At 60.8% G+C, this 41,794-nt stretch carries 38 protein-coding genes and 1 tRNA gene; 15 read left to right on the top strand and 24 right to left on the bottom strand.

Annotated elements, in window-relative coordinates; translation table 11 throughout:
- Window positions 1-131 precede the first annotated feature (131 nt).
- Window positions 132-593: a hypothetical protein gene (locus Q1V57_RS03840; RefSeq protein WP_300527709.1), complete on the bottom strand. Its 462-nt coding sequence runs from the start codon at window positions 591-593 to the stop codon at window positions 132-134.
- A gap of 216 nt (window positions 594-809) precedes the next feature.
- On the opposite strand from Q1V57_RS03840, the gene Q1V57_RS03835 reads away from it, so the two are divergent.
- Both Q1V57_RS03835 and Q1V57_RS15885 read left to right on the top strand, forming a co-directional pair.
- Window positions 810-886: transfer RNA gene (locus tag Q1V57_RS03835), tRNA-Met, on the top strand.
- Window positions 887-1,101: 215 nt separating this feature from the next.
- A complete protein-coding gene (locus Q1V57_RS15885; RefSeq protein ID WP_366145065.1) occupies window positions 1,102-1,728 on the top strand; it encodes a thermonuclease family protein in 627 nt (208 codons plus the stop codon).
- A 4-nt stretch (window positions 1,729-1,732) separates the two neighbouring features.
- Here Q1V57_RS15885 and Q1V57_RS03830 read toward each other — a convergent pair whose 3' ends face one another.
- Both Q1V57_RS03830 and Q1V57_RS03825 read right to left on the bottom strand, forming a co-directional pair.
- Window positions 1,733-2,311 (bottom strand): hypothetical protein, encoded by a 579-nt coding sequence (locus tag Q1V57_RS03830; RefSeq protein WP_300527708.1) that lies wholly within the window; start codon window positions 2,309-2,311, stop codon window positions 1,733-1,735.
- Window positions 2,312-2,885: 574 nt separating this feature from the next.
- Complete coding sequence (locus Q1V57_RS03825; protein WP_300527707.1) at window positions 2,886-3,338, bottom strand: hypothetical protein; 453 nt, start codon at window positions 3,336-3,338, stop codon at window positions 2,886-2,888.
- A 192-nt stretch (window positions 3,339-3,530) separates the two neighbouring features.
- On the opposite strand from Q1V57_RS03825, the gene Q1V57_RS03820 reads away from it, so the two are divergent.
- Window positions 3,531-5,564 (top strand): DUF4238 domain-containing protein, encoded by a 2,034-nt coding sequence (locus Q1V57_RS03820; protein WP_300527705.1) that lies wholly within the window; start codon window positions 3,531-3,533, stop codon window positions 5,562-5,564.
- Between the two features lie 58 nt (window positions 5,565-5,622).
- Here Q1V57_RS03820 and Q1V57_RS03815 read toward each other — a convergent pair whose 3' ends face one another.
- The 5 genes from Q1V57_RS03815 to Q1V57_RS03795 form a co-directional block, all read right to left on the bottom strand.
- Window positions 5,623-6,765, bottom strand: a complete 1,143-nt coding sequence (locus tag Q1V57_RS03815; protein ID WP_300527704.1) for a replication initiation factor domain-containing protein — start codon at window positions 6,763-6,765, stop codon at window positions 5,623-5,625.
- Between the two features lie 65 nt (window positions 6,766-6,830).
- Window positions 6,831-7,187, bottom strand: coding sequence for a DUF736 domain-containing protein (locus Q1V57_RS03810; RefSeq protein ID WP_300527702.1), 357 nt, complete (start codon window positions 7,185-7,187; stop codon window positions 6,831-6,833).
- A 176-nt stretch (window positions 7,188-7,363) separates the two neighbouring features.
- A complete protein-coding gene (locus tag Q1V57_RS03805) occupies window positions 7,364-7,591 on the bottom strand; it encodes a hypothetical protein (protein WP_300527701.1) in 228 nt (75 codons plus the stop codon).
- A 118-nt stretch (window positions 7,592-7,709) separates the two neighbouring features.
- Complete coding sequence (locus Q1V57_RS03800) at window positions 7,710-8,456, bottom strand: hypothetical protein (protein WP_300527699.1); 747 nt, start codon at window positions 8,454-8,456, stop codon at window positions 7,710-7,712.
- Window positions 8,456-9,658, bottom strand: coding sequence for a site-specific integrase (locus tag Q1V57_RS03795; protein ID WP_300527698.1), 1,203 nt, complete (start codon window positions 9,656-9,658; stop codon window positions 8,456-8,458). The genes Q1V57_RS03800 and Q1V57_RS03795 overlap by 1 nt, the downstream gene beginning before the upstream one ends.
- Before the next feature lie 543 nt (window positions 9,659-10,201).
- On the opposite strand from Q1V57_RS03795, the gene Q1V57_RS03790 reads away from it, so the two are divergent.
- The 4 genes from Q1V57_RS03790 to Q1V57_RS03775 all read left to right on the top strand — a co-directional run bounded on the left by Q1V57_RS03790 (window position 10,202) and on the right by Q1V57_RS03775 (window position 12,854).
- Entirely contained in the window at window positions 10,202-10,750 is a 549-nt protein-coding gene (locus Q1V57_RS03790) for a hypothetical protein (protein WP_300527697.1), read from the top strand.
- Between the two features lie 199 nt (window positions 10,751-10,949).
- The gene (locus Q1V57_RS03785) at window positions 10,950-11,462 is read left to right on the top strand and encodes a curlin-associated protein (RefSeq protein WP_300527695.1); all 513 of its coding nucleotides are present in this window, start codon (window positions 10,950-10,952) and stop codon (window positions 11,460-11,462) included.
- A gap of 79 nt (window positions 11,463-11,541) precedes the next feature.
- Complete coding sequence (locus Q1V57_RS03780) at window positions 11,542-12,228, top strand: RluA family pseudouridine synthase (protein ID WP_300527694.1); 687 nt, start codon at window positions 11,542-11,544, stop codon at window positions 12,226-12,228.
- A gap of 182 nt (window positions 12,229-12,410) precedes the next feature.
- A complete protein-coding gene (locus Q1V57_RS03775) occupies window positions 12,411-12,854 on the top strand; it encodes a hypothetical protein (RefSeq protein ID WP_300527692.1) in 444 nt (147 codons plus the stop codon).
- Between the two features lie 146 nt (window positions 12,855-13,000).
- Here the strand turns inward: Q1V57_RS03775 and thrC are convergent, their stop codons facing one another.
- The 6 genes from thrC to Q1V57_RS03745 form a co-directional block, all read right to left on the bottom strand.
- Window positions 13,001-14,272, bottom strand: coding sequence for a threonine synthase (gene thrC, locus Q1V57_RS03770; protein ID WP_300527691.1), 1,272 nt, complete (start codon window positions 14,270-14,272; stop codon window positions 13,001-13,003).
- Complete coding sequence (locus Q1V57_RS03765; protein WP_300527690.1) at window positions 14,269-15,210, bottom strand: homoserine kinase; 942 nt, start codon at window positions 15,208-15,210, stop codon at window positions 14,269-14,271. The genes thrC and Q1V57_RS03765 overlap by 4 nt, the downstream gene beginning before the upstream one ends.
- Window positions 15,207-16,997, bottom strand: a complete 1,791-nt coding sequence (locus Q1V57_RS03760) for a homoserine dehydrogenase (RefSeq protein WP_300527688.1) — start codon at window positions 16,995-16,997, stop codon at window positions 15,207-15,209. The genes Q1V57_RS03765 and Q1V57_RS03760 overlap by 4 nt, the downstream gene beginning before the upstream one ends.
- Before the next feature lie 119 nt (window positions 16,998-17,116).
- Window positions 17,117-17,266: a hypothetical protein gene (locus tag Q1V57_RS03755; RefSeq protein ID WP_300527687.1), complete on the bottom strand. Its 150-nt coding sequence runs from the start codon at window positions 17,264-17,266 to the stop codon at window positions 17,117-17,119.
- A gap of 183 nt (window positions 17,267-17,449) precedes the next feature.
- On the bottom strand, window positions 17,450-19,036 hold the full coding sequence (locus Q1V57_RS03750) for a phosphoenolpyruvate carboxykinase (RefSeq protein WP_366145067.1): 1,587 nt from the start codon (window positions 19,034-19,036) through the stop codon (window positions 17,450-17,452).
- Between the two features lie 430 nt (window positions 19,037-19,466).
- Window positions 19,467-20,363, bottom strand: a complete 897-nt coding sequence (locus tag Q1V57_RS03745) for a pirin family protein (protein WP_300527685.1) — start codon at window positions 20,361-20,363, stop codon at window positions 19,467-19,469.
- Between the two features lie 132 nt (window positions 20,364-20,495).
- On the opposite strand from Q1V57_RS03745, the gene Q1V57_RS03740 reads away from it, so the two are divergent.
- Entirely contained in the window at window positions 20,496-21,875 is a 1,380-nt protein-coding gene (locus tag Q1V57_RS03740; RefSeq protein ID WP_366145066.1) for a M20/M25/M40 family metallo-hydrolase, read from the top strand.
- Window positions 21,876-21,953: 78 nt separating this feature from the next.
- Here the strand turns inward: Q1V57_RS03740 and Q1V57_RS03735 are convergent, their stop codons facing one another.
- From Q1V57_RS03735 to Q1V57_RS03720, 4 genes are all read right to left on the bottom strand, one after another.
- A complete protein-coding gene (locus Q1V57_RS03735) occupies window positions 21,954-22,622 on the bottom strand; it encodes a glutathione S-transferase (protein WP_300527683.1) in 669 nt (222 codons plus the stop codon).
- Window positions 22,623-22,695: 73 nt separating this feature from the next.
- Window positions 22,696-23,013, bottom strand: a complete 318-nt coding sequence (locus Q1V57_RS03730) for a hypothetical protein (protein ID WP_300527682.1) — start codon at window positions 23,011-23,013, stop codon at window positions 22,696-22,698.
- Window positions 23,014-23,159: 146 nt separating this feature from the next.
- A complete protein-coding gene (locus Q1V57_RS03725) occupies window positions 23,160-23,948 on the bottom strand; it encodes a hypothetical protein (protein ID WP_300527680.1) in 789 nt (262 codons plus the stop codon).
- A gap of 62 nt (window positions 23,949-24,010) precedes the next feature.
- On the bottom strand, window positions 24,011-24,988 hold the full coding sequence (locus Q1V57_RS03720) for a hypothetical protein (protein WP_300527678.1): 978 nt from the start codon (window positions 24,986-24,988) through the stop codon (window positions 24,011-24,013).
- A gap of 187 nt (window positions 24,989-25,175) precedes the next feature.
- Between Q1V57_RS03720 and Q1V57_RS03715 the strand changes: the two genes are divergently transcribed.
- Complete coding sequence (locus Q1V57_RS03715) at window positions 25,176-26,924, top strand: amidase (RefSeq protein WP_366145064.1); 1,749 nt, start codon at window positions 25,176-25,178, stop codon at window positions 26,922-26,924.
- Window positions 26,925-26,931: 7 nt separating this feature from the next.
- Window positions 26,932-27,561, top strand: coding sequence for a glutathione S-transferase family protein (locus Q1V57_RS03710; protein ID WP_300527676.1), 630 nt, complete (start codon window positions 26,932-26,934; stop codon window positions 27,559-27,561).
- A 283-nt stretch (window positions 27,562-27,844) separates the two neighbouring features.
- On the opposite strand, the gene Q1V57_RS03705 is transcribed toward Q1V57_RS03710, so the two are convergent.
- The 3 genes from Q1V57_RS03705 to Q1V57_RS03695 all read right to left on the bottom strand — a co-directional run bounded on the left by Q1V57_RS03705 (window position 27,845) and on the right by Q1V57_RS03695 (window position 33,306).
- A complete protein-coding gene (locus tag Q1V57_RS03705) occupies window positions 27,845-28,777 on the bottom strand; it encodes a carbon-nitrogen hydrolase family protein (protein WP_300527675.1) in 933 nt (310 codons plus the stop codon).
- The gene (locus tag Q1V57_RS03700) at window positions 28,774-30,813 is read right to left on the bottom strand and encodes a S9 family peptidase (RefSeq protein ID WP_300527673.1); all 2,040 of its coding nucleotides are present in this window, start codon (window positions 30,811-30,813) and stop codon (window positions 28,774-28,776) included. The genes Q1V57_RS03705 and Q1V57_RS03700 overlap by 4 nt, the downstream gene beginning before the upstream one ends.
- 159 nt (window positions 30,814-30,972) lie before the next feature.
- On the bottom strand, window positions 30,973-33,306 hold the full coding sequence (locus Q1V57_RS03695) for a TonB-dependent receptor (RefSeq protein ID WP_300527672.1): 2,334 nt from the start codon (window positions 33,304-33,306) through the stop codon (window positions 30,973-30,975).
- Window positions 33,307-33,872: 566 nt separating this feature from the next.
- On the opposite strand from Q1V57_RS03695, the gene Q1V57_RS03690 reads away from it, so the two are divergent.
- From Q1V57_RS03690 to Q1V57_RS03680, 3 genes are read left to right on the top strand one after another with little or no spacing between them, the layout of a single operon-like run.
- A complete protein-coding gene (locus Q1V57_RS03690; protein WP_300527671.1) occupies window positions 33,873-34,907 on the top strand; it encodes a hypothetical protein in 1,035 nt (344 codons plus the stop codon).
- A 3-nt stretch (window positions 34,908-34,910) separates the two neighbouring features.
- Window positions 34,911-35,495, top strand: coding sequence for a helix-hairpin-helix domain-containing protein (locus Q1V57_RS03685; protein ID WP_300527670.1), 585 nt, complete (start codon window positions 34,911-34,913; stop codon window positions 35,493-35,495).
- 6 nt (window positions 35,496-35,501) lie between these two features.
- Entirely contained in the window at window positions 35,502-35,873 is a 372-nt protein-coding gene (locus tag Q1V57_RS03680) for an MmcQ/YjbR family DNA-binding protein (RefSeq protein WP_300527668.1), read from the top strand.
- 359 nt (window positions 35,874-36,232) lie between these two features.
- Here the strand turns inward: Q1V57_RS03680 and Q1V57_RS03675 are convergent, their stop codons facing one another.
- Complete coding sequence (locus Q1V57_RS03675; protein WP_300527667.1) at window positions 36,233-36,706, bottom strand: hypothetical protein; 474 nt, start codon at window positions 36,704-36,706, stop codon at window positions 36,233-36,235.
- Between the two features lie 232 nt (window positions 36,707-36,938).
- On the opposite strand from Q1V57_RS03675, the gene Q1V57_RS03670 reads away from it, so the two are divergent.
- Both Q1V57_RS03670 and Q1V57_RS03665 read left to right on the top strand, forming a co-directional pair.
- Complete coding sequence (locus Q1V57_RS03670; RefSeq protein ID WP_300527666.1) at window positions 36,939-37,316, top strand: hypothetical protein; 378 nt, start codon at window positions 36,939-36,941, stop codon at window positions 37,314-37,316.
- 582 nt (window positions 37,317-37,898) lie between these two features.
- Window positions 37,899-38,417, top strand: coding sequence for a hypothetical protein (locus tag Q1V57_RS03665; RefSeq protein WP_300527665.1), 519 nt, complete (start codon window positions 37,899-37,901; stop codon window positions 38,415-38,417).
- 451 nt (window positions 38,418-38,868) lie between these two features.
- Here the strand turns inward: Q1V57_RS03665 and Q1V57_RS03660 are convergent, their stop codons facing one another.
- A complete protein-coding gene (locus Q1V57_RS03660) occupies window positions 38,869-39,504 on the bottom strand; it encodes a hypothetical protein (protein ID WP_300527664.1) in 636 nt (211 codons plus the stop codon).
- 72 nt (window positions 39,505-39,576) lie between these two features.
- Window positions 39,577-41,724, bottom strand: a complete 2,148-nt coding sequence (gene scpA, locus Q1V57_RS03655; RefSeq protein WP_300527662.1) for a methylmalonyl-CoA mutase — start codon at window positions 41,722-41,724, stop codon at window positions 39,577-39,579.
- Between the last annotated feature and the right edge of the window lie 70 nt (window positions 41,725-41,794).

Raw genomic sequence — 41,794 nt, 5'->3', positions numbered from 1 at the left:
GGGAGAGTAGGTCGCTGCCCGGTCTGCACGCTAGATCAACCCTCTCCAATCAAAACAAAAACCCCCGCTGATAACTCAGCGGGGGTTTTGTCGTTCACGGACTGGCCAAGCGAAAACACGCCCTTGCACGGCTACATCATCAAGTCACAGGCCGGGAATTCGAATTCCGGATCGACACGCTCATAGGTGAATTCATTGCCGGTGGAGGGATGGCGATAGGTGGTATGGGTGCCGTCATAGCTTGTGAGGATGTAAGTGTTTTCCAGCCGCGTGGCATAACCGTCGACGAGATCGGCCTGGGTGCCCCAGAAGTCGCCATTCACCCACCAGGTACCGCTGATCGTCTGTTGTTCGATCAGCTGGCATTGTTCATAGCGACGGAATTCCAGGATGAAGCGTCCGTCAGGCGTGCGCTCGGCGATGCGCTGGTAATAACGATCCTGGTCGCGGTGATAATCATGGCCATACCAGCGGCCAACAAGGCGCGGATCATCCCATTGTGCTGTGGCCCCAGGCAGGGCTGTGGCGAGTACGAGGAGGGCGGCAGGCAGGAGCGTGTGCAGTATTGCGCGCTCTTGGTGGGGTTTAGCCATGTCTTTATCATCCCGGGCTGTCAGGCCGTGTGAGTGTCCAGCTTGCCCGACACCGGGCCGGCTGCAAAGCCCAGGGAGAAAAGCTTAATGGGTCCAGGCCTATCGACGCGCTGCAGAGCAAAGGCTGAAACCGCAGCTTGAGTGTTGACGGCGCCCGGCACACATCCTACATACGCGCTCCTTCCGGCGCACACAGCGCCTTGGGACACCTCTTGATGCGGGGTGGAGCAGCCCGGTAGCTCGTCAGGCTCATAACCTGAAGGTCGTAGGTTCAAATCCTACCCCCGCACCCAAAATAAACCCGCTAACTCAATGAGTTGGCGGGTTTTTTGTTTTGGGCGCAAGGTGGCGATTTCGGATTTGGAAGCATATTGGAAGCAGGTGGGTTGTTGCAGCCAGGGCAAAGCTTACCGCAGTCGCCAAATCATCCTGTTCGGTGAATCGACTTTAGGTATTCTATCGAACGAATTGGGCTTAAGGTCGTGATCCGTCTCGTTTCGCAGGGAAGATGCCGATGATTACTCTCCTCGCTCTGTCTTTGGTGACATTGACGCAAGCTGAGGCCGTTGGGGTCGCTTCCGTGGTGGACGGCGACACTCTAGAGCTAAATGGCCAACGCATCCGCTTGCACGGTGTCGATGCACCAGAGAGCGGGCAATCTTGCCTCGATGAAGCCGGGAATAGATACAGGTGCGGCCAACAGGCGGCGCACTTTCTTTCCAGGCTAATCAACCGACACCCAACCCGCTGCCTAGTGAGCGGCGAGGATCGCTATGGAAGGCTGATCGGAATCTGTTTTTCGAATGGTGTCGAATTAAACAGGGCAATGGTGAGCGAGGGGCACGCACTCTCGTATAGGCGATATTCGCTTGATTACGTGCACGACGAAGATAGGGCGCGTTTGGAACGAGTGGGAGTGTGGCAGGGGAATTTCATAGAGCCTTGGCGGTGGCGTAGAGGTGAGCGCCTAGAGTCAGCTTTGCCGCTAGCCAATCCGGTCAAAGGCAGCGACCGTAATTGTGGTGACTTTGAAAGCTGGCGTGAAGCTCAAGCATTTTTCGAAGCTGCTGGTCCCGGTGACCCCCACCGTCTCGACCGGGATGGGGATGGGATAGCGTGTGAAAGCCTCGGTTAGAGGGTCAATCGAAGGCGCCCATTGAGGCCAAAATTGCTAGCACGATGAAGCCGACGAAAAATATGAGGCCCCAGTTTGAATCGGTGGAGGCGCGCGGCGAGAACCGCGATTGATCGGGCGCCCCTTCTTTGAATTGATCTAAAAGCTGGGCTTCCACGCGGATTTGGATTTCGTGCTTATTAACCTGGAGGGTGGACCGGGCGACTGCTGTCGTATCTGGATGTTCGCGCACCTGGTTCTGAAGCATCGGTAATTCCAGCGAGATTTTTTCGAGCGCTAGCTTCTTCTCCTCCTCCCTAAAATGGTTGAGTAGCTTCTCCTGAAGCTCGACATCCGCTCCTGCGAGCCAATCAAAGCGCCGCTGAACATTCTGAGGGGTGTTATATGGGGTTACTACTGCATCTAGCCGCGCGAGGACTTCGTTTAGAACTAGCTGCTGCGGCGTGTCAGGGCCCACTCGGAAGTAGTTTCGGGACGATGGGCCGAAATGTCGCCAAACATTTCCTGCAAGCTGGTACTTCGTCCTAATCGGCATTCTCGGAGGAAGAAAAGCGAACAAACGCTTCGCAACCAACCCAGACATCTTCGTAGTTCCGGTTCTCCAACGACGGTAAGCTGATCGTGCGTATTCCTCCTTCTCAGGGCCATATTGCCGACCGTAGTCCCTCAGAACCTGATTTAGCTCCTTCTCCGGGAGATTGAAGAAATACTCTTTTACGTCTCGGTCTAGTCCGCCCATTTCTGCTGAAAAAGCGTCAGCTTCCCGGATGTGCTGTCTCGCGCGCTCCGAACCATACGACGGGTATCGGGGTTTAGCGGATCGCTTTCGCGAGGTCGGTGGGCGTTTTCGGGTGTATCGGGACATTATCGCTTTCCAGCGATTAGCGACCAAAGACGAGTGAGCCAGGGTTGCGGAGCGTTCGTGGCCGCCACAGTGACAGCGTACCCCTGACCGGTAAAAGTCCGCTCGATACGAATGAGGCGAGTTAAATCGCTCGACAATTGGTTGATGAATTGCTGAAGCGTCAACTCGACTTGTTCGTTCAGCATATCCCGCTCAGCCTCAGAAAGGCGAATTTGCTGGACTTCTTGCTGAAACTGCCGGAGCGCACTTCGCGCTTCTTCTTCTGACCGGCATTTAATCTGACGACGAAACATCAATTAAAGGCGATCAGGGCGATCACTATGGCCGCGCCGGCTCCAATCGCGGCTAGCCAAACCGTGATATCTGCTTGGCCCGCGGCCGAACGAGAAATTTTTCCTGATGCCGCGCGTTCAGTGTTCCCAATTACCACCTCTGTCCGGCCCGCGGCCGTTGTCTGCGTGTGGGTTATAGTCGCGCTATGACCCGCTTCTGATGCCCTGGTTGCTTGGTCATTGAAGGTGCTCAGGCCAGCTTCTAGTGCGCCGACGTCAACTTTAAGCTCCTGTGCTTTTCGATGAATGTCGATCATTCCGGAAGCGTATTGCCGTCGAAGTTCAGAAGCCTGGTCCTCGGAGAGACCTGTTAGATCGACCACCTGAGATGTGCCAAGATCGATCTGGTTGGCGGGAACCGAGCTATCATCGTTTCCTTCGAAAGTCGTCATTTCTTTAGTGCGGTCAGTCATTCGTCCACCCCTGATTGTGGCTTGAGCTTATGTCACTTGGCTGCCATGAACAAGGAACGCTGGTACCGCTTAAGCGCGTTAGTTGGCGTAGGCCGAAGTGGTGAGGACTAACGAGCGGTGATCGCCGATCCAAAGGGCGCTCATTCGAAGTTTATAAGTTTGGTTTGAAGCTATTGATCGTGGAATGAGAGTATGGCTGGCAGGAAGCACCACTTCATCCCCAGATTTTTCCTCAAGGGCTTTGGCGCGCCAGAAAAACCAACTCATCTTTGGCGTTTGACACAGGCAGGTGAGCCTAAGCTCGTAAACATGACTAATCTCGCCGCACAGCGAGATTTCTATGGGGCTCCAGGCCCGGACGGAACTAGCGAGGACGATGATCGCATAACGGTTTATGAGCGCTCACTAATTGATACGGCGGAAGCACTGCGGAGCGTGGCTAAGCTAGACGATCAATTGAGTAGCAACGCTGCACGCCTACTTGCTCACTTGTTGCTTAGAGCGAAGCACCTACGCGTAGCCATGTATGAGCTACAATCTAACTTGTTCAACGACATTGTAGAGACGGTATCCGAACCCGAGTTTCTGAAAGCTCAACTTTTTGGCGCTGATGGCAGAATGCACGAAGCGTTAGAAACCGGCCTACTGCGAGAGCTCGCCCATAATAACGTAGCGACTACACTCAATGTGCCTACGCACGTTCTGCAGCGCATAGTACGACGAGTGTTGCGAGAGAAGGCGGACACTTTGCTAGCGTCGGTTGAGACGTCTTTCGAACCTTTTCGTGAATACTTGGATCAGAACGGCTTGGACATAGCCAGAGAAGCACACCTTAAAGCATTGCGTCGAGACCTGGCGCCTTCAAAACGAACGGAAGAGTTTGCAGGGCTTGAGTGGGAAATTATTAATTCGGACTCGCCCTCAATCATTCTACCGGATTGTATCGGATTGGCAGTTGATAGGAATGGAAACTGGAGCCCCGCGCTGCTTAACAATTCCCGCGACCAGGGCGCATTCATTTTTCCGGTATCTTCCCGTCGCGTACTTGTTGCCCACAAAGGCGACGGCTTTGAATGGAACGCTGAAACCTATGCTCAGCAAGCCATGCGCTTAGCTTCCGAGTTTGTACTAGCGCCCACGCTTGGGCAAAAGACACCTGCTGACTATGCGCGCATCGGATCGGGAACACTCGATGTGGTTCAGCAGTTCGTGGACGAGGCGAAGTCGGGATTGCTTTCACCGCCCACGCCGCAGTTAGCCAATCCGCCAATTGAAATCGCCACGGACACTATCCCAAGCATACCGGTGGCCTTCCACGGGGGGGGCGACAAGGAAGAAGCGCACGATATTGCAAACTCTGCGGCGATGGTTGCTCGTGCGTATCACAAATACTTTCCATTGAACGGGCTAGATGGGATCACCTTTACAGATGATCTTTTCCATTCGGCGCGCGCATTTGCTGATGAGCACAATTGCGAGCCCACGCTGCCGTCAAATCAAGAAGAGCACTATATAACTAGTTCTGTAACACAGACGTTTGAAGTCGATGGAATTACGAAATCACACCCCATCATTCATAGCAGCTTTGGCAGGATGCTGCTTGATGAGCAAAGCATGAACTTCGGCATACAAGCTGTTGCGGGCGCACTCGGTCCAGTCATTCTGACGGATTTCCGCGCACGATATACCCAGGCTCCCGAGGATCACATCGATAGCGACCTTCGCAGAGCCCTTTCCAGGTATAACTTCTGCCCACTCGATTGTTATTTTTCACAGCGTTTGGCTGCTGGGCTGGGTGGGGAGGATCACCTAGAGAGTGAAGTGGACACGTATTCTCGATATCTCACCGAGGCTGTCGAGGGGATGGTGGCGCTGCTAACTTCAGGCGAGGTCACTGATCCGTCCGATGTGTTTCATCCGGGGTTGGGACACGCGATTAACTTGGGTCACTTGTCCGCCCGAATTGCAGGATTCTTGGATGCGGTGGGAACAGAGTTTTCACCTCCCTCAGCCTTGGTTGACGCATTGAGAGAAGCGGACCTGTTCGACTGGTTTCTTTTATTTCGCAGCGACTTACAGGAGCAGTTTGATGCCCTTCCGTACATTCCTAATCCATCTACTGATCCCATGTTGGACCATCTAGATCGCCTCTTAATGGCGTTGCTTATATGGGTGCGGCTCGAAGATGAGGGGCTTTGGGTGCAATGGTGGCAGCCTGGTGATTAGCCCATGGCCGTTAGCTCGCTTTAGGGTTTGAGGGGTTATTTCGAACGGGACGAGCCGCTTAGGTTCGAAATTTCGAACGAACGGCTGCAGCGCGTCGCGCAAAATATTCTATCACATCGTCCCCTTTCGCCGCGAGCGCTTCGCTGACATCAAGTCCGACCTGTTCAAGCATCACTGGGATGTCCTTTGCACCAATTCCGTACGCACAGGCTTGTGACACGATCAGGCCAACGGTTTGCTTTTCCAACGTTCTAAGATACTCGGAGTGCAATTGCTTTGCGATCTGATCGACGTCATACTCAAGATTGAAGGCAACGCTGATTTCGTCAATCGTCTTCTGGCAATGGTCCCAAAGTGTCGAATTTGGCCAGCGTGCCCGGTTCTGATCTGAATGTGGCTCAGCTAAGCGCGTTTGGTGAGCGATCTTTTGAAAAAGCAGAGGCGGATCATTCGCAAAAGCCTCCCATGTCTTCCGCTTCAGACACTTCGTAATAGCATCCCGACCCGCCCGAAATTCGAAGCGCCAGATTTCAGATGCCTTTGAAAGCTTAACGCCGTTCGCTTGAGCCCTTCTGGCCCAAATTTCCCACCAAAAAGACTTTCGCTTATCGATCACCTCGCGACGTTTGTCGTAGATGCATATCTGAGCGTTTGGCATCTTTCCGATGCGGATGCCATTGTATTTCGTTCCGCGCTGATCGGCTGAAAATTCGCCGTCTAAGGCTTTTGACCGTCGTGCATGACAAACGAAATTTTCAGGCTGAATCTCGAAGCCAGGCGCGAGGAAATCGATTGCGTAATCGATCCGAGAAATCCGACGATCCACCTCGGTGAAGACGATCCCTAGATCGGTCAGAAAATCATCCAGGCTTTTTTTGACTGCTTCGAGCCCGTGCACTGCGAGGGGGAGGGCACGGCAAGAAACGCGAACGCCCCAAGGGTCTTGCGTTGAGCGAGGCTCTTTGAACCACCAGAGCGCCCCGAGCTCGCCAGTGTTCACCACAAATGTATAGCCGCCTCTTGCGCCGTGACCTTCGACCAGAAAGCCATGTCCTGCGAACGTTGCCGGCTGCGCTCGCCTCTCCTCGGCGGCGACCGCTTTTGCGGCGCATAGCGCGTTGTGGAGGTCGGGACCTATCTGCGTGTTGTAGGAAAGGTCAAGGCCGTCAAAACCGGCGTGAAGAAGTATGGGGGCAGTCATTTTGAGTGCTCGTGTATGCCCAGAGAGGGGTGATACAAGGACCCCTCTCTAGGACCTCTGGCGTTCTAAGCGGATTGTTCCTGGCGACGCCGCCAAGTGGCGACGGCATCATCACCGTCCTTGAAGACGGCGAAGTTGAGCGGATGGGGAAGACTCGGGTCGTCGAGGGTGACGGAGAGGAATGTGCCGCCCGCGTTGGGGCCGCGATTGAGCGTGCGAGACCAGGCGCTGCCAAGCTCCATCTGATCGCCTTCCGCATCGCGAACATAGACGCGGTGCGACGGAGCGTCGGGGCTTGCGTTGGGATCGCGGATGGCTTCCACGCGGATATCCGCTTTGAAATTGAGAGTACGGATTTTTCCGCGAAGGTCGGACCAAAAATCGCCGGGGCCGGTCGGGTTCAAAATGCCGATTTTCGACATGAGAAGTTCCTTTCTGAGTTTATTGAAGTGCGCGCTTCGCGCTGAGACCCCTTTCTTTTTTGGAGAGCGGATAAAGCTCTCCCGTCGGGGCCGGAGCGATCTCCGGCCCCTTTTCGGGAGCGATGCTCTCCAAAAATCCCTGACGGTGGGGTCAGCCCCGCCAGGGCAAAAACTGGTTAGTGGAAAATGCCGAGGTCAGATGTCGAGCGGCGGGTTCGCTTGTCTGACCAGTCGAGCAGGTCTTGGACGCGATAACGAATGCAGCGCGTAGAGATTTTCACGAATTTCGGGCCGTTGCCGCGAGTGCGCCAATTGCGCAACGTGCGTTCTGACAGGCAGAGGAAGTTTGCAGCGGCGCGCTCGTCGACCAGAGCGCGCGGGTCTTTCGCATCAATTTGATTCATTGGTCTCTCCAATCGTTCCGGCACACCGTGTGCCTGGTGATGAAGAGAGACTGTTAGGAGCGCTGCGGAATGTCCCGTGGGTAATTCGATGAAAAAATTTTCAAAAAATCCACGCGGACTAACCCGCTGAACGGGCTTCAGAAATCGCGTGTTGCATCGCTGTTTCGATGTTGGAAATCGTTGCCTTCGGGGCGATAGACCGAACGACTTCGAAAGTGAAAGCGGTCGCTTCATTGCCTGGTTTAAATCGGTCCTCGGTCAGTCGACACGAGAAATCCCGGCCTAAGTCTCGATGCCAAAACCGCCTCACGTTTTCGACTGCAATTGCGATAGCGTCGGGACCTTTCGCACGCGTCGGTCTTCCGCGTGGATGCAGCTTCCTCTCATTGATCAGATAGGACGCTCCGTCGATAGTTTGCTGCGCTCCTTCGATCAGGACGGCGAGGCTGGATCGTAGCTTCGCGAGATCGATGGTGTAGCGATTGGGGTGCTCTACCAATTGATCGAGCACCCCGGTCTCTTTCGCGGTCGTTGTGTCTGTGTCGTCTTCTTCGATCCAAATCGCGGAAACGGCATTGAGCGCGTGCGGTGGCGTGTCTTTGAGTAAGCGTGAGAGCCGCTTCGCTGCGGACTGGATCGCTTTCGCCTCGGTACGCATTCGAGAGGAAGACGGGCGTTGGTCCTGGTGGATATCGGCACGGTGATAAGCGTCCGCCCAATTAAGCAGGCGGGATTCGAAGTGAAGCTCGGCGGGTACGCCGTACTTCTCCGCTATGGCTTCAATTTCTGGCGTGGATGGAAGGGCAACACCAGCATGTTGGAAACGCTCGCGAATGAGAGCGGCGGCAATCTGCTGTTTGTTCATTAGGCAATATCACTTCGAATAGGAGTTACGTTGCTCTCGCTCGATTCGCCGGAGGGGCCGAGAAAGCCGGAAATCAGCCCGTCGACCTCATCGGCAGCGCGACGCGTCACAGCGTCGGCCAGGTGCGCATAACGAGCGGTGGTCTGCGCCTGCGTGTGACCGAGAAGCTTGCCGATCATATGAAGGGAATGCCCGGCCATTGCCGCGAGCGAGGCGTAGGTGTGCCGAAGATCATGGATGCGCACGTCTTCAAGCTTGGCTTCCTTGCGGATGCGTCGCCAAGGTTTTTGGAGATCGGTGACATGCTGGCCATCTATAGCGCCGACGATCACGTAGGGATTTCCATCAACGCTCGGCAAGTCCGCGATCAATTGCAGGGCGGACGCGCTTAGGATGACACGTCGAGGACCGGTCTTGGCGTCGGGAAGCCACAGCGTGTTTCCGCGTATGTAGGACCACTTCATGGTCTGGATTTCGGATAGGCGGCATCCGGTGAGCAGCAAAAGCTTGAACGCGGCGGCGACATGAACCGTCTCATCGCCACGTGTAACCACGTGTTCGAGGGTCTGCCACAGGGTTTCGATCTCTTCAGGTGAAAGGAAACGCTCGCGTTTGCGCTCTGGGTACTTTTGCACGTGTCGTGTCGGATTAGACCCGTCGGGCCGCAATCCCCAGACTTCCGCGAGGTTGAACATCTTGGAGAGCACGCCGAGAACGCGGTTCGCCTGATAGGGTTTGTTGCGCAAATTGTGATGAAGCTCGGCCACGTCGGGACGGGTTACGTCCTGGATGCGATGCGTGCCGAGTTTGGGCCGAATGAACAGATCGCAGGCGCGGCGATATTCGCGCGCGGTGGTCGGCTTGCAGCGAAGCGGGACGTATTCGTCCAGGAAGCGATCACACAAGGCGTTGATGTTGGGCGCGCGGCGCTCGCGTTGAACCTGCCCGGACGGGTCTTCGCCGCTGGCCACTTCGCCCAGGCGCTGACGTGCGAGGTCGCGCGCCTGATCCGGCGTGATCGCGCCGTGAACGCCGAGGCTCATGCGGCGGGTGCGTCCGCCATTTCGATACTGGACCACATAGACCTTCCGGCCTTTCGGGGAGACGCGCACGCCGAAGCCGGGAATCTGGCGATCCCAGACGAAGAATTCGCGGTCTTTCGGGGTGAGGGCGTCAACGGAACGTTTCGTGATCGATTTCATGGCGTCAAAAATTTGGAAGCATATAGGAAGCAGTTGGGAGCGTTTCACAGGGTGGTCACGGTGACGCTCAGAGTCATTCGTGTCAACGCAACATCTTGAAAATAAGTGATAAATGGCGGCATGGCGACGCTCGGCGTCATCGCGTGACAGCCCCCGGAATTCTCTCATAACCTGAAGGTCGTAGGTTCAAATCCTACCCCCGCACCCAAAACAAAAGCCTCCCGAACGGGGGGCTTTTTTTGTTGGCCCGAGGCAGATGTTTTGAAGCTGCGAAAAAGTAGGTTCAGCCGCCGGCCCAGCCGGGCGGGAGCCCGGCGAAAAAGGGCCAAGGCCGGCGGAGCGCTGAAAGCGCGGAGTACAATCCTACCCCCGCACCCAATAAGAACCCGCTGGCGGGTTTATCTTTGTGTCCGCTCCGGTCTTGGCCCTCGACACTCTCAGATTAACCCCGGTTGAACCACACACTCAGGCCCGGCTCAGCCTGCATGGCGCAGTCTTGCATCGATCGCGGGCTTTGGTGCTCGCCCGAGTAGGGAGTGGAGTATGATGCGTAGCTTGAAGACAAGCGGAATAAACCTTCTGGCCGTCGCAGCGGCGAGCCTGTCATTGGCTGCTGCGGGAGAGGCCCAGTTCCAGCCTCAGTCCCAGGCCTGCCAGATCGAGGTGCGTGAAATGCCGGTGGGCACTTCGGTGCGCGTGCGTACGACGGCAGTGCAGGCGGGCTATTATTCCTTCTCGCTGCAGGAAAATGTGCCCGACAGTGAAGTCCTGATCGATGCCAGCGGGCCGTTCAGCCTTGGCGCCGGGAATGACCGGATCTTGATGACCTTCATGCGTCACCCGCAAATGATTCCGGGTAACTTCCTGCACAGCCGCAATGCCCCGGCCCGGACCCATGGTCATCTGATTGATTATCGCGGCGAGCTGCGGGTCTTCGACCGTCGCGGCCGCGAGATCTGCCAGACCCGGGACGTCGGGATTTTCAATGGCCGCGGCGAACCCTTCCCGACGGCCCAGGCTTCGCCGCAGGCCTCGGCTCAGCTGCCTTCGCGGGCCCAGTCCCCTGCACGGCGGCCAATGTTGCGCTTCTAGCGCGGCACACCCGCCCTTGCGCCTTGAAAGGCCCGGCCAACCGCCGGGCCTTTTTCGTTCTGCGGGCCTGTCCATGCAGCGTTCAGCTAGCTGGCGGCTGCCTGAATACCGGCCTCAGCAAGCGCTCATCCGGGCTGGTTTAAACCTGTTCCTGCCTTTGATGCATCGGGCGTCGGGCACACAGTAACGGAGTAAGTACATGAATATGCGTTTCGCTATCGCCAGTGCCATTGCCGCCATTTCTGTCCTTGGTGTGGTTGCACCGGCAGAGGCCCAGTCACGCAATCGCGTCAGTGTTCAGCAGCAGGGCTATCAGAATGAAATCGCCGGCCGCCAAGGCGGGCATGCCCAGCGCATGGTGATCCGTCAGCGCGGCGGCCGCCAGTATGTCACGGTGATCCAGGACGGGGCGCGCAATGGCACCACGGTGGGCCAGAACGGATATTTCAACGAGTCCCATGTCGACCAGTATGGCCGCGATAATGACGCCGTGGTCGGCCAGGACGGGCTCTCCAACTTCAGCTATAGCCGCCAGACCGGCAACCGCAATATTGTCGGCGTGTCGCAGATGGGGCGCAATAACAGCGCTGTGACGGACCAGTTCGGGTCCAATAATGGCGCCGGTATCATCCAGGTCGGCGACGGTCATGCGGCCTCCATCCGCCAGAGCGGCAATGGCAATGTGACGCTGATCATCCAGGGCGATCACTAGGTCGGTTGGTCACTTTTGCCAGCCCATTAAATCCGCCAGGCTTTCCGCCTGGCGGGTTTTGTGTATCTAGGGCGGTGTGATGAGCGTCGACGAGAACACCGATCCGGGGCCCCGCGCCTTTGTGTATGACCCGCCGCCGGCGGGGCCGTTGCCGGTTATCCATGCCGATGATCATATCCTGGTTCTCGACAAGCCCTCCGGCTTGCTCACCGTGCGGGGAAAGCCTGAGGCCCATGCTGATTGCCTCGAGGCGCGAGCACGGGAAGTCTATGCTGATGCGCGGATCGTGCACCGGCTCGATATGGATACATCCGGTGTCATCATCATGGCGCGTAATGCCGAAGCGCATCGCCATCTCGGCCTGCAGTTTGAAAAGCGTCAGACCCGCAAAACCTATCAGGCACTGGTGTCCGGCGCGATGAGTGCTGATACGGGAGAGGTCGAAGCACCGCTGATTACCGATTGGCCCAATCGCCCCAAGCAGATGATCGATCATGAGCGTGGCAAGGCGGCTCTGACGCGCTGGTGGGTGCTTGAGCGAGCCGCCGCTCAGACGCGCGTCGCGCTGGCGCCGATGACCGGGCGTTCGCACCAATTGCGGGTGCATATGCTCAGCCTGGGCCATCCGATCCTGGGCGATAATCTCTATGCCGATGACGCCGCGCTGGCGGCGAGCACGCGTTTATGTCTGCACGCCTGCAGGCTGGAGCTAAGGCATCCGGTCGGTGGTGAAGCCATGGTGTTTGAAAGCACTGTGCCGTTTTAGCCCCAATGCCGGCGCGTTCTTGCGAGCAAGCCCCTCACAGCATCAATCCCCATTTTCGACACGCAGGAAGCGGAGCTGTTTTGGCCTGAGATATGGGCCAATGGGCAAGGGCGCCGCTGGGCTTATCCCCACCGTTCAGCGCGGCGCTATGCTTCCCGGAGCGTCAACGGAAGCCCTGTCTCATGCTGCGATTGCCTTTATTCCCCTCATTGTCCTGGATCGGTGGTGCCCTGGCTGGGGCAATATTGATGGCGGCGCCTGCCTATCTCAAGGGGCGGGGCGATGGGGTCGACGCTCAGCGCGAACTCGAAACCCGCGCGGAGCTGGCCTTGTTGCGCCGCCAGCGTGCTGCCGAGCGCTTTGAGGTCTCCGCACTGATCACGCGCATTGAGGAGGAGCTCGCGCTCCGGCGCAGCTTTGACGCCGCTGCCGTACAAGCCTTCGAGGACGCAGCCCAATCCACCCAGCTGGCGCTCAAACGCCTGGGAGAAACCTATGACCCGACGCATGCCTGTCCTGCTTCTGACGATGATGTCCGCGTGTTCAACGCCGCCTTCGCCGTCCCCGGTCCCGGTGTCGAACCCGGTCGTGCAGTTGCAGCAGTTGAGCACAAAGATCCGCAGTGAAACCCCGCCGGCCTGCCGGCGCTCGCCGCGCGACCCGGAGCCGATGCGGCTGGGCCGGGACTGGCGCCAGGCCGCGGGCGTGTACCGGGCCGATGCCGAATATAATGCTGCGCTCTTACGGGCCTGCCAGGGCCAGCTTGAGCAACTCAATGCGCCAGGGCTGCCGCCAGCTCGGTGAGGTCCGCCCGGATATCGGTGACCTCGACCGGTCGCTCCAGAACGCCGGCGAGATTGTCCGGCGCAGCGATTTCAGCATTGATGACGGGCTCGACCGCGTCAGCGAATTTGAAGGGATGCGCCGTCGCGGCGACGATCCAGGGGCGCTCTTTTTGTGCATCTGCATCCAGCCGGTCAAAGGCCGCCAGCCCGGTGGCCGTGTGCGGGCAGGCGATATAGCCGGTTTCGCCATGCCATCGACGGATGGTGGCGCGGATGTCGTCGTCATGAACGGATGCAACGGAATGGATCGCCCGGTCGGGCAGGGCGCCCAATCGTTCAAAATTGCTCGGCGCGCCGACATCCATGGCATTGGCGAGGGTCGCGATTGAGGCCCGCGGCTCGAAGACGCCATGCCGTGCCCAATCGGCGAGCGTGGCATTGGCGTTGGTGGCGAGCACAACGGGTCCGACGGGAAAGCCGAGATTGCGCGCGATCAGAGCCGCCAGCGCATTCCCCAGATTGCCGCTCGGAATGATCAGACCGGGGGCCTGCCCGGCTTGCGCCGCATGTCCGAGCGCGGCGTGGGCCCAATAGCAGACCTGGGGCAAAAGCCGGCCGATGGAGATGGAATTGGCGGAGGTCAGGCCATGCCGGGCGCTCAGCTGCGGATCGGCGAAGGCCTGTTTGACCAAGGTCTGGCAGGCATCGAAATCACCGTCGACGCGCAGGGCTCGGACCGGTGCACGCCAACAGCACAGCTGGTGTTCCTGAAACGCGGAGATCCGCCCTTTGGGAAACAGGATCACGGCGCGGGCATGGGCCCGGCCTTCCGCTGCACACCCCACCGCGCCACCCGTGTCACCCGAGGTGGCGGCCAGCACGCTGACCGGTGCGTCGGCGCCGGCGATCCGGTCGAGACAGCGAAACAGGAAGCGGGCCCCGAAATCCTTGAATGCGCCGGTCGGGCCGTGAAACAGCTCCAATACGCTTAACTGGCCCAGATCCACGCTCTTCAGCAGAAAATTGAAAGCGTCTGCCGCCATGGCTCGGGCTTCACCCTCAAGCGGGCTGCCGGCCAGGAAGGGGGCGAGGATATCAGCTGCGGTCTGCGCTAGCGGTCGGGCCGGGTCGAATTGCTCAATGTCGAGCACAGGCAGGGCTGCCGGCATGTACAAACCGCCATCCGGAGCTGCACCGGCGCGAATGGCGGCGGCGGCATCGACCGGAGCGCTGGCCTGGCGGGTGCTGACATAGATCACTGCACCGGCTCCACTTTGAGGCCGGCCGAGACCAGCGGCGCGGTATAGGACGTCGCCGTCAGTTGCTCGGCATCGAAGACATGCTGCATCGCAGCTCTGACGGCCTCGAAGCGGGCGTCAGGCATAAGGGCGAAAACGGACGGGCCGGAGCCGGAGAAGGAACATCCCAGTGCGCCGGCTTCAAGCGCTGCGGCCTGCAAGGCTGCGAGTTCGGGCAGCAGCGGCAAGCGCTGCGGCTCGATCAGAATATCGCGCAATCCGGAACCAAACAGGTCGAGATCTCCGCTGTGGCAGGCGGCAATGAAGCTGGCCATATTGCGGGCATGCTCGACGGCGGTGTGCAACGCGACCGTCTCGGCCAGCAGGTCGCGCGCGGCCTGGGTTTCGATTTTGCGGTCGGGGTGCCAGAGCAGGCAGGACAGGCCCTGCGGCAGTGGCAGGGGGCGGATCAGCGGCGGGTCTAGCCGCGCGGCAAGGACGAGGCCGCCATACAGGCTGGCCATGACATTATCCCAGGGCGGTGGATCAGCGGAGACGCGCTCGCCTTCCATGGCCAGGGGCAAGAGCGTCTCGTTATCAAACGGCTCGGGAAGAAGCGCATTGACCGCGCCGGCTGCGGCTACCGCAGAGGCCGCAGAGCCGCCCATGCCGGCGCTCAGGGGCACGCCCTTGTCAATATCCAGAACGACCCCGAAATCGGCTCTGGCAGCATCGAGAACGGCTTGGGCGGCGGCGAGCGCGCAATTCTGCTCCACAGCCGCCGGCAGGCTGGAGACCAATCCGGTGACGTCGCCGAGCCGGGCACCCTGGGCATCACTGCGATGCGCCACAACGGTATCGCGGGCAGCGTCAAAGGCGAGGCCGAGTACGTCGAACCCGACCGCCAGATTACCGATACTGGCCGGCGCCGTAGCGCGGACCGTCTGGCCTGTCCTCATGCCGAGGCGTCTCCCATAAGCTCTGCCTCAGACTTGGCCAAAATGGACGGGATTGTCGAGGGCTCGAGCCCGGCGCCGCTGACGGCGCGCTGGATATCCATGATGTCGGCAAACACTGCCTCTGCGGTCGGCCAGCGTCCGGCCCCCTTGCCGGCGACCCAACCGGTCTCGCGCGGCCGGCGGATAAGAAAGCCATTGGCTTCGTTTTTCAGGCTGGCAAAGGGATGGCTCTGGGGCAGGGCGCGGATCTCCACCCGGGCCCGGATCTGACCGTCCTCGGCGATGTCGGCGCGGCCAATCTGCTTGAATACCAAACCATCCTCGCGGGCCGCAGCGATCCGTTCCGGGGCGAGGGCGCGCAGCGTGTCCCGCTCGATATCGCGAACATCGACCCGGGCACCGAAGGCGTGCCAGCACAGGATGGAGAGTTTGTCGGCGGCATCATAGCCGTCGATATCGGTGCTCGGATCGGCCTCGGCAAAACCCTTGGCCTGGGCTTCCTTGATGGCGTCATCCAGGGCGATGCCGTCATCGAGCTGGCCGAAAATGAAGTTACAGGTGCCGTTCATGACGCCTTCAATGGCGCCGATATCCTTGTTGGGGCCGAGCCGGTCGATGGCCTCCAGGACAGGGGCGCCGCCGCCAACCGCAGCGGAGTAGCGCAAATGCTGACCGCCGGCACTGGCCAGCGCATGGAGGAGTTCGAAGTCCTTGGCGATGACCGCCTTGTTGGCCGAGACCAGATGCGCGCCCTCACGCAGGACACTCTGGGACAGCGCACGGGCCAGGCCCGTACCGCCGATGGTCTCGACGACAATATCGGGGCGCTCGCCGAGGGCGGCCAGCGGATCGTCGGTGAACCTCAACTCTGGATGCGGGCTGGCCTGGATGTGTTTGCCGGGATCGCGAACCAGGACCGGGTTGAGCTGAAACCGGCCGGGATGGGCGAGCAGGTGTGCGCACACCCCCTGACCGACCGAGCCATGACCGAGCACGGCGACGCGCAGCGGTTCGGCCTCGTGCACGCGGCCCGGGCGGGCCTCCACGGTGGCGATCCGCGTCGCATAGGCCCGGCCCAGGGCGGCAACCTCAATAACCACACCGAGGGATTGCGCGGCATGGATCGCCTTTTCCTGGACCAGGCCGCGGCTGACCTGTGCTGCCTGGGCATAATCGAGCTGGTCGAAACGCTTGGCGTTGGCGACCTTAGCCGGATCATCGGAATAGACGCCGTCAACGTCCTTGATGAGACGGGCCCGGTCGGCGCCGAGCCAGCTGGCGAACATCACCGCCGTCAAATCCGTTCCGCCGCGGCCGAGCGTAGAGGGCCCGTGATCGCCTTCGCCAAAGAACCCGGGGGCGACGATAACATCGTGCTGGTCGAGATGAGCAAACACCTTGGCCGCGTCCAGCCCTGCCAGATTGGCGTCGAGCGGCGCCCCTTCCGCCCGCAAACCCATTTCATGGGGGTCAAACACCTGACACGCCACACCCGTCCGCTCCAGCGCCAGCCCGAGCAAGGCGGCGGATTTGAGTTCGCCACAACGCACCAGCCGCGCCAGCAGGGCATCATGAGCGCCCGCGCCAACATCTTCGCCAAGGCCAAACAGGGCATCGGTCTCGCCGTCCAGGGCCGAAACAACCGCGACGACTTTCTCACCCTCGCGGACATGGCGGTAAATCTCATGCGCGATGCGTGCATAGTCATGATGGTCACGCAGGACCGAAGATCCGAATTTGAGGACGCAGATGCGATGCTGGCTGCGTTGCGGGCTGAGAGCGTTCACGGGTCTATTCCTTCGAGTTTGGCGTTTGCTGGCGTTGGGCGTTGGTGTTTGGGCAAGAAAAAACCCGCTTCCGGAGGCCGGGAGCGGGTTCGGTGTTCTGCGGTTTTTTAGTCTGTCCGCTAGTCCACGTCGTCCGCCCCCCGGGTATAGGAGGTCGTCATGATGGTGGTCATGGTGGACATGAGCATGGTCTGCGCGCGCGAAATCACCCCCGGCAGGCGGATGGCCTGTACGGTCGTTTCGCTGGCGATGACATGGCTCATAGACATGCGGTTCACTTAATCCGTTGCGCGCAACACGTCGCGCTTCGTTGAAATCGTGGCCATCAAACCGTCAACACGGTCCTAACGTCAAACGATTTTTGCGCCTGCGAACATAAAAGGCATCACTGATGCAAAAAATCCCCACCGGATATCCATGGCGGGGATTTTCTGTTCAAAGGCCGAAAAGCGTTATTCCGCAGCGGTTTCCAGCGTCTTGGTCTTGGCGGCCGGCTTGGGAGCAGCGGCGCGCACATAGGGGGCCACATGGTCTTCGAACTTCGTGAAGTTCTCGGTGAACATGGCGGCCAGCTTGCTCGCTTGGGCGTCGTAGGCGTCCTTGTCGGCCCAGGTCGAACGCGGGTCCAGGATGGCATCGTCCACACCGGCGACGGATACCGGGACCATGAAGCCGAAATTGGCGTCTTCGCGGTAAGCGGCGCTTTTCAGGGATCCGTCGAGCGCGGCATTGAGCAGAGCCCGGGTGGCCTTGATCGGCATGCGCTGACCGGTGCCATAGGCGCCCCCGGTCCAGCCGGTATTGACCAGCCAGCAATCGACATCGTGCTCGGCGATCAGTTCTCGCAGCAAAGCCCCGTAATCGGCCGGATGGCGCGGCATGAATGGCGCGCCGAAGCAGGCGGAGAAAGTGGCGGACGGTTCGGTCACACCCTTTTCGGTGCCCGCGACCTTGGCGGTGTAACCCGACAGGAAGTGATACATCGCCTGGGCCGGGGTCAGCTTGGCGATCGGCGGCATGATGCCGAAGGCGTCACAGGTCAGCATGACGAGGTTTTTCGGATGACCGCAGGTGCCCGTGGCGCTGGCATTCGGGATCGCGCTGATCGGATAGGCGCCGCGCGAGTTTTCCGCTAGGGTGGCATCATCCAGGTCCAGCTCGCGGGTGACCGGATCCATGACCACGTTTTCCAGCACCGTGCCCCACATCTTGGTGGTGGCAAAGATTTCCGGCTCGGCCTCTTCGGAGAGGCGGATCATCTTGGCGTAACAACCGCCTTCGAAATTGAACAGGCCATTGGGCGACCAGCCGTGCTCGTCATCGCCGATCAGCTCGCGATTGGCATCGGCGGAGAGGGTGGTCTTGCCGGTGCCGGACAGGCCGAAGAAAATCGCGGCATCATCATCCTTGCCGGCATTAACCGAGCAGTGCATCGGCATGATGCCCTTGGCCGGCAGCAGGTAGTTGAGAATGGTGAAGACGGATTTCTTGGTTTCACCGGCATAGGAGGTGCCGCCGATCAGCACCAGCTTGCGATCGAAATCGACACCGATGACGGTTTCCGAGCGGCAGCCATGGCGCTCCGGGTCAGCCTTGAAGCTCGGCAGGTTCACGATGGTGAACTGGGCGTCGAAGCCGGCATATTCGTCGGCAGCCGGAATGCGCAGCAGATGGCGGATGAAGAGCGAGTGCCAGGCCAGCTCATTAACGACGCGGACCGGCAGGCGATGCTCGGTGTCAGCGCCGCCGAACAGCTGTTGCACGAAGAGTTCCTTGCCGGCCATGTGGGCCCTGAAGTCGTCCCAGAGGTTGGTGAACTGCTCTGGCGTCATGGAGGCGTTATTGTCCCACCAGACCTGGTCTTCGGTGGAGGCATCACGAACCGTGAACTTGTCCTTGGCGGACCGGCCGGTGTGCTCGCCGGTCTTCACGACCAGGGCGCCGCCCTCGGCGACTTCGCCTTCGCCACGGCTGACGATTTCCTGATACAGGCGGGCTTCATTCCAGTTGAGATTGATCTGGCCGGTTTCGATGCCCATGGCGCTCAGGCCGCCGTCGAGACGGTCTGCTTCGGTACGATCACTGGTGGACATGTTGTCTAACCCCCAACTGGCCCGCTCCTACACTTGGCGGGCATGATGCTTGGCGGTGCTCCGGCCTCTTTCAGGCCGGGCAATCCGCGCACTCCTATGCCGGCGGCGCGTTGTCGCGTCTCGTCCGGCTCCCGGTTGAAGAGCCGCCGGTACCAGATCAAATCCGGCCGGGAAAGCCCCTAAAGACACGAGAGTTTAGCACAGTGAAAATCGGAGAAGCGGATGTTATCGCAAACATTTTGCCGCCATCCGCGTTTTCCCATTTGTCCGCAGTGAGATGGCCAATCGGGGCTGTCTTGCCCGGCCTGGATCCGGGCAAGCTCACTTTTTGCAACAAAATTCGCAGTCGAAGGTTTTGAGGGGCCGCAGCGCGCGCCTAGCCTTCGGGAAGCGGGATGAATTCATCCTCGCCTTCGGGCATTAAAAACCGCCCGCCGGCCGGGAAACCGGTCTCGCCGGCTTGCTGCCAGGCCGCCTTGGCGGCCTCGATCTTGTCTTTGCTGGTCGCAACAAAATTCCAGTAGATGTGGCGTTCCCCCAAGGGCGCACCGCCACAGATCATGATGCGGCTATCCGCCTGCGCCGCCATCTCCGGAGCGGCTCCCGCGGCGATAACTGCCATATCGCCAGGTTGAAGCGCGACGCCATCGACCGTCATCGCGCCCTGGACGAGATAGACGGCGCGCTCTTCATGCTCGATGTCGAGCGGCAAGTTCGTGCCGGCCGGTAGCTCGCCGTGCAGATAGAAGATGGGGGAGTATTGCCGGATTGGTGCGACGTGGCCCCACGCGGTACCGAGAATGAGCCGGAAGCGGGCGCCATCGCGCTCGAAGTCGGGCAGCTCATCTGCGCCCGCATGCTGGAAGCGTGCTTCGTCTTCTTCATTTTCTTCCGGCAGGGCGACCCAGGTCTGAATGCCATACATGTAGTGACCATCCTCGCGTTCGGGCGAGGGGGTGCGCTCGGAGTGGGCGACGCCATACCCGGCGGTCATCCAGTTGACCTCGCCCGGGCGTATTACCGTGTCGATCCCGATCGTGTCCCGGTGCCGCAATGCGCCGTCGAACAGGTAGGTTACAGTGGCCAGACCGATATGCGGGTGCGGGCGGACATCAATGCCTTTGCCGGGTTCGAACTGGGCCGGGCCCATCTGGTCAAAGAAGATGAAGGGGCCGACCAGGCGCCGTTTGGGGGCCGGCAGGACCCGCCGCACTTCAAAACCACCCAGATCGCGGGCACGGCCGGAAATAACGAGCTCAATTGAGGTAGTCATGGCGCATCCTTGTGCTTTAGCGCAGATCGAGACATTGCCGATGCAAGGTCCCATCGCGTAGCTTCCCCGGCATATCTAAGGGAGGCACCGTTGAAATCAATTCTCGCCGCCGGGGCGGCACTCATTTTGACCGTGCCTGCGTTTGCGCAGGACCGGCATGAACTCGAACCACATGAGGCGGAAACCGCGCAGCTGCTGATCGAGCAGGCGCTGGAATCGGATCTGGCCTGGGACATTGTCGAATCGCTGACCACCGATGTTGGTCCGCGCCTCGGCGGGTCTGAGGCGGAAGCCCGAGCCCGCGAATGGGGGCGCGAGCTGGGCGAGGAGCTCGGTTTCGACCGTGTGAGCATCGAAGAGTTTTCCATGCCGTTCTGGGAACGCGGCGATACGGAAATCACCATGACCGCGCCCTATGAGCAGGTCCTCTACGGCACCTCGCTTGGCGGCTCGGGACGCTCACCGCGTCTGCGCGCCATCAATGCCGAGATCGCCTATTTCCGAACGCTTGACGATCTCATGGCTGCCGAAGACGGTTCGCTGGAAGGGCGGATTGCCTTTGTCGATGGCGAGATGATGGTGAAGAGCCAGACCGGCGCCGGCTATGGCCCGGCCAATCAGCGTCGCCGTGTCGGCTGGCAGCATGCCGAGCGCGCCGGTGCCGAAGCGCTGGTTGTGCGGTCGGTCGGCTCGTCCAACCGCCGCTTTGCCCATACCGGGATGATGTCTTCGCTCAATGGCGACTGGGCCGATATACCGGTGCTGGCGGTCTCCAATCCGGATGCCGACCATCTGCGCCGGTTGCACGAAAGTGGCGAGACCATTGAATTCCGCATCCGCTCCGGCGCCGGCTGGCGTGGGGAAGTGACCAGCGGCAATGTCATTCTTGATATTGTTGGCCGCGAGCGCCCGGATGAGATCGTGCTGATCGGCGGTCACCTCGACAGCTGGGACCAGGGTACGGGCGCCGTCGATGATGGGGCGGGTATTGCCATTACCGTAGCGGCTGCCGAGCTCATTGCCCGTTTGCCGCAGCGTCCGCGCCGGACCATCCGCGTTGTCATGTTCGGCGCCGAGGAGGTGGGCCTATTGGGCGCGCGCGCCTATGCCGCCCAGCATATGGGCGAGGTGGCCAACCACGTCATCGCCACGGAGTCCGATTTCGGTGCCGATACGATCTGGCGTTTTGTTTCCAACGTGGATGAGGGCGCCAACCCGGCGATTGATGCCATCCATCGCGAGATCCAGCATCTCGGCATTATCCGCGGCGGCAGCAATGTGCCGGGCGGTGGTCCGGATATCATCCCGCTGGCCATGGCTGGCGTGCCGACCGTGCGCCTGCAGCAAAACGGGCGGGATTATTTCGACCTTCACCACACGCCGGACGACACGCTGGACAAGATTGATCCGGAGGCGCTGGCCCAGAATGTGGCGGCCTATGCGGCCTTCACCTATCTCGCTGCGGAGATGGATGTGGAGTTCCGCTCCGACATCGAGCCGGTCGGCGAGTAAGCCTCGGCAAAACGCGCAAGAAGAAAGCCCCGGCCAATTGGCCGGGGCTTTTTCACGCCGAGCTGGGTGGAGGAGGGATCAGCTCGCAAAATCATAAGCGCCGCCGCGTTCCAGCGCGGCCTTATAGGCCGGGCGTGCCTGGATGCGGTCTACGAAGGCTTTGACATTGGGGTATTGCTCGAACATGTCCGAGCGCGATCCGCCGGCTTCCAGCGGAAAACTCATCTGGATATCGGCTGCCGAGATCTCATCACCGACAAACCATTTACGGCCTTCCAGATGCTCATTGATATAGCTCAGGAGGTTCTTGATTTCCGGGCCGGTGTAATTGGTGTCCAGCTGGTTCGCGATCGCCTTGATCACCGGCTTGACGAAGAAGGGCACTTTGGCCTCGGTCAGGCGGCCGACGATCAGCTTGACCAGCAGGGGCGGCATCAGCGAGCCCTCTGCGAAGTGCAGCCAGTAGACCCAGTCGCGGTGCTCCTGCGTCCCGGACTCTGGCTTCAGCGCCTGGCCGTAGGTGCTGGCGAGATATTCGATAATCGCGCCGGACTCGGCGACCGTGATATCGCCATCGGTGATGACCGGGGACTTGCCCAGCGGATGAACGGCGCGCAGGGATGCGGGCGCGCGCATGGTCTCGGCGTCCCGGTCATACTTCGCAATCTCGTACTCGACGCCGATCTCTTCCAGCATCCAGAGCACGCGCTGCGAGCGCGAATTGTTCAAATGGTGGACGGTAATCATCCGCTCATGCCTCTATACTCAAACGCATACTCAATACGAGGCAGATAGAGCTTAGATCACCCAGCTCAATAGATTATTCAGCGAAACTGTCACACGGCTCGACCGGACGCTGCCAGCCTGCCAATTGCATATCCAAATCCAGACCGGCGCGTTGCAGGCGCAGGCGCAATTGTTCGGCTAGCCGCGGATCGCCGCCGGAGAGGTCGGTCAGGGTGTAGATACCCAGCCGGGCGACATCACCGACATGGGTGTGACCGTGATCTGCCAGGGTGAAGGCGAGTTCGACAAGATGCGGGCTCGGCGTGCAGAAGCTGACAATATCCTGGTCGACAAAGGGATTGCGGCTCGAGCGCGCCCAGCGCCAATCAGCATCACTGTGAAGGGAATACATCGCCATATCACTACACCTAGTAGCCGAGTGTTCTATCGATACTAGATATAGTGAATGATCTTGCGCTGAGTCGGAAGCGCGCAATGCCGCCAACTCCGTCAGAGCCTGTGGAGCGGCGGCATTTCCAATTTCAAATCAGCGCGTTGTCAGATGCCGGACCAGCGTGCCCGCATGCCCAGACGGTCAAAGACATCGTCCCAATAGGCGCGGAGCGGTCCGCGCTGGTCGGCTTCCCAGCGCTCACGCGGGATCAGGCGGATTTCGATCTCCACCCCGCGCAGATTATCGCCATAGGTGTCGCGGATCGCATTGGCCACGCTGGCGGCACTGGGCAGGCGTTGGGCGAGATCGCCACGGCTGCGGCCATAGACGGAGAAGATCTCCGAGTTCTGCAGCATGTCCGACACCAGCACGATGCGGCGGCCCGGAACCGTCTCGTCGAATACGGGCTCCTGGCTCAGACGCGCCAGGGCCTCGATGATCGGGCTGTTGGGGGCGTTTTTCGGCAGGATGAGATCGGCGAGGGCGCGGTCGAGCGGATCGGCGAACAGGGCTTCATAGCGCGCCTGGACCCGGTCCGGATTGCGATAGAGCGGATTGACCTGCTCGCCGGCGCCCGGATTGCACAGGGAGAAGCGGTTGGTATTGCGCAGCTGGCCGCTCTCATTGAGCTCGTACAGCGACATGCGTTCGCCGACATCCAGGCCATCGCGTTCGCGCAGGATCAGGCCTTCGATCGAGCCGGCCTGTTGCGGTGAATACAGATCGGTCTTGTCGATCACGACCACGCGGTGCGGCGGTGTGGCGCCGACCAGGCACAGGGTGTCGTTATCGTATTCGTCCGGCGTCAGGACGAAGGCTGCGTAGCTGATACCGCCCAGAATGGCGGCGACAATGATCAGATTGAAAAAACCAATTAGGTCGCGCCCCGACATATTCCCCCCCGTCGCTTCGCTGTTGAATGAGGAGCGGCACCCAGCCGCCGCTCCCCGTTTGATTATACCGGATCGGCCTTGCGCTCGCCCAGCTCGCGCATGCCCGGACCGGCGAGGTCAGCATTGACCTCGATCAGCAGGTCATTGGCTCTGGACAGCAATTCCAGCTCCGGCTCTTTCAGCTTTTTGACATTGCGGTAGCCCGCTTCCGTTGCCCGTTCCAGATCCTTGGCGGCCGTTTCCAGGCGTTTGGACACGCCGGCATAGCCCAGGATCGGATCGGAGAAGGTGCGGCCCTTATACGCCGCGATGGCGGCAAAGGTCGTCCCCAGGATGAAGAGCAGCAGGGCTTCCAGCGTCTGGAACCCGAACGGGTTCTCGCGCACGGCCAGGACCGGGGCCAGGACTTCACCGGTTTCGCCAGCCCCACCCAGCGCCAGCGTCGCGGCGTTGAATTCCAGCAAGTCGCGGAAATGCGCCGCCGTCAGGTTCAGCATGATCAGCGCCACGGAGGTCGCGACAATGGTCACCACGCCGAGCACGATATGCAGGCGGCGATGCGGGTTGGACATCAGGCGGAAGCCCAAAAACCCGATCAGGAAGAAGGCGGCGATGACATTGGTGAAGGAGACGGTGATGGCCTGCAGCCAGCCGCCCAGCAAACCCAGGTCAGAGCCCTTGGAGAAGAAATAAGCGTTGGCCAGGCCTTCAAACAGGACCAGCGAGGCCAGGATCGAGAAGTGCATGATGTGCGATTTGGGATAAATCGCCGCCCGCTCGATCGGCTTGATCGCGCTTTCGCCCTGGGTGCTCTTGAACGACACCGCGCCATCCCAGGTGCGGCGGAACAGGATCATGTCATGGCGGCGGGCATCGGCGAAGGACATCGCCTTGCGCAGCCGGGTCATCTCGACCGGTGAGCGCAGATCATACTGCGCATCCTGGTCTGCAGGACGCTCGAAACTGTCGTCCTCATACTGTTTTGCGACCGGACGATTGATCGTCCCGACCTCGCGGTTTTGTGCAGCGTCTAAGGGCATGGCCTCCCCCTTAAAAAGTTCGCCCGGTAGGGTTCATTAACATGGTTAATCAGCAAATGTGGCAGCGGAATGCGCGCATACAGGCAATTTTGCGCGTTGCAGATGAACCCGGGCTGTCTGCCCTTGTGTCATGCATGCGGAAAGGCCTAGTTTTAAAGGCGAATAGCGCTGGGGAGGGCGGTCCGAGATGGGCAGTACGAGACGTGATTTCCTGAAGGTTTCAGCCGCCGGAGCGGCCTTGGCGGGGGCCGGATGTCGCCAAATGGGGCAGGAATCGGGCGAAACGGAAGGGATTTCCGATTCGCCTCAGGGGGGAGAAATCTCCAGCGAGCAGCTGCGTTCCGCCGAGGCGCTGTTCGATGTCAGCTACACCGAGGCCGAGCGGGCCCAGATCATTGACGGGCTGGAGGAATGGAAGGCCTGGGTCGAGCAGTTACGGGCGCTGGACAAGCCGAACCATCTCGCACCGGCCACGGTATTCGACCCGCGCCTGCCCGGCCATGACTACCCGGCCCAGGAGAATTCTGTCACCGGCGCCGGCGCGGATGCGGGCAGCCTGCCGGGCAGCGATACGGCCATCGCTTTCGCCCCGCTGTGGAAGCAGGCGCAATGGCTGCGCCGCGGAGCGCTGACCTCGCAGCGCCTGACCGAGATCTATCTGTCCCGGATCAGCCGCCATGGCGCAGCCCTCGAATGCTTCGTCACGGTCACCGCCGATATGGCGCGCGAGCAGGCCGCCCGGGCCGACCGCGAGCTGGCTGAGGGGCGCGATCGCGGACCGCTGCACGGCATCCCGTATGGCATGAAGGACATTATCGACGTCGCCGGCATTGCCTCGACCTGGGGCGCCATGCCGTATCGCGACCGGGTCGCCAGCGAGGATGCCCATATCACCCGCCTGCTGACCGAGGCCGGGGCGGTGCATCTGGGCAAGACGACGAACGGCGCGCTGGCCTATGGCGATCTCTGGTTCGGCGGGCGGACCCGCAATCCGTGGAATCTGGAAGAGGGCTCGTCCGGATCAAGCGCCGGTTCGGCCTCGGCGACCGCGGCGGGCCTGGTCAGCTTCGCCATCGGGACGGAGACGCTGGGCTCCATCGTCTCGCCCTCTAATCGCTGCGGTACGACCGGCCTGCGGCCGACCTTCGGCCGGGTTTCGCGCGCCGGTGCCATGGCTTTGTGCTGGAGCCTGGACAAGATCGGACCGATCACCCGGTCGGTCGAGGATACCGCATGGGTGCTCGGCGTCCTGAACGGCTATGACGCTGGCGATGCCGGATCCATTGCCCATGGCTTCACCGCCGATCTCAGCGCCGATGTGCGCGGCCTGCGGGTTGGCTATGATCCGGCCTGGTTTGAACAGGCTGGCGCGGCCGACCGCGCCGCCCTGGATGCGGCCCGCGATGCCGGTGTCGAGCTGGTCGAGTTCGCACTTCCCGATCTGCCCTATGATGCGCTGTTCGCGGTTGTGGAGGCTGAATCAGCGGCGGCCTTTGAAGAGCTCACCCTGAGCAATCGCGATGACGAGCTGCGCTGGCAGTCCGGTGTCGCCTGGCCCAATACCTGGCGCCGGGCGCGGCTGATTTCGGCTATCGACCTGATCAATGTCGACCGTCTGCGGCGCCGCATCATGCACGAGTTCGATCAGGCCATGACCGGGCTGGACGCCGTGATCGGACCGAATTTCGCCGGCTCCATGCTTACCATCACCAATTATACCGGCCATCCGCAACTGGCGGTGAAGTCGGGCTATAACGAGATCGCCAGCCGCGTGCCGAACGGCGAGACCGCAGCCGATCCCGAGGCATTGCACCGCGTGCCGCAAACCACCAGTGTCTGGGCGCCGCTATTCCGCGAGGACAATGCCTTGCGCCTGGGGCTCGCCATTGAACGCCGCCTCGGGGTCGCCGAGGATCACCCGCCGCTTTTCCTTTGAGGGTTCCATGAAATTCTATGACTGCCTGACCGCCCCCAGCCCGCGCCGTGTTCGCATGTTCCTCGCGGAGAAGGGCATTGAGATCGATACCGTCCAGGTCGATCTGCGCCAAAAGGAACAGCTCTCGGACGCTTTCCTGGCGATCAATCCGCGCGGCACCGTTCCGGCGCTGCAACTCGATGACGGCACCGTGCTGTGCGATGGCGCCTCGATCATGCGCTATATCGAGGAGACCCATCCTGACCGGCCCCTGCTGGGCGCGACGCCGCTGGAAAAGGCCATGGTTGCGGAATGGACGGCGCGTATCGAGTTCGAGGGTTTCATGGCGACCGCGGAGGCGTTCCGCAACTCCTCCAAGGCCTTCAAGGACGCCGCCCTGACCGGCCCGGTGGCGCACGCACAAATCCCCGAGCTTGCCGAACGCGGACGCGCGCGGGTGGCGGATTTCTTTGCCGTGCTCGATCAGCGTTTGCGTGGCAGTGCCTATGTCGCCGGGGATAATTTTACCGCCGCCGATATCGCCGCCTTCGTCTTCGTGGAGTTTTCCGGCTGGATCAAGCTGGTTCCCGAAGAGGGGCAGACCGCCCTGAAAGCCTGGCGTGACGCTGTTGCAGCGCGGCCAAGCGCGGCGGTTTAGCCTTCGTCTCAAGGCGCAGCAATTGGCGGCAGGACAGTGCGATGAAGTGCCCTCCTCGCCCTCGAGGGGCGAGGTGGATCGTCGCGTAGCGGCGAGACGGAGTGGGTGCGCGCCGAAGGCGCGACAAAGACTTGCGCCCAGGGTCGGATTTCAGTAGCGGCTTCGCCGCGTCACCCACTCCCCCGCTGCGCGGGACCTCGCCCATCAAGGGCGAGGAGGTAAGCGCTATGGATTTCTTATCCCGGATAGATCTTTGGTCGGCTTCTGGCGCTCGGTCCCAGTCCTAGCGCGGGCCGGGCGGATAAACGCGCTCGCCCTTGAGCTTGAGTTCGAACAGGTCGGGCCGGGAGTAATGGCCAGCCGGGTCGCAGGCGGCCTTGGCCTTGCGCACCTCGTTGAGGTCGGCCCGGGCCATCAGGATGGTTTCGCCTTCGGCCGGTCCGGCGATGATCTCACCGCGCGGATCGATAATGGCGCTCTGGCCGGTGTGCTCAAAGGCGCTCAAAGGTCTGAAGCGCTCGGGCACGTGTTCGGTCAGGCGCAGCCCGGCCGGGGCGATGACATAGGCGCCGGCCTGGCTGGCAAAGGCGCGCGAGAGGAGAAGCTGGCGCGACCAGACTGGATCGCTGGGGGCGGTTTCCGGTTCGCGCCCGGGCCAGGCAGCGACATGGATCTGTGTGCCCTGGCAGATCAATGAGAAGCCGGGCAGCATGATATTGTGCTCCCAGCAATTCAGCCCGGACAATCGGCCATATTCGCGCGGATAGACCTGCAGGCCTTCGGCGTCACCATCGCTCCAGACCGAGCGTTCGTGATGGGTCGGCTTGATCTTGCGGTGGCGGCCCAAGATCTCCCCGTCGCGCGAGATGAAGACGAGGGAGGCGTAGATCGAGCCTTCCGTCGCCGGATCCAGCTCGGCGATACCGATGACAACATCGCAACCGGCCTGGCGTGCGGCCCTGGCGATCTGCGCCAGCTCCGGCCCGTCCAGCCGCACGGCCTGTTCCAGGTAGAGCGCATTGGCTTCCCACCACAAATCACTCAGCGGCGCTTCGATGAAGAACGGGTAGCCGGGCAGCCAGGTCTCGCCGAAGGCGGCGATATCAGCCCCCTGTTTGCCGGCTTCAGCGATCCAGTGGCAGGCCTTCTCGGTGGAGGCGGCCTTGTCGAAAAAGACCGGTGCGGCCTGGATGGCGGCGAGATGGATCAGGCTCATTCCGCTTCAGCCTCCAAGGCCGGGTCATAGCGTTCGAACCAGCGCAGGATTTCCGCGACCTTGGCCAGGAGACGGCTGGGCGTGGAATTGGAGATGGAATGGAAGCTGTCGGGAATGACCACCAGATCGGTCGGGACGCCGCGCAGTTTCAGGGCCGAATAATATTGCTCGGTCTCGGCCGGCGGAGTGCGGACATCAGCGCCGCCGACCATCATCAATGTCGGCGTGTCGACTTCGCCAACCAGGGAGAGGGGCGAGCGCTGCCAATAGGCATCCGGGTCTTCCCAGGGCTCAACACCAAACCAGTAGCGCGAGAAGAATTGCGGCAGGTCGGAATAGAGCACGAAGCTGGACCAGTTGATCACCGGCTTGACTACGGCCGCGGCGGCGAAACGATCGGTCTGACCGATCGCCCAGGCGGTCAGCGTGCCGCCGCCGGACCCGCCGGTGATGAACAATCGGTCCTCATCGATGAAGCCGCGCTCGACCATATGGTCCACGGCGCCCATCAGGTCGTGATAATCATTCCCGGGATAGGCATGGTGGATTTCGTTCGCGAAATCATATCCATAGCTCGTTGAACCGCGCGGATTGGTGTACAGGACAACATAGCCCTGGGCAGCCATGAGCTGGAACTCGGCGGAGAAGACCGGACCATAGGCGGAGAAGGGACCGCCATGGATTTCCAGGATCATGGGATAGGTCTGGTCCGGATCAAAACCCGGCGGGTAGAGCACCCAGCCCTGGATCTCCAGCCCGTCATGCGGCGAGGCGAAGCGGATATCTTCGACCTCGGAGATATAGCGTCCCGCCAGCACATCCTCATTCAGTGCGGTGAGAACCTCAAACCCGTCGGCAGTATTGCCCACGGCCAGCTCCGCCGGGCGGGTGCCCGAGGCAGTGGTGTAGGCGATCTGTCCGTTCGCAGCGACGCTATAGCTGCCGCCGGTATAGGGACGTCCGAAAGCGGCGCCGCCAATGCCGGAGGCGAGGCGCTCGACGCCGCCCTCAAGATCGACAAAGGCGATATGGGTATCGCCCTGATCGATCATCTGCACATACAGCCCGCTGCCGTCTGCGGCCCAGACCGGTGCGGCAACCGAGCGGTCGAGGCTGGCGGTCAGGGAGCGCGCGCCGGAGCCGTCGGCGGCGGCGATGTAGAGCTCGGTATTGTGATAGCCCATCAGCCGGTCGTCATAGCCCAGATAGGCGATCATCTGCCCGTCCGGAGAGGGGCGCGGGGCATTGTCGGGACCACGGCGGTCGGTGATGGCCGTGATGGCGCCGCTTTGCACATCAAGGCGATAGATATCCGTGTCGGGAGCTTGCGTGCCGGCATTCTCACGCCGGTCGGCGGAGAAAATCAGCGCCGAACCATCCGCCGACCAGGCGAAATCGGCGCCGCTGCTATTGGCCTCCCGGGTAATCTGGCGCACCGCGCCCTTGGCCACGTCGAGCACGTAGAGCTGCTGCCCGCCGCGCGGCAAAGGGCCGATACCGTCAATGCGGAAGACGAGGCGGTCCTCGACCTGCGCTGCCGCTGCCCAGTTATGATCGCCGCGCTCGGGCAGGGCGGCCGGCGGCAGGGGCGGTTCCGGTACAAAACCGGCAAAGGCGAGGAATTTGCCATCCGGCGACCAGCTCAGCCCGGCCGCACCGCCGGCCAGTTCCAGCACCTGCTCGTCACGCCCGTCTGCCGGCAGATAGATATTGATGCTGGTGACATCGCCTTCGCTGCGGACATAGGCGAGGCGGTCTGATTGCGGCGACCAGCGCGGTGAGGACATGGTGGCAGCGCTGCCATCCATGGCGCGATGGCGCTCACCATCGGCATCGATCAGCCAGATGCTCGAACGCGTGCTGTCGGTGGTGATGTCATTACTGGCGCGCAGATAGGCGATCTGCGACCCGTCCGGAGCGAATTGTGGCTGCGAGACCGCCTCCAGGCTGAAAACATCCAGCGGCTCCAGTGCGGAATCCTGGGCCCAGGCGGGCAGGGGGGCGAGCAGGAGCAGAAGGGACAGGTGACGCAGCATGACGGTCAATCTCCGGGTTTGAGAGTTTCACTGAAGCCGGTTTTTGCCGCCGGGCCAATCATACATGTGTGATTTCAGTCCGCCGTTGCAGCAATCGGGCAAAATAAAAGGCCGGAGCAAGATGCTCCGGCCTCTCATCAGGTTTGTTTCAGCGTCAGATCAGCGCGTGATCGTCAGCTCGAAGCCGATGGTGCGGCCCGGCTTGAGCGGGGACAGCGTACCCACAGCCGGGTAAGCGCCGAACGGCTCGTTGACGCCGTCATTCAGGCCGGCAAGGCCGAACAGCGGAGCGACATTGCCGCCAAACGGCAGCTGGGTGTCGCCACCGGCCTGCACTTCGTCGAGCAGGTTACGGCCGAAGATGGAGACTTCCAGACCGTCAACCGGCGTGTACCAGGTCAGGTTTGCGTCGAGCATGCCTGCGTCCTGGATCCAGCCGAAATTGCTGTCCGTGTAAGCGATACGGTCACGATACTGGTAGTTCACACGCGAAGAGATCGCGCCGTTATTACCGAGATCGAGATCGTGGATGAAGCCGATGCCCCAGGTGGTTTCCGGAACACGCGGCAGGGCCAGGGCGAGGTCATCGCCATCGACCAGACCGCCGGCATCGCCGGAGATGTTGAAGCGGACAGCGTCATACTCAGCGTCGATCAGACCGACATTACCCATGATCAGGAAGTCGTCGGTGATCGCATAGCGGCCTTCGAATTCGAAGCCGGAGATGGTGGCATCTGCGGTGTTCAGGATGGTCTGGACCACACCTGCGACCGGATCAGACGCGTTCACCTCACGCTGCATGTCCTCGACTTCCGTCATGTACGCACCGATGGAGAACTGGCCGCGGCCATCCTCGGTCTGGTGACGCAGGCCGATTTCATAGCTGTCGACGGTCTCTTCGTCGAACGCGAATGCGCCGCCATTGGAGGCAACGATCGCCTCGAACGGAGCCGGAGCCGTGATGCGGAAGTTATACCCACCGGAACGGAAACCACGGGTGTAGTTACCGTAGATATTGGTGTTGTCGTTCGGGAAGTACTGGAAGCCGACCTTCGGCGTCACATTGGTCCAGTCATCGGCATCGGAGAAACCATTATTCTCACCCGGAACGAACGGGTTGGTGCCGGTGAACGGGCAGGTGCCGTCGACGATGGAGCATTCCGGGCGCGGGCGGAGATAGGTCACGCTGGCGTCTTTTTCCTCGCGCGAATAGCGCAGGCCGAAGCTACCAATGAAGTTCTCGGTGAAGGAGTAATCAACCTGACCGAAGACGCCGAAGACGGTGTGGTCCTGGCGGCCGCCGCCGTAGAAACCGGCTGCGGACACGGTCGGCAGGTCGCGGATCTCGGTATAGCGGATTTCCTGGTCGAAATAGTAGATGCCCGTCGTCACATCCCACTGTCCGAACGTACCGGCATAGCGCAGCTCGTTGGAGAACTGTTCCTGCACGGTTTCCGAACCGGAGTGGAAGAAGAAGCCCGGCGTGGAGTCGATATCGCCGTAGGAGCTGCCTTCGCTGTCACGATAGCCCATGATGTTGGTGACCGTACCGTCACCGAAATCGACATTGAGGTCAGCGCGCAGGGAAGCGAGCCAAGCCTCGGACTCATAGAAGCCGCGCTCGTCGATCGAGAAGTCGAACGTGTCACGCTCGAACAGGCCGCGGTTCTGGGTCGACGGACCGTCGCCTTCGCCGGTGGAACGCTCGAGCTTGGCCAGGAAGGTCAGGTCCTCAGAGGCAAACCATTCCAGCGAACCGCGGACGATGGTGGCTTCGTTGGCGCCATGGTCGGAGCCGTCGAACAGGTTCTTGAAATAGCCGTCATCATCGTTGCGATAAGCGCCGAGGCGACCATTGAGGACGCCTTCGACGATCGGGCCGGAGATATAACCCTGGACCGTGCGGGCCCAGCTGCCGCGGTCGTCATCGATCGGGCCTTCCATGCCGATACGGCCGGCATAGGTCAGATCGTCGGTCGGCGAACCGGTGTTGATGACAAGCGCACCGCCGGTCGTATTCCGGCCGAACAGCAGACCCTGCGGGCCGCGCAGAACCTCGATCGAGTCGAGATCGAACATGTCGAAGACGAGGCCGCCATTATAACCCATGTAAACGCCGTCGATGAAAACGCCGACGGTCGGGTCGATGGACGGAATGGAAGAGTTCACACCTAGGCCGCGAATGGAGAAGTTGGCGGTACCGCGCGAGGTGGCGATATCGTCCAGCGTCACGTTCGGCATGGTGTAGCTGAGGCTTTCCAGGTCGCGCATGTTGAGCGCGTCGAGGCTGTCCGCATTGAACGCCGTAATGGAAATCGGAACGTCCTGGACATTCTCGGCATCGGGACGCTTGGTCGCGGTCACCTGGATGACATCAAGAATGGCGCTGACGCTGGAGCGGCGATCGTCCTCGTCCTGGGCGATGGCGCCGGTCGAGCAGATGGCGATCGCGCTCGCGCTGGCGAGCAGAGTTTTCGCGAAATCAAATTTCATTTGGTTCTCCCCTGATTTCACTGTGATTGTTTGCCCTGGCTGTTGTCCGGTTGTTGTGATTATTCCGGAGGCCCTTGGCAGCCATATCGTTGGGCGGTGGCGATGAATTGGTTCTCTTAGGAGCGTTCAACGCGGTCGCTGATCATACGGTGCGAGAGGCAGGACGGACCCGGCTTTACGCAATGATCGACGACTGATGTGGGCTTACCCTCCCTCGCATGACCTAGTTTGGCCTGACCGTTCGTCTAGCGGAAGCTCGCGGAAATTTGCCGAAACCGCAAAATACCACCGCTGAGCAAGCTTAGACCCGCTTCGCGCTTTGGGTAAATCCCTGTACCGGCAAGGAATCGCGCGCGGCTGTCACATTTCCATCAATGTGATGCATAGACGTCGCACTCAAAGACAGCCAGCGCCCGCTCTGGTTGGGGCATTGCCCACTGGAAGTGGCTAACTTTTAATGGTAATTCGGATATTCACATCGTCCCTGGCACCTGCGCGGCTAGGCTGTTGAAAGCCTGTCGCCGAATCGGTGTCCTATCGCTGCAATCGACCAATTGAGAGGGGTCATGACCGATCGAGTCCGCCGACTTTATGTGATCGCTGCCGCGGTCTGGATCGCCTTTGCTGCCCTTGCCATCACCGTCGGCCCGTTCTCTGCCGGGGCGATCGAGAGCCGGCTTGAGCGCAATGCACTCATGGCCTTGCAGGATCGCGGCCTGGACTGGGTGCAGGTGGAGATGCGCGGTCAGCGGGCCGTGCTCACCGGTGCTGCACCGAGCGATGATGCCCGCGCCGAGGCGATGGCCGTGACCCTGGCGTCGACCTGGTCCGGCGGCATTGTGGCTGGCGGTACGACCGGCGTCGTCGATGACATGACCAATGCCCGGCTGCAGCGCAGCTTTGCCTTCCGCGCCGACATGGCGGTGCGCGGCCGGGTGCTGATCCGCGGCGATGCGACCGACGCCTCCGCCCGCGACGGAATTGCGCGCTATGCCGCGTCCAGTTTCGCCAGTGGTGCCGATACCGATCTCACTCTGGTGCCCGGCGGATCGCAATCGGCGGAATGGGAAGAGGCGGCCAAGCGCTTGCTCGGGCAATTGGCCCGGCTCGAGCGCGGGTCGATCTATCTGGAAGGCCAGCAGGCAGCCCTGGTTGGCGAGGCGGCCAATCCGCAGGTCGCGGCCACGGCCGTTGCAGCCCTGGCCAATCTGCCGGTGCCCTATGTGGCAGCCAGCGTGATCACCCCGTCCGGGGCCCCGGCGGAAAGCTATGTTCCCGATGAGGCGGCCTGCCGCGCTGTCGTCCGGGCCGCACATGGCTCCGACGCCCTGCGTTTTGACCGCGAGGCGGCGACGCCGAGCCCGCTGACCGATGTGGCCCTGCGCCGGGTGGCCCGCATGTTTGCAGCCTGCCCTGACACGATGCGCCTGGTTATCGGGATTGCCGTGGCCGAAGGCGGCGAGGCCCTGGCGGCCGACCGGCTTGAGGCGGTGCGTATCCGCATGATTGAAAACGGTGTCAGCGAAAACCGGCTGGCGCTGGCACCGGCGGCCAATGCGCCGCGCATGATGACGTTTGAAATTGAAGCGATTGAGGGCTGATCGATGTTCTACCTGATCTGGCAGATGGGCTTTGTCCTTCTCGTCTCCTTTGCCCTGGGCTTGTTCTTCGGCCGGCAAATCTGGTCTGGCGATGCCCGCAGCGCCGAGGCGGATGAGGCCTTGGCTGAAGCCGCCCGCCTGCGCCGCGAGAACGAGAATCTCGCCCGGCGCCTGGGCGAGGCTGAAGCCCGTAACGAACATCCGCCCCATGCCGAGCCGGAAGAAAACATCAAGACCGGTGCGGCGGCCATGCCGGCGGCCGAGGTGAAGCCGAAAGCCAAGCCCGCGGCGAAGAAGGCCGCGTCCAAGGCCTCCAAGCCTGTGGAAAAACCTGTTGAGAAGCCTGTTGAAAGCCCTGTTGAAAAGGCTGTGAAAAAACCGGCGGAGCCGGCGGGCAAGGATGATCTGACCCGGATCAAGGGGCTCGGCCCGAAAGCGGCTGCCGCGCTCGCCGAGGGCGGCGTGACAAGCTTTGCCCAGCTCGCGGCCTGGAGCGAGGCCGATATCGCCAGCTGGGATGAAAAGATCAATGGCCGCGGCCGCATCACCCGTGATGACTGGGTCGGCCAAGCCAAAACTCTCGCCTGATCCGCAATGGATCGCGAGACCTTCCAGGCGTTTTGCGCAGACCTCCCGGCGACCAGCCATGTCGTGCAATGGGGCAATAGCGATGTCTGGAAGGTCGGCGGCAAGGTGTTTGTCGTCGCCGGATTTACCGGTGAAGACCCGCCGCGCTTCTCCTTCAAGGTCTCCGACATCTCCTTCGAGATCCTGCAAGACCAACCCGGTCTGCGCCCGGCGCCCTATCTCGCCTCACGCGGCATGAGCTGGATCCAGCACTATGATGCCCCCGGCCTCGATGACGAGGCCCTGCGCGACTATATCCGCGAAAGCCATCGTATTGTGGCATCGGGGCTGAGCAAGAAACGGCAGCGGGAATTGGGGCTGTTGGGCGAGGGGCGTTGAGAATTAAACCCTCATCCCGGACTTGATCCGGGATGAGGGGTTTAAAATGTCAGCACTCCATACCCACGCCAGCACATCGCGCCTCTCCCCGGGGCGAAGCGGGGGAAGCATCTCCTGCGAGGATTGTGTCTCCACCCTCATCCGCCCTCCGGGCACCTTCTCTCGCGCGGGAGAAGGGGGTAAGCGCGAGCGCCTTTTCTCCCTCTCCCCAACCGGGGAGAGGTCCCGCGATAGCGGGGGTGAGGGGCGCGCGGCGATAGCCGCGCATCACGACCACACACCGGGGCAAGTTTTTAGCGAAACCCCTCATCCGCCCTTCGGGCCGTGTCTTCCCGCTGGGGGAGAAGGAAGCCGGTGCCCTAATACGCCACTCGCGCCAGCACATCGCGCGCATCATAGGCCTCTGGTCCAGCCTCGGGCTCGCCGGTGCGGACCAGGATTTCCAGCGTCACGCTTTTCTCGCCGGCGCTGCCGTCGATGGACACGCCGAGCCCGACCGAGGAGCCGGAATAGCCGCGGCTGCCGATCGTACGGCTGACCGAGCCGCCAACCCGGACCGGGTCGCGATCATCGCCGTCGCGCAGGCGGGCCACGACGAGGAACCAGTCGCCGCCCTGTTCCAGGGTCAGCTCGGCGGCCCGGCGCAGGGCCAGGTCCTCGGTGCGGCCATAATCAAGATCGGAGCCGGCCGCGAAGCTAACCCGGAAGCGGTCGCTTTCAATCTGCTGCTGGGAATAGCCGCGATCACTGCCGCCCGCCGGGCCATAGACAGTGGGGGCGCTGACGCAGGCCGTCAGGCTGAGCGCACAGGCAAAAGGCAAAAGCAGACGCATCACTCGATCTCCATCCGGACAAGACCGGGAGATCAAACCGCTTCTCCGCCCTCCAGATCAACCCCCATGCGGTCCGTCGTGGTCACAGGCCTATCCGCGAAGCGAGCTGGAAAATGTGTCTGTCCCGGTTTTTTCCGGGTATAGTTTTGACTACAGCTGCCAAACGCAGAGTTTTTTTCCCAGAGCAGGATTTGCTCCTGGAAGTGGGAGAGCAATCAAGGGGATCCGGGAGATGAGAGGGCTTCTTTTGATATTCGGTCTGGCAGCATGTACCGGCGCATCGGATGGCGCAGGCGTTTTTGATGATGACGCAGCGGTATTCACTACGGTGCCGGAGGTCGAGGACGTTTGCTATCATGAGGTGCGGGTTCGCGAGGAGTGGTACCTCGAGCATGGCGCAGCATTTGATGACGCTATGCTGGTTCTCATGAGAAGATCATACGGCAACCCTCTGATTGGCTTCCCATTTGGCGCCGACAATTACCTCCATTTTGCTACAGCATGTGACCAGCAGGTGCTTGATGTGTTCGATGGGATACCGGTGGAGGCCGTTTTGATCGATAGAGAGATGTTTCTTGCCAACTATCAGACGTGGCGAAGCGGATTTTAGGAAGGCGCTTCCCTCGGGCTGCGAGCGAGATGCGTAATCGGTTGATCTTTTACGAAAAACCGGGGCAGAAAACTGTCTCAGAAAACAGGGACACGTACCAATTTTCCGTACTGATTGCTCAATCGTTTGCGGGGTGGCGCAACATTAAAGGGTACGTGTCCCCGTTTTTTCCCATGATTTGATGAGATAGAAAGGGACGGCGTTTTGAGGACCAGAACTCAGTACGGTTTAGTATTGTTTTTGTTGGGCATGGGGGCTCATGGCCTAAATATCTACAACCTCTACAATAGCGGGTTCCATCTAGGGGAGCATCATCTCTTCTATTATGGCGTCTTTGCTGTTGTCGGGACCATCGCCGCATTTGTTGGCTGGAAGCTACTGCGGGAGTAGGAAAAACCGGGACCGACACATTCTCCGGAATAAACAGGGACATGGACCAGTTTTTCCGTACTGATTTCTCGCTCGTTTTGCGGGGTAGCGTGCCATTAAAGGGTACGTGTCACCGTTTTTTCCGCGCCATTAAAGGGTACGTGTCCCCGTTTTTGCTCATCTCCTGTGCATGAGTATTAGAGAAGCCATGGCATGAAATACGCTACACTTTTACCGCTCCTGATCGTCGGCATATTTGCATTTAGCTCCTTGCCCCGGACAGAACCGGCGCAGACCGCTTCACAATTGCGCTTTTCAAACCGCTTCGTGGAGGGATGGCTTTGGGAAGTCGATTTTGAAGCGGGGAGATATAATGACAGGGGATCTACCGGTCACATACGGAGCTGCGGACCGGGTTGTTTTTCTGCGCCGGTAGTCTTTGAGTATCCCGTCTCTCACGGTTTCGACGGTATAACCCAATGGGAGCGCGGGGGAGATGAGTTCGATCTATCCGTTGAATTCCAAGTCATCGGTTTTATTGAAATGGAGTGGTGCGGTAGCGTTGTATCCGCACTGCACGTGAAGAGTTATAATGGAGCCGTGTATGCAGACTTGTACTATACGGCGCCAGCCGAGCTGATTGCGGTTCAAAGTGGTGGCCCAGGGCCGCTCTATTTAATGTGCTCGGAGGCAGGCGAAAAACTGGGACACGGACCAATTCCTGCGCACTGATTTCTCACTCGTTTGCGGGGTAGCGCGCAATTAAAGGGTAGGTGTCCCCGTTTTTTGGCCCCGGTCCTTCAACAGTGCAGTGAGTGAGGTTAAAAGATGATATCTAGGCTGTTCTTGGCTGTGATCTCCTTCGTGTTATCGTTTTGCTTGTTGTTTTTCTTTATCGCTCACTTCACGGAGTTGAGTGAGGTTTATTCGTGGCTGTCTTTTTTTGAGGGGGGATTGTTTTTTTGGGGGCCGCTTATTTTCTTTTTGGGCCTTGTTCAATGGATTAACTATTCGGATTTTTGGTTTGGTCGGAAATGATGGATTGAAGAAAAGAAGGGACATGGAAAAGTTGTCCGTACTGATGTCTCACGCGTTTTGCGGGGTAGCGCGTCATTAAAGGGTACGTGTCCCCGTTTTTTCGTGTCCCGTTTTTTGAATGTGTCGGTCCCGGGGTTTCCCCTATTCACCAACTCGTAAGATGCCCGCGCGCCCATTGCCGATCGGGATCGCCGAAGCCAATACCGCAATCATCGACATACTGATTGAAAAGCAACCTCAGAGTGGCCACGCCTCCAAAAGCTTCGTCAACTTCGCTGAGAACATGCGGAGCACCGCCCAAGACGGTGAAGCGCAACTGCTCGTCACACACCATAAAGAATGAGGCGTCCAACGACATGACGGCCACCGGGCTGAATATGAGTTCTGCCTTCACCCAATGTCGTAGCGTGGCGTCGTAGGCTCCGTTGAACACACCGTGCTTTGATTGACCAATACCCCAGACAGCAACACCTCGGGGAAATAGCACCTTAAGCTTGGCCTCCAACTTTTCAGCGTGCTCTGGCCCTTCCTCTTCAAGGAACAAGATTCCATCTGGCAAGACTCGAACGCGCGATGCATCGCAGGGCCAGTAGATCTGGCGACCAGCTTCTCGCCCCCAATCGTCCGCGGGAGTCGCGCGACGCTCCACAAGAGCGTCAAATTTCTCGAGCAGGTCATCAGCCTCGTTCTTCGGTATCAAGCCGATTGATTTTGGAAGCGGCGACCGCGTCCAGGGCAATGGCTCGTACTGTGGTGTGGCAGATGCGTTTTCAGAGGCCATTCGTTCGGATCACTCACAGAATAATCGGGGACACGTCCCCATTTCCCCGCACTGACGTTTCCTTCGTTCCTCTCAGGCCTCTTCCAGCTCCACGCCCATGCGTTCCAGCATCACCACCGCGCTGTCGGCGATCACCGTGCCCGGCGGGAAGACGGCGGCCGCGCCCATCTGGCGCAGGACCGGCTCATCATCCGGCGGGATGACGCCGCCGACGATGACGAGAATGTCTTCGCGGCCCTGATCGCGCAGCGCATCGCGCAATTCCGGCACCAGGGTGAGGTGACCGGCGGCCAGTGAGGAGGCGGCTGCGGCGTGGACGTTTTCGCTGACCGCCAGCTTGGCGGCTTCTTCCGGGGTCTGGAAGAGCGGGCCGATGACCACATCCCAGCCCAGATCGGTATAGGCCGAGGCGACGACTTTCTGGCCCCGGTCATGACCGTCCTGGCCGAGCTTGGCGATGAGGATTTTCGGCTTGCGGCCGGTCTTGGCGAGGAAGCTCGCGGCATAGCGCTTGGCGGCGGCGACCTTGTCATCATCGCCGGCGGCGGCGGCATAAACGCCCTCAACGGCCTTGATCTTGGCGACATGGCGATTGAAGGAACGCTCCATGGCGTCGGAGATCTCGCCCACCGTCGCCTTGGCGCGGGCCGCGTCGACGGCCAGGGCCAGGAGATTGCCTTGCCCGCTCCGGGCCGCCTCGGCGAGGGCGTCGAGCGCCGCGCCCACCTCGCCGGCATCGCGCTCATTGCGCAGGCGTTCGAGTTTTTCGATCTGCTGTTTGCGGACGAGATAATTGTCGACCTTGAGCACGGGCACGTCTTCCTCCTCGTCGAGGCGGAATTTGTTGACGCCGGTAATGGTCTGCTGGCCGCTATCGATCATCGCCTGGGTGCGGGCGGCGGCTTCCTCGATACGCAGTTTGGGAATGCCTTCATCAATCGCCTTGGCCATGCCGCCCAGCGCGTCGACTTCCTCGATATGCTTGAGGGCCTTGGCGGCGAGATCATGGGTCAGGCGTTCGATGTAATAACTGCCGCCCCAGGGATCGGCCGTGTCGCACAAATGCGCCTCGGTCTGCAGCAAAAGCTGGGTATTGCGCGCGATACGGGCGGAGAAATCCGTTGGCAGGGCGAGGGCTTCGTCGAGGGAGTTGGTGTGCAGGGACTGGGTGTGTCCGTCGACCGCGGCGATCGCTTCCAGGGCTGTGCGGCCGACATTGTTGAACACGTCCTGCGCGGTCAGCGACCAGCCGGAGGTCTGGCAATGCGTGCGCAGGCAGATCGACTTGTCGGAGTTGGGCGCAAAACGCTTCTTGACCAGCTTGGCCCAGAGCAGGCGCGCGGCGCGCAGCTTGGCGATCTCCATATAGACGTTCATGCCGATGCCGAAGAAGAAGGAGAGGCGCGGCGCGAAGGCGTCGACATCGAGGCCGGCATCCACCCCGGTCTGGATGTATTCCAGCCCGTCGGCAATGGTGTAGGCGAGCTCCAGATCGGCCGGCGCACCGGCTTCCTGCATGTGATAGCCGGAGATCGAGATGGAGTTGAATTTCGGCATGTTGGCCGAGGTGTAGGCGAAAATATCGGAAATGATCCGCATCGAGGGCTGGGGCGGATAGATATAGGTGTTCCGCACCATGAATTCTTTCAGGATATCGTTCTGGATCGTGCCGGAGAGCTTGTCCGGGCTGACGCCCTGTTCCTCTGCGGCGACGATATAAAGCGCCATGATCGGCAGCACGGCGCCATTCATCGTCATCGACACCGACATCTGGTCGAGCGGAATACCGTCGAACAGGGTGCGCATGTCATAGATCGAGTCGATGGCCACACCGGCCATGCCGACATCCCCGGCGACGCGCGGATGGTCGCTGTCATAGCCGCGGTGGGTGGCCAGGTCGAAGGCGACCGAGAGGCCTTTTTGACCGGCAGCCAGATTGCGGCGGTAAAAAGCGTTGGAATCTTCCGCCGTGGAGAAGCCGGCATATTGCCGGATCGTCCAGGGGCGCTGGCCATACATGGTCGGGTAGGGGCCGCGCACAAAGGGCGCTGCGCCGGGAACACTGGTCAGGAAGTCGAGGCCTTCGATATCGCCCGCACCATATTGCGAGGCGATGGGAATACCTTCCGCCGGCGTCCATTCACGACGATTGCCACCGCCGCCATTGCTATTGTCGTTCGGGCCAAGTTCGATCTGGGTGAAGTCGGGGGTCATGCTCATTACTCCGCTCCCTCGAACTGTGCGGCCAGGAAGACCGGTTTCAGCGCCGCCTCCGGCTCATCGACATGCG

Source organism: Maricaulis sp. (genome assembly GCF_030149425.1).
In the GTDB taxonomy this organism is placed as follows: Bacteria; Pseudomonadota; Alphaproteobacteria; order Caulobacterales; family Maricaulaceae; genus Maricaulis.
The sequence above is the reverse complement of the archived record's forward strand: the minus strand, read 5'-3'. Positions and strand labels throughout refer to the sequence as shown.

Excerpts from the sequence above, each read along its gene's own strand:
- Q1V57_RS03840 (WP_300527709.1), bottom strand. The coding sequence starts at position 593 with ATGGCTAAACCCCACCAAGAGCGCGCAATACTGCACACGCTCCTGCCT.
- Q1V57_RS15885 (WP_366145065.1), top strand. The coding sequence starts at position 1,102 with ATGCCGATGATTACTCTCCTCGCTCTGTCTTTGGTGACATTGACGCAA.
- Q1V57_RS03830 (WP_300527708.1), bottom strand. The coding sequence starts at position 2,311 with ATGTCTGGGTTGGTTGCGAAGCGTTTGTTCGCTTTTCTTCCTCCGAGA.
- Q1V57_RS03825 (WP_300527707.1), bottom strand. The coding sequence starts at position 3,338 with ATGACTGACCGCACTAAAGAAATGACGACTTTCGAAGGAAACGATGAT.
- Q1V57_RS03820 (WP_300527705.1), top strand. The coding sequence starts at position 3,531 with ATGGCTGGCAGGAAGCACCACTTCATCCCCAGATTTTTCCTCAAGGGC.
- Q1V57_RS03815 (WP_300527704.1), bottom strand. The coding sequence starts at position 6,765 with ATGACTGCCCCCATACTTCTTCACGCCGGTTTTGACGGCCTTGACCTT.
- Q1V57_RS03810 (WP_300527702.1), bottom strand. The coding sequence starts at position 7,187 with ATGTCGAAAATCGGCATTTTGAACCCGACCGGCCCCGGCGATTTTTGG.
- Q1V57_RS03805 (WP_300527701.1), bottom strand. The coding sequence starts at position 7,591 with ATGAATCAAATTGATGCGAAAGACCCGCGCGCTCTGGTCGACGAGCGC.
- Q1V57_RS03800 (WP_300527699.1), bottom strand. The coding sequence starts at position 8,456 with ATGAACAAACAGCAGATTGCCGCCGCTCTCATTCGCGAGCGTTTCCAA.
- Q1V57_RS03795 (WP_300527698.1), bottom strand. The coding sequence starts at position 9,658 with ATGAAATCGATCACGAAACGTTCCGTTGACGCCCTCACCCCGAAAGAC.
- Q1V57_RS03790 (WP_300527697.1), top strand. The coding sequence starts at position 10,202 with ATGATGCGTAGCTTGAAGACAAGCGGAATAAACCTTCTGGCCGTCGCA.
- Q1V57_RS03785 (WP_300527695.1), top strand. The coding sequence starts at position 10,950 with ATGAATATGCGTTTCGCTATCGCCAGTGCCATTGCCGCCATTTCTGTC.
- Q1V57_RS03780 (WP_300527694.1), top strand. The coding sequence starts at position 11,542 with ATGAGCGTCGACGAGAACACCGATCCGGGGCCCCGCGCCTTTGTGTAT.
- Q1V57_RS03775 (WP_300527692.1), top strand. The coding sequence starts at position 12,411 with ATGCTGCGATTGCCTTTATTCCCCTCATTGTCCTGGATCGGTGGTGCC.
- Q1V57_RS03765 (WP_300527690.1), bottom strand. The coding sequence starts at position 15,210 with ATGAGGACAGGCCAGACGGTCCGCGCTACGGCGCCGGCCAGTATCGGT.
- Q1V57_RS03755 (WP_300527687.1), bottom strand. The coding sequence starts at position 17,266 with ATGTCTATGAGCCATGTCATCGCCAGCGAAACGACCGTACAGGCCATC.
- Q1V57_RS03750 (WP_366145067.1), bottom strand. The coding sequence starts at position 19,036 with ATGGGCATCGAAACCGGCCAGATCAATCTCAACTGGAATGAAGCCCGC.
- Q1V57_RS03745 (WP_300527685.1), bottom strand. The coding sequence starts at position 20,363 with ATGACTACCTCAATTGAGCTCGTTATTTCCGGCCGTGCCCGCGATCTG.
- Q1V57_RS03735 (WP_300527683.1), bottom strand. The coding sequence starts at position 22,622 with ATGATTACCGTCCACCATTTGAACAATTCGCGCTCGCAGCGCGTGCTC.
- Q1V57_RS03730 (WP_300527682.1), bottom strand. The coding sequence starts at position 23,013 with ATGTATTCCCTTCACAGTGATGCTGATTGGCGCTGGGCGCGCTCGAGC.
- Q1V57_RS03725 (WP_300527680.1), bottom strand. The coding sequence starts at position 23,948 with ATGTCGGGGCGCGACCTAATTGGTTTTTTCAATCTGATCATTGTCGCC.
- Q1V57_RS03720 (WP_300527678.1), bottom strand. The coding sequence starts at position 24,988 with ATGCCCTTAGACGCTGCACAAAACCGCGAGGTCGGGACGATCAATCGT.
- Q1V57_RS03715 (WP_366145064.1), top strand. The coding sequence starts at position 25,176 with ATGGGCAGTACGAGACGTGATTTCCTGAAGGTTTCAGCCGCCGGAGCG.
- Q1V57_RS03710 (WP_300527676.1), top strand. The coding sequence starts at position 26,932 with ATGAAATTCTATGACTGCCTGACCGCCCCCAGCCCGCGCCGTGTTCGC.
- Q1V57_RS03705 (WP_300527675.1), bottom strand. The coding sequence starts at position 28,777 with ATGAGCCTGATCCATCTCGCCGCCATCCAGGCCGCACCGGTCTTTTTC.
- Q1V57_RS03700 (WP_300527673.1), bottom strand. The coding sequence starts at position 30,813 with ATGCTGCGTCACCTGTCCCTTCTGCTCCTGCTCGCCCCCCTGCCCGCC.
- Q1V57_RS03695 (WP_300527672.1), bottom strand. The coding sequence starts at position 33,306 with ATGAAATTTGATTTCGCGAAAACTCTGCTCGCCAGCGCGAGCGCGATC.
- Q1V57_RS03690 (WP_300527671.1), top strand. The coding sequence starts at position 33,873 with ATGACCGATCGAGTCCGCCGACTTTATGTGATCGCTGCCGCGGTCTGG.
- Q1V57_RS03685 (WP_300527670.1), top strand. The coding sequence starts at position 34,911 with ATGTTCTACCTGATCTGGCAGATGGGCTTTGTCCTTCTCGTCTCCTTT.
- Q1V57_RS03680 (WP_300527668.1), top strand. The coding sequence starts at position 35,502 with ATGGATCGCGAGACCTTCCAGGCGTTTTGCGCAGACCTCCCGGCGACC.
- Q1V57_RS03675 (WP_300527667.1), bottom strand. The coding sequence starts at position 36,706 with ATGCGTCTGCTTTTGCCTTTTGCCTGTGCGCTCAGCCTGACGGCCTGC.
- Q1V57_RS03670 (WP_300527666.1), top strand. The coding sequence starts at position 36,939 with ATGAGAGGGCTTCTTTTGATATTCGGTCTGGCAGCATGTACCGGCGCA.
- Q1V57_RS03665 (WP_300527665.1), top strand. The coding sequence starts at position 37,899 with ATGAAATACGCTACACTTTTACCGCTCCTGATCGTCGGCATATTTGCA.
- Q1V57_RS03660 (WP_300527664.1), bottom strand. The coding sequence starts at position 39,504 with ATGGCCTCTGAAAACGCATCTGCCACACCACAGTACGAGCCATTGCCC.
- scpA (WP_300527662.1), bottom strand. The coding sequence starts at position 41,724 with ATGAGCATGACCCCCGACTTCACCCAGATCGAACTTGGCCCGAACGAC.